This window comes from Marivirga salinae (assembly GCF_030503855.1).
GTDB lineage: Bacteria > Bacteroidota > Bacteroidia > Cytophagales > Cyclobacteriaceae > Marivirga > Marivirga salinarum.
In genome coordinates, this window is sequence record NZ_CP129971.1 from 3,669,460 (window position 1) to 3,727,130 (window position 57,671).

Below are 57,671 nucleotides of genomic sequence, written 5' to 3' on the forward strand. Positions count from 1 at the left end.
AAAGAAGGTGTTTTCTTAGCATTTCAATATCCAATTGAAATCCCAGGTGTTACAACAACCAACTTTATGAAAACGGCTTTGAACAAAATTCGTGAGCATAAAGGATTGGAGCCATTAGACGCTGTTTCTTTCTTGAAAATGATGAAAGAGAAAATGAAATTGGTAGAAATTGACCAAGCTTTATTGAGCCGTTCTTTAAATGAAGGTTTCTCTGGTGGTGAAAAGAAAAGAAATGAAATCTTCCAAATGGCCATGTTAGAGCCTACCCTTTCTATCCTCGATGAAACTGATTCAGGATTGGATATTGATGCTTTGCGCATAGTTGCAAATGGAGTTAATAAATTAAAGAATGAGGATAATGCAACAGTCGTAGTAACACATTATCAGAGGTTATTGGATTATATCGTTCCTGATTTCGTTCATGTTTTATTTGACGGTAAAATCGTTAAAACTGGCGGAAAAGAACTAGCGCATAAGCTGGAAGAAAAAGGTTACGATTGGATTAAGGAAGAAGCAGGCGTTGCATAATTTTAATCAGCAATACATATGAGTAAATTGATTAAAGAAGATATAGATAAATTTTTCATCGGGCAATTTGATGCTTTTGAAAACTCTTTGAACGGAGAAAGTAAAAAGCCATTGCATGCCAAAAGGAAACAAGCCATTGATAATTTCAAAGCACTTGGTTTTCCTCACGCAAAGCATGAAGAATATAAATACAGTAATATAGCTAAGATTTTTGGAAAGCTTTTCAATGTTGAAAATCTGTCTGATGATAGTTTTTCACTAAGCTTAGATGAAGCTTCCAGATATTTTATTCCTGAGTTGGATGCCATTCGTTTGGTGTTCGTAAATGGAGTATTGGATAATAAATTATCAGATATGGAGACACTCCCAAAAGGAGTGTATATCCAAGCGATCAAAACTGCAGCAGATGATTATGCTGAAGATTTTGAGAAGCATTTCAACACACATGAAATCGAAGGCGCTGATAATTTTTCTGAATTGAATACGGCTTTCACCAATGGTGGGGTTTTCGTTAAGATAGAAGCCAATGCTGTGGTTGAAACACCAATAGCTTGCTACTATTTTAATGATGCGAAAAATGCAGATGTTATCAGTCAGCCGAGAAATTTGGTAATTGCTGAGAAGAACAGCCAAGCTTCATTGATTGAGTCTTATGTTACTTTAGGTGAAAATACAAGTTTTACCAATGCTGTAACTGAGATTGTGGTGGAAGACGATTGTGTTTTCAATTACTATAAATACCAAAATGAATCTGATCAGGCTATTCAAGTGGGTGCCACTATGGTGCATCAACTAGGAAAGTCTGTTTTTAATGGCGTTACTTTAAGTTTAAATGGAGCCATGCTTCGAAACAACTTAAACATTGCCATACATAAGGAGCATTCAGAAACCAATATGTACGGATTGTATCTATTGGACGGAAAAACTCATGTTGACAATCATACGGTAGTGGATCATAAAGTACCGAATTGCGAAAGTAATGAGATGTACAAGGGTATTTTGGATGGTCAATCAAGAGGTGTTTTCAATGGTAAAATATTTGTAAGGCAAGACGCTCAGAAAACAAACGCATTTCAATCAAATAGAAATGTTGTGCTTTCTGATGATGCTGAAGTGGATACTAAACCACAATTAGAGATTTGGGCAGATGATGTTCAATGTTCTCATGGTGCCACAGTAGGGCAATTGGATTTAGACCAATTATTTTACTTAAGAGCCAGAGGAATTGACAAGCAAACAGCAAAATCAATGTTATTGAATGCTTTTGCTTCAGATGTTTTAAGCAACATTAAAATAGAAGCTTTCAGAACTTTAATTGAAGGCAAGATTAACGAGAGATTATAAACATTCTATAAACGGAACACACCTACCATATCCCCTTGAGGGGATTATAGGGGTGTTTTAATAGAGTGGATTACAATACTATTTAGTTAAGAGAATTCCTTTAACAAATTTTTCGCTATAGCGAAAAACCCTTTGTTTTCTTTTGTCTCTTTTGTGGTTAAAAAGCAAAGTTTGTAAGTAAATACTATCGAAAGCATATTCCAACCACAACTTGTCCCGTATTTATCGGGAAAAGAAACAAGAGAACACAATAGAAAATAACCTTGGTTATTTTTGTATTTTATTAAAAGATGAGGTTTCAAAGCTAGAGGTTAAAATATATAGATCATAGAATTAAATTCAGCTTAATATGAGCACAGCAGTAGCACCAAAATTAGATATTCAAAAAACCAGAAAAGACTTTCCCATCCTTGAGCAAAAGGTGAATGGTAAGCCTTTGATCTATTTTGACAATGCTGCTACTACTCAAAAGCCAAAGCAGGTTATTGAGGCTATCTCTGAATATTATGAAGGTTACAATGCCAATATTCACAGAGGCTTACATTCATTAGCCGAAAAAGCAACTACAGCCTTTGAAGAAAGTAGAACGGTTTTTCAAAAGTTCATCAATGCTGCAGAAGTAGAAGAAGTTATTTTCACCAAAGGTACTACGGATGGAATCAATCTGATCGCCAATGCTTACGGAAGAAAATTCCTTCAAAAAGGTGATGAAATTTTAATCACAGCCATGGAGCATCATTCTAATATAGTGCCTTGGCAAATGATAGCCGAAGAAAAAGGTGCTATTTTGAAAGTTGTTCCTGTGAATGCCAAAGGTGAAATTTCACTTGAGGATGTGGATCAACTGATAACTGATAAAACTAAGATTGTATCGGTAGTGTATGCTTCTAATTCATTAGGGACTGTTAATCCTGTTAAAGAAATTGCAAAACTGGCGCATTCTAAAAATGCTGTAATGGTAGTCGATGGAGCGCAAGCTTCCTCTCATTGCAAAGTGGATGTACAAGATTTGGATTGTGATTTTTATGCAACCTCTGGTCATAAAATGTACGGCCCCACAGGTTGTGGAATTCTTTACGGTAAAAGAGCCATTTTAGAAGAAATGACGCCCTATCAAGGCGGTGGGGAAATGATTCAAAATGTGAGTTTCGAGAAAACCACTTACAATGACATTCCTTACAAATTTGAAGCTGGCACACCTAACATAGCTGATGTAGTAGCATTGAAACATGCTGCTGAATACATTGATGCTCTTGGAAAAGATAATATTATGGCTCATGAACAAGCCTTGACCCAACATGCTCATGATAGATTATCAGAAGTTCCAGGTATTAATTTTTATGGTACCGCAGCAGATAAGGTAAGTGTAGTTTCTTTCACAATCAATAACGTGCATCCATATGATGCTGGAATGATGCTGGATGCAAAAGGAATTGCAGTGAGAACTGGACATCATTGTACACAACCTTTAATGGATCATTTCGGAATTGAAGGAACGATTAGGGCTTCCTTCTCTGTTTACAATACAATAGAAGAAATTGATTTTTTTGCAGATTCATTAAAAGATATAGTAGCAAAATTTAGCTAAAAATTAGTCAATGGCTGATAATACAATCAACACAAAACAAGACGAAATAATTGAACAGTTTTCCATGTTGGATGGTGACATGGAAATGATGATAGGTTATTTGATGGAACTTGGTGAAAAGCTTCCTGAAATGCCCGAATCATTAAAAACTGAAGATAATATAGTAAAAGGTTGCCAATCGAAGGTATGGTTAACTGCAGAAGAAAATGAGGGGAAACTTCATTTTCAAGCAGATAGCAATACCGCCATTACAAAAGGATTGGTAAGCTTATTAGTTTCTATTTTGAACAATGGAAAAATAGATGATGTCTTAAATGCAGATTTATATTTTGTCCATAAAATAGGGATGAATCGTTTTATCGGGACGCAAAGATCAAATGGATTTTTATCCATGATTAAACAAATCAAAATGTATGCGTTAGCGTATAAAACAAAATTAGAAAACGAAGCTTAAATTGATGCATTATGTCAGAAGAAACAAAATTTGAAAAGAAAACAGAAGTACCCAATTTAAGAGATAAAGTGCTGGAAGCCATCAAGTCAGTTTATGACCCGGAAATTCCAGTTGATATTTACGAATTGGGCTTGATATATGAAGTAAATGTATACCCAGTGAATAATGTATATATCCTGATGACTTTAACTTCTCCCTCCTGCCCTGCTGCGGAAGAAATTCCAAGTGAGGTAGAAATGAAAGTGAAATCTATTGAAGGAGTAAGCGATGTAAAGGTTGAATTGACATTTGATCCACCTTACTCTCAGGAAATGATGAGCGAGGCAGCGAAGCTGGAATTGGGCTTTATGTAGTAGAAAGTTAAAAGTTTGGAGTTGGAAGTAGGAAGTTGGGTGTAGGATGAGGGATGTTGGATCATTAGGTCGGTACCGAAGGTCAGACCAGAAGTAGCTTTAAATTGAAATAAATAGCGAAAAGAAGTTGGAAGCGTGAAGTTGGAAGTTAGAAGAAAATAATTGTACAAATAATAAATAGAAATGGTGAAAAATAGATATTTAGTCTAAAGTCTCATCATCTAAAATCTTAAATTGATAAAATATGTATCCTGAAGAATTAGTGGCACCAATGCGTGCAGATTTAACAGAAGTTGGTTTTGAAGAATTCAAAACAGCTGATCAGGTGGCTGAGCACCTAAAAGACCATAAAGGGACTTCTTTAATGGTTATCAATTCAGTATGTGGTTGTGCTGCAGGTGCAGCTAGACCAGGCGTTAAATGGGCAGTACAACAAAGCCCGAAGAAGCCTGATAATTTGACTACTGTTTTTGCTGGGGTTGACCAAGAAGCAGTTGCAAAAGCAAGAGAGTTAACAGCTCCTTATCCGCCATCGTCACCTTCTATCGCTTTATTTAAAGACGGTGAATTGGTTCACTTTGTAGAAAGACACCACATAGAAGGAAGAACTGCTGAGATGATTGGAAATCATTTGGTGCAGGTTTTTGAAGAGTATTGTTAAGAATAATTCTAGAACCTAGGTTCTAGAATAAAGAATTGAAATTTAAAAAAAGGTTGTTGGATTATTCCAGCAACCTTTTTTTTGTCTGGATAAGTGGTATAATGAAAATACAATATCAATTTAACTTCAATCCAAGCTCCTACCGTCATTCCTGCCTTCGCAGGAATGACGATCTTATCTAACATTACCTATAATCAGCAGGAATCTTTCTAGCCTTAGTCGCTTTTTCAAAAGCATAAGCAATTTTCAATAACTTCTCCTCTGAAAAAGGCTCCGCAATAAAGGTTATGCCTTTTGGCTGACCATTTTTCTCATAACCCATAGGAACCGTTAAAGCCGGATGATGAGCTACAGCTGCATATCCAGCGCTCCAGTTATTAATGGATAATACAGCATCCAAATTATTTTCATTCATCATGATTTCAAAATACCTTCTTCCTTCACTCATTAAGCGAGATTTCAAGCTGTCAAAAGCCTCCGCTGAAGTACTATCATTTACGATCCCTAGGAATCTGGCGTGGCCATAAGGGATTCGCGTAGCTGAATCTGCCAAATTAAAATCAATAATATCCTGAATGGATTCAAATTCCACACTTGGACCAGCGTAGTTTTCAAAATAATGAGGCAGATCAGCTTTCATATCTAAATTTAGCAAAGTAAGGAAACCAGATAAATCCACTTCTGGAGCTTCAACCTCAACTAACTCTGCACCTAGCTTTTCAAGTTGTATAATATTGGCTTTGTATAAAGAATCTTCCATAAAACCTTTCATCACGCCCAATCGCATACCTTCCAAATTGCTTTCTGTTAATGACTTCCAGTATTCTATATCAGGAGATTTCCCCATAGTTACCTTATCTTTAGCATCCTCACCAGTTAAAGCTGATAGCATGATGGCATTATCCATTACATTTCTGGTCATAGGGCCAGGTGTGTCTAAAGTGCTTGAAATCGGTACTATCCCTCCCCTGCTTAATAAACCAACTGTTGGTTTTAATCCTACAATTGAATTAGAACTCGATGGCGATAAAATAGAGCCTGAAGTTTCTGTTCCAATTGCTCCAGCTGAAAAATTTGCAGCAACTGCCGAACCACTTCCTGAACTAGAACCACCAGTATCGAACTCTCCTCTTCCATATGGATTTAAAGTTTGTCCACCGATAGCATTATATCCATTCGGACAACCATCACAAAGGAAATTAGCCCATTCACTTAAGCTGGATTTCCCTAAAATAATAGCGCCACTGTTTTCCAATCGCTTTACGATATGTGCATCATCCGTCATATTATATTGAAGTGCCACTGCTCCAGCTGTGGTAGGAATCCCTTCGAAATTGATATTGTCTTTTAATAAAATCGGCATTCCATAAATCGGATGAATATCTTCGGATATCTGCTCGTCTCTAGCAATTGCTTCTTGAACAGCATCCGGATTAATCGATATTATATTATTTAAAGTACTTAAACTATCATTTTCAAAAAGAACAATTCTATACAAATACCATTGGGTTAATTCTTTATAGCTTAGTTTTCCTTCAGATATAGCGTTTTGCATGCTCATCATATCTTGCTCAAGTACTAATGGCTTCAAACGCTCATAATCTTCGGCTGTAAAATCACTGATCTGAGGCTCAATTTGCTTCCATAAATCGTTTCTATCACTCACTTTTGACTGAATCAATTTATAGCGCATGTATTCTGATTCGTGCTCAGCATTTTTTGATATTATAGCAGTTTCATCATATGGGATCCATGTATCAATCTTTGTATCCGGCTTATTTTCACATGCCCAAAGCCCCAATATCAATAAGTAGTATAATTTTTTCATTATTATAATATTTCGGTGTTTAATAAAATCAGCTTTCAATATAGCTAATTTATAGACCTTTCTATTAGGACTATTTCAATTTTACAGGATTGGTAAATTCGCATGTTAATTAATAAAAATTAGGACTATTTAGAAAAATACCCCAATAAAACTGCCCTTCTCTTAGCTCTTGATTCTCTTTATAAAGAAATGAATTTCCATCCTGATCTACCATAGGAACATGACGGCTTTTTGCTGTATTCCATTTTCTGGGCCAAATGGGTAAGTCATGCATAAATTTATTTTGTATTGAATTCCTGATTTTTTCATGATCATATCCAACTGAAAATCTTATCTGATTTGCAAAAGGTAATTGTCTGGAGAAATCAATATCGAGAATTCCATGAGAGTATTTCCCGAAAGGCGTATCGCTTAAATCGAAATAGCCGTATCGTGAAAATTTAGATGAATTAATTCTTTTGGTATTTGGATGATCCTTATTGCCTGTCCAGAAAATGAATGAAGTAGCAATACTATGAATTGAGTCTTGATATCCAATTCGCATAGCAGCTGTTCTAAATTTATCGACTGATTTCGCTGCCAATAGATCATTCTCGTGATGCAGAAAAAAATGGCCAAAATTTAATCCTATTTCACCTGTGGGTTGGTTAGTATTCCACTTATTAAAATAGTATCGGTACTGATAATGGAATTCATAGAAAGCTTGACTGCTGAATGGAGAATTTATAATAGGTCGAAAATTAATAAGCTTTTCTTCAAATGCTGTGGCAAATTTTAATCCTACTATATGCTGAAATGACTTCTCATAATATCCCAAATCTTTAAAAGTATAAAGCAAATCATATCGAAAACTTATATTAGCATAGGATTGTCCTAAAGAAGTACTAAGATTTATACCTACTCTATTTTGATGAGAGCCAAATTGCAAACTTAACCCACCACGGAGGTAGTATTGTAAACTTTTACCCTCACTGTAGTGCTCTTGAGCAATTGCTGTATTAAGATAAACACTTAAAAATAAGAGTACGAAATAAAAGATGATTGTAGGCCCTGACCCTCCTTTTTTGGAAAAGGAATTTGATTTATTGAATATCATCTTCTTTAATGGATTGAGTAGATCGGCTATTTTCTCTTGCTAACTAAAAAAATAACCTTACACTAAAACTTATAATTAATCCCAGCGGTAAAGTTATAAATTGTTTGCGTTATGGGTACTATAGGCTCATCTTCATAAGACAAGGTAAAACTATTGTTGATTCCTAATCGCTCTGTAATTTTTGAATTGATATTGAGCTCAATGCTATAACGATTTCTCCAGAGCTCAGCATCACTGTCATAAGTAGTTTGATAGTAATTAATGGTATTTATATCCAGAAATTCATTTACGTCCCATCGGAAACCAATGTAATTAGTGGATTTCAAAAAGCTAACTTTCACCTCGTCCTCAGTATTTGGGATCATCCATGCTTCATATTCCCACATAATTCCCGGGCTAAAAAAGAAACTAAAATCCTCAGTTTTCACTAAATCATGTCTTAGGCCTACACCTGCAATCCAACGTGGAAATAAGCCTCTAAAATTGTCATATTGAAATTGAACAAAAGCTTCTGGGTGTACTCTCTTATCTTCAAACATACTATATCGTAAATGCTGAAAGCCAGTATTTAAAAATGGATCTTCATTAATCTTTAAGTAAGAAAAATCATTTATAAAAGCGAGTCGTGAATTTTTAAGGAATAAAGCAATGCTTGATTTTAAATTATATCCAAAAAATTCTACAGGTTCATTTGCAGCTGCACTTCTATTGTACATTGATAAACTAGCCGTCACATTCCCTTTGATCAAACTACTATCCTTTTCGATTTTAGAATTTTGGAGATTTAGAATTTGTGAAAAACCAAAATGTGAAAAACATATAAAAATGGCTAATATGAAATACTTCATTGAACGTTTTAATCTGATTACAAAGGACAAAGATTAGTATAAAATAAGCAGCTACAAAGCTTTCAAGTAACAGATGTGATATAAAATATTTATCTTTTTAAGTTAAAGAATTTTAAAATTCACAAAATATTATTTGGTTATTTTTAATAGTATAGTGATTTATCAAAAAAGTATTTATACCTTTGTGCAACAATTACAATCCTAGGCTGCTCGAAAGGTTCGAAAATGGCTTGGGTTAAGCCAGGGAATAATTGAGAGTCGCTTAATGCAATAGGCTGCTTAGCAGTCATGTCACAACATATCCCTGATATTGTATTAAATTTTAAAACAACACATGTTAACATTTGAAGAATTAGGCCTTAAGCCTGACATCCTAAAAGCAATTTTAGAAATTGGATTTTTAGAGCCTACTCCTATTCAGGAAAAAACTATTCCACATCTATTGAACACAAAGCAAGATTTAATTGCTTTAGCTCAAACAGGTTCTGGTAAAACTGCCGCATTTGGATTGCCAGTTTTGAATCAAATTGATGGAGATTCTAAAAAGACACAATCATTAGTATTATGTCCTACTAGAGAATTAGCAATTCAAATTGCCAATGACTTTAACTCGTACACTAAATATTCTAAGAAATTAGATGTAGTGCCTGTTTATGGTGGTGCAAGTATAGAAACGCAAATCAAAGCCTTGAACAAAGGAGCTCAGATTGTGGTAGGTACACCCGGTCGTGTAGTGGATTTGATTAAAAGAAAGAAATTAAAATTAGAAGACATTGAATGGGTGGTTTTAGATGAAGCCGATGAAATGTTGAATATGGGCTTTAAAGACGATTTAGATTTTATCTTATCGCATACGCCTGACCAAAGACAAACTTTATTATTCTCTGCGACTATGTCAAAAGAGGTATTAAGGATTTCTAATAACTACATGGACAATCCTGAAGAAATATCTTCTGGGAAAAGAAATCAAGGTGCTGACAAGGTAGAACATTTCTATTTCGTGGTTAATGGAAGAGATAAATACTTAGCTTTAAAGAGAATTGCTGATATCAATCCTGATATTTATGCAATCATTTTCTGTAGAACTAAGAGAGAAACACAAGAAATTTCTGATCAATTAGTATCAGACGGCTATAATGCTGATTGTTTGCACGGTGATTTGTCACAAGCGCAAAGAGATGCAGTTATGGGCCGTTACAGAAAAAAGCATTTGCAAATGTTAGTGGCTACTGATGTGGCAGCTAGAGGTTTGGATGTGAATGAAATCACGCACGTAATCAATTACAACATTCCAGATGATTTGGAAACTTATACGCACCGTAGTGGTCGTACAGGTCGTGCTGGAAAAGCAGGTATTTCAATGGCGATTATCGGCCCAAGAGACATCAATAAAATCAAGCAATTAGAGCGTATTTTAGGTAAAACTTTCACTAAAGCTGAAGTTCCTGCCGGAGATGCTGTAATTGAAAAGCAATTGATGGCTTTTATTGAAAAAGTAAAAGCATCAGAGGTTGATGAAAAACAGATCGAGCCATTTGTAAATAATATTGCTGTCGAATTTGAAGATTTAAGCCGTGAAGACTTAATCAAGAAATTCGTTTCATTGGAATTCAACAAGTTTTTAGATTACTATAAGAACTCTGCTGACTTAAACCAAAATGCTAAGGCAGGAAGAGATAGAGATTCAAACAGAGGCGAAAGAAGTGATAGAGGAAGAAAAGGTGGTGATTTCACTAAATTATTTTTGAACATAGGCGAAAAGGATAATTTAAATGCTGGAACTCTACTAGGTTGGATCAACGGTTTACAAAGCGTTCCTAATGGAATTGAATTCGGTAAAATTGATGTTCAAAGAAGCTTTACTTTCATGGAAGTAGAAAGCCAGCATGAGCAAACAATATTAGGCGCATTAAACGTTAGCGAATTTGACGGACGTAAAGTGGTTGCCGAACCAAAAATGGGCGGTGGACCAAGATCGTCTGACAGATCAAGCCGATCTGACAGATCTGACAGACCGGATAGAAAAAGAGGAAGCGGATTTAAGAAGCGTCCAAGTGCTGGTGGTGGTGACAGGAAATCTGGTGGAAGAGCGAGAGTGAAAGCTGGTTCTGGCGGAAGAAGAAAATAATCGGGAGTTTTAGAAGTCTGAAGTTGGAAGTCTGACTCAAAGATTTAATCCTAACAAATATTAGAAAAGCCTTTTTGCAGTGATGCAGAAAGGCTTTTTTGTTATATTTCTATTAAGCTGTGCTGTCGCTTGCCTCCCGCAAGTGATTTTCACTTGTTCCTCTGGAACATTTCTATGGTAAAATCACGAAGTTTTAAAAAAAGCTGTTTCAAAGTAAACATCTCCCTACCTAAGTGTAAAATTTACACTATCTTTTTTATCAAATTAAACCCTGTATTTCAGATAGTTAGCAGTATTCTGAATTTAAACATTTAACCTTTCACCAAATATTTTTATGTTTTATTCAATAGATTTCCTAATTTCATTCTACTTAAAACATCACAAAACTTTCTATTATGGACGACTCAAATAAAGAAAATCATTTAAACAGGCGTAAATTTTTACGCAATATGGGGCTGGCAGCTGCCGGAATCACCATTGTGCCAAGCAATGTTATTGCTGGCTTAGGACATACTGCACCTAGTGACAAACTCAATATCGCGGGCATTGGTGTTGGTGGAATGGGCCGTACTAACCTGCGCAATATGAAATCGCAAAACATTGTAGCCCTAGCTGATGTAGATTGGAAGTATGCAAACCGAACTTTCAATGATTATCCTAATGCTAAAAAATACAAGGATTACCGCAAGATGCTGGAGGAAATGGACAAAGACATTGATGCAGTAATGATCAGTACTCCTGACCATACTCATTATGTTTCTGCAAAAGATTCTATGACTGCAGGTAAGCATATCTATTTACAAAAACCTTTGACTCATTCCGTTTATGAATCAAGGAAACTGAGAGAATTAGCTGATAAAACTGGAGTAGCCACTCAAATGGGTAATCAAGGAAACTCTTCAGATGATATGCGTAAAGTTTGTGAGTGGATTTGGAATGGAGAAATTGGTGAAGTAACCAAGGTAGATGCTTGGACGGACAGACCAATCTGGCCTCAAGGATTGGAAAGGCCAAAAGAGAAAATGGAAGTGCCAAGCACTTTGGATTGGGATTTATTCTTAGGCCCAGCAGCTGAAAGGCCATATCATGAAGCTTATACTCCTTGGAACTGGAGAGCATGGTGGGATTTTGGTACTGGTGCTTTAGGTGATATGGCATGTCATATCATGGATCCAGTATATAAAGCATTGGAACTAGGTTATCCATATGCATTTGAAGCAAGTTCTTCTCAGGTAAACACTGAAAGTGCTCCAATGGCTGAAAAAGTAACTTATTACTTTGGTGAGCGACCTAAAAAAGGTAAGATCAATATGCCAGCTGTAGAATTCACTTGGTATGATGGCGGATTAAAGCCTGACAGACCAGAAGGACTAAAAGAAGGTTTGTATCCTGGAGATCAAATGGGCTGGGGTGGTGCCATTTTCTATGGAACTAAAGGAACTCTAATTTGTGGTACTTACGCTATGGAACCTTTCATTATTGGTAGAGAGGATAATCCACCTCCTGTAACTAATGAATTGAGAAGAATTCCTAATGCTATGGAAGGTGGTCATGAAATGGACTTTGTAAGAGCTGCAAAAGAAAATAAAAAATCAAGAGTGGAATGTAGCTCTAATTTTGCTTATGCAGGCCCATTAAACGAAGTTGTAGTTGCAGGGAATTTAGCTGTAAGATTACAAGACTTAAGAAGAAAATTGGATTGGGATGCTGAGAATATGGAAATAACCAATATCGGTGCTGATGAAGAAATCCGAGTTGTATCTTCTGATGAATTCACTGTAGTTGACGGAGATCCTAAATTTAATACTCAATATAAAACCATTAATGCGAAAAAAGCCTCTGAAGAATATATCAAGAGGACTTACCGTGAAGGATGGGAGTATTAATTAAGAATTATTTAATTAAGAATTGAAACCTGTTGGATTTTGTTAATTCAAAATTCAGCAGGTTTTGGTTTTAACATAATCAAGAATATTTTTTTTAAAATTTTAAATAAAGAGAACAATGAAAAAATCATTATTTATCGGTTTTATCGCTTTAACGGCAATTTATGCCTGCAATAGCGAAAAAAAAGGGAACTCTGAGGAGAGTGCAGATTCAACATCCACTGAAGAAGTAGTAGAAGAAGTTGCTGTAGAAGAAAAAGCAGGACCTAACACTTTAACTGCAAAAGAAAAAGAAGACGGCTGGAAGCTTTTATTCGATGGTAAAACTACTGAAGGATGGCGCGGATATCAAAAAGAAAGTTTTCCAGCAGCCTGGAATATAGACAAAAACGCGATCCATATTCAGGGTTCAGGTAGAGGAGAAGCTGGCGCTCAAGATGGAGGAGACATAGTTTATGAGAAAGAATTTGCAGACTTCCATCTTAAATTAGAATGGATGGTAGATAGTGCAGCAAATTCAGGTATTCTATATCGTGGTAAAGAAAAGTTCGATTATATCTGGAAGACTGCTCCTGAAATGCAGGTATTAGATAATAAGCACCATCCTGATGCTAAATTAGGAAAGAATGGAAATAGAAAAGCAGGATCATTATATGACCTAATTGCAGCAGATCCTCAAAATTTCAAAGGACATGGAACTTGGAATCAAGCTGAGGTTATTGCAAAAGGAAATGATATTGTTCACATACAAAATGGAGACACTGTAGTTCAATATACTATTGGTTCAGATCAAATGGCAAATCTAATTGCTAACAGTAAATGGGCTGATATTGGTAATGATGATTGGGGTAATATTGCGTCAAAAGGCTTTATTGCCCTTCAGGATCATGGTGATGACGTATGGTTCAGAAATATTAAGATTAAGGAAATGAAGTAGGTTAGAAGTCAGAAGTTGGAAGCTCGAAGTAACTTCCAACTTCTGACTTCCCACTTCTAACTCCTCTTAATTCCCTTCAAATACTTATAACTCTTTGTTATTTCTTCAAAAGGTTTTCCACTTTTAGTATCATCTTGTTCTACAAAGAATTGCTTTAAACCTGCGGTGGATGCGTGATTAAAGATTTTTTGCCAGTCGATTACGCCTTCTCCAACTGCTGAGAAAAACTGCTCCTCTCCTGCTCCCATATCTTTCACATGCCATAAAGGAAATCTTCCTTCATTATTTTTGAAATATTCCACAGGGTCTACCCCAGCTCTAGCTGTCCAATATAAATCCAATTCAAATTTCACTAGATTTACATTGCATTGTGAAAGCAATAAATCATAAGGAATTTTACCGTCCAACCTCTGGAATTCAAAATCATGGTTATGATAAGCCATTTGTACTCCATATTCTTTGGCCGTTTCTCCACATGAATTTAATAAATCCGACAACTTCTTATAATCATCGATGCTTTCACGCTCAGAGTCAAAGAGATAAGCACAAGCTATATGTGTTTGTCCTAACTCGGCAGCATCAGCTACTGTTCTTTCCCAATCGTTGGTCATGGTCCCTACATTATCAGGCATTGCCCAACCAGTTAAAACATGACTACTTTTAGCTTTTAAGCCAAATTCATCCAAAATGGATTTCACATCTTTAATGCTATTTCCAAAATACTTCCCATCAGAATAATTAAAGAATTCCAGATTTTTATAACCAATATTCGCTGCTTTTTCAATAGTGCCTTTGAAATCTTTTTCTAATGCTTCTCTTAATGTATATAATTGCAAACCTGCTTCTTTTGCAACACCTTGATTTTGAGGTGAGCAAGCCGAAAGAATAGATGTTGGAATAAATGCCAGTGAAGACAGCATTCCAGCCTGTTGTATAAATTTCCGTCTCTTCATAGTGTTATAGTTTTGATATTGGAATTTAGCAATTATTGTACATACATGGAAGTAAGTCAAGAAAAACTAGCGTTGATTTTTTTCTTTTAGCAAATCTCTAATCTCAGATAGTAACTCAATATTTTTAGGCGTTACTACTGAACTATCTTGCTCATTTTCAGATTTCTTTCTCAACTTATTAAACATCCTCACCACTATATAAATACAAAAAGCAATGATCAGAAAATCAACAGTGGTTTGAATCAGATTGCCATAATTAATAGTTATAGCAGCTTTGACTACATTACCTTTTTCATCTAAGACAGCTTCTTGGAATACATAAGCTAAATCTTTAAAATTAATTTGACCAATGAAAATGCTTAAAACAGGCATAATAAAATCAGCCACTATAGAATTCACAACTTTAGTGAAAGCTGATCCGATAATAATACCTACGGCCATGTCAAACACATTTCCTTTTATGGCAAATTCCTTAAATTCTTTGAAGAAAGTCATAATGAATAAATATTGAGTGAGGTTATATTTAACTCAAATTAGTATAAAACAGAAAAAGCTACAAGGAATTTAGTCCTTATAGCTTTTCAATTAATTAAATTAATATGCTCTCTAAAATTCAATCGGAATACTCACCATTGTATTAGCCCAAATCATTTGAAGACTTACTTCCCCATTTGCTTGATCAAAACGAATAGTGAAAGGTTCAAACATATCTTCTGACTTATTTACAGGAACTTCAAATCTTATCAAATCATTTTCTTCATCATATTTATAAGCTCCCCATTGTCCAACATCTTTGTTAAGAATAATAGTCCAACTTTTAGCACCTGGAATTGTGAAAAGAGAATAAGTACCAGCAGGAACCGTCTCTCCAGCCATTTTTATTTCTTCAGTAATTGTAATTTCAGTCGCCTCATTTGCTCCTGTTCTCCAAATTTTACCTAAAGGAGCTAGTTCAGCTGTTTCAGTAAATGCCTCTCTACCTCTTAAATGAGGTCTTCCGTAGGTTACTTTCACATAAGTATCTTCAAAAGTGTAAGTCACCATCCCTAATGGACTAGGTTTCTGTTTCAAAGCTTCTTGAGCCTCAGCATCAAAACTTATTAAAGCTATCAATGCAAAGCAAGCAAAAATAGATGTGATTAATTTTTTCATAATTTCATGTATTTATAGTTGTTTTAAAATGCCATCCCGATAAATCGGGACAGGCTAAGGAATAGTCTAAGTTCAAAAGCCTAGGTAACCAACCTTCAATGTCCTGTTATTTTCATTTCGGTTGTTATGCTGGGTTTATAACTATTTCCCGTTATTATTTTAAAAGCAATTTACAATTTTATTACGCATGACACCATAATCCATTATATTTGTTTTATGGAAAAACCACAATTTGATGATATTTTCATGGAACTGGCTGTTAACCTTGCCAAACGCTCTCATTGCATCAAAAGGCATGTTGGCGCAGTACTTACAAAAGAGACTAGGATTATCTCTATTGGTTATAATGGCCCCCCTGCAGGAACACACAACTGTGATGAAGAATTTCCAGGAAAAGGCTGTGGTTTAGATTCCAAAGGTAGTTGTATGTTGGCTATTCATGCCGAGCAAAACGCCATTATGTATGCCGTGAAAAACAATGCTTCCGTTGAAAATTCCACGCTTTATGTCACCCTGTCCCCTTGCCTATCTTGTGCCCGTATAATTTTCAGCATGGGGATTAAGAAAGTAATCTATCTCAATTCTTATGCTCATTACAAAGGCTTGGAGAGAGATGAAGGATTAGACTTTTTGGAGAAATTTGGTGTGGAAGTCGAGAAATATCACGGGAATTTGGAGAATGTAACACATATGATTTAATAGCTATGAAACAGTTATTTTTAATTATCATACTATTCTTCGTGGCTTTAACAGCTTGCGTTGATGAAAATGATTTAAAGAAAAACCAAAGCCCCATTGTTGGTAAGTGGACCTATGACACTATAGAATATGATATCAAAATAAATAACCAAAACATTTATTCCTATTTTGATAGCTTAGGATTACCCGCTGAAAACATAGCCTTAATTAATTTATTGATAGAATCTGAAATTAAATCTGAATTGGAAGGACTTTCTATAGATTTCAATGCTGACAATTCTTATGAAATGATTAATGAGGATGATGAAATCGAAAGTTCAGGAACTTACAAGTTAAATTCCAATCAAAATGAAATCTCATTGACAGATGAAAATAATGAGAACTTTGTACTTGAAATATTAACGCTGAATGAAAATACACTAACACTATCGCTAAGTGAAAAAATCGAAAGTCCAGACGAAATTAGCATCCTAAATGGTGATTTGGAGGCTGATATAATAATTTATCTATTCAAATAGACCATTATTATAAATTAAGAGGCATCAACTAAAGCCTGATATCTATATTTTAAATACATTAAAAAACAAAAACCGTAATGAATAATATAATTTTTTAAATTATTTTTATAATATACTTTAGTTTATATATAAATGTATTAGTTTTGCCTTAATTAATAAACCCTATAAAAATAAAACATGAAAAATTTAAGATTTTTATTAATTCTAGCGATTGGTGCATTTATGTTCCAATCATGTAACGATGATGAAACAGCAAAAGAAGGCGATGTTGAAGGAAAATGGGATGTAACAGGCTTGGCCTTTGACATTACAATTAATGGTGAAAGCTTAAGTAGCTTTTATTCAGATGCAGATCAAGCAGATTCATTTGAAAGTTCAATTGAAGCTTTATATGGAGCAAGTTTCGAAGGCGCTTCCATTGAATTCAAATCAGATGGTAGTTATTCATCAACGGACACTGACGGTTCCAATGATACAGGAACTTGGTCGCTAAATTCTGATGGTACATTACTTACAATGGACGGTGGTACACCAAATGAATTTAGTTTTGATATAATAACTTCAACGAAGAATAGTCTTGTTATAGGATATTCTGAATCTAACAGTACTCAAGATCTTAATCAAGATGGATCTAATGATGAGTTGAAAATCTCATTCGATATAACTATGTCGAAATAAAATTCACTTCAGGACTTAATTCAACACCAAATCTGGAATGAATTGAGTCCTGAATTTTTTTTGCCAAATTCAAAATGTCTTTCCCGCTTCCTTCACCGTGATTTACTAAAACCAGAGCTTGTCTTTGGTGAACTCCTACTCCATTTTCTTGATGGCCTTTCCAGCCTGCTTTTTCAATTAACCAACCTGCAGCTAGTTTAATTTTACCCTCCTCCAATTCATAAAATGGCATTTCCGGAAACTCACTTTTCAACTTTTCAAATTCTGAAGACTCAATAATGGGATTTTTGAAGAAACTACCGGAATTCCCAATCTCAACAGGATCAGGAAGTTTCGATTGTCTTATTTCTATTACAGCATTACTCACATCTTGTATAGTAGGATTTTCAATTTTTTTATCTTTCAATACATTTTTAATAATGCCATAATCAAGATTCAAGTGATGAAAACCAGGTTTATCTAATCTAAAACTAACTGAAGCAATTAAATATTCTCCTTTGAATTTGTGTTTAAAAATACTTTCCCTATAACCAAATTCGCATTCGTCTGGGAAAAACACCACTAGCTTTGCAGTTTTTAAATTAATAGCCTCAAGCGAATGAAATGTATCTTTTATTTCTACTCCATAAGCACCAATATTCTGCATGGGTGCAGCGCCTACCGTCCCGGGTATTAGTGATAAATTTTCCAGTCCACCCAAATTTTGTTGTAAGGTATAAAGAACAAATTGATGCCAATTTTCACCTCCACCGCATTTTACAACCACCGATTTGTCATCCTCTTCTAAAATATTGGTTCCTGAAATTCTATTGATAATTACTAAACCATGATAATCATCAGTCAGCAATATATTGCTACCTCCACCTAGAATTAAGTGTTGGTTTTCATTCCATTCAGGCGTGTGCAATAACTCTTGAAATTCCTCAACACTGTTGATCTCAACAAATAATTCAGCTTTAACATCAAAACCAAAGGTATTGTAATCAGCTAAAGATTGAGATTGTAAGAATTTCAGCATTAGAAATTAGATATGAAATTTTATTAATTTATTAAAAATGAGAACCGAACTTTATTCTTCCATTTCATTAAAGGCATCCTCTACTCTTTTCTCTGTCCCTTTCAGCATGGCCTTACAATTTTTCAGAAGCTCCATGGATTCGTTCACCAATTCAGTAAGCTGATCGATAGGAATTTCCTCATTTTCTACTCTATTCAAAATCTCTTCTAGTTTGTGAAGAGACTCTTCATAGCCTAATTGTTTCTTTTTCGCCATAATTAATTAATCAATTTTAATGTTCCATTCGTCATTCAGCATGCTGATGGTATGATGTGCCGTCATATCAAACTGGCAAGGAACAACTGAAACATAATTATTAGCAATTGCCCATTCGTCATTATCCTCACCTTTGTCAAAATTCACGAAGTTTCCAGCCATCCAGAAATATCTTCTACCATTTGGATCGAATCTTTGATCAAATTCTTCCTCCCATTTGGCTCTTGCTTGTCTGCAGATTTTAACTCCTTTTATTTTTTCATTTCTCTTTGGTGGGAAATTAACATTCAAGGTAGTGTATTTAGGCAATCCACTATCGAGCACTTGCTTTGCAATAGCTTTTACATAAGGCAATGTATGTTCAAATTCAGCGTCTTGCGCATAATCACATAATGAAAAACCTATGGAAGGACAGCCTTCTATTGCACCTTCAATAGCCGCAGACATGGTCCCCGAATAAAGAACACTTATGGATGTATTACTTCCATGATTAATGCCACTAACAATTAAATCGGGAGTTCTATCTTTTAAGACATGATGCTTTGCTAGTTTCACGCAATCTGCAGGCGTTCCTGAACTTTCATAAGCCACTACATCCTCTCCGAAAATATCAGTTCTGTCTAATCTAAGCGTATTACCAATGGTGATAGCATGCCCCATACCTGATTGAGGACTATTAGGCGCAACCACAATTACTTCACCTAAATCTTTCATTGTTTCTATCAAATTGCGGATTCCTTTGCTGGTCACCCCATCGTCATTACTCACTAAAATTAGAGGTCTAGTCATAATAATTTCTTCTGATGATAAATTTTAATTATTTATTTGATTATAATAGTTTATGATCTTAATTAAATCAGCTTGTCTATCAACTTTCAGTCTGTTTTCCTTAATATAATCTTTCAAAAGGTCTTCATGTCTTCCAAAATATGGATATAAATCCTTTCTTTTTTCCGAAAACTTAGTGATATCACCGTTTTCTGTCAATAAAAAATAATTATAAGTTAAAATTTCACGACCGGAAAAGTTTCTACCAGTATTATACAATGGATTTCCAAACCTATTATTACTTTCTGTTATGACATATTCCCTAGCCATAAGTGTGATTTTTCCTTCTGAAAGAATTTCAAAAAAGATAGGGACATTCATTCTTCCTTTCAATTGATAAGGTAGTGAATATACATATCTATATCTTTTGAAAAACTGGCAATGAAAACTAAAATAAAGGACATTTTGAGAGCTAAATGTTTTTATTCTTTCATCAACAGAATATTGCAAGAGATTAGCTTCAAAATCGTATTGAATTTGGCCTTTTAGTGTGTCTTCTGAGTCTAAAACTATCATTCCTGGATGCCACATTTCATGAGGCAAATCCTGCGAAAGTAACGGAGGATTAATTAAGATGAATAATAGTGTTAGAAGAGAAAAAACCTTCACATTAGCTGTTTTTAAGAATACTGTGCCCCATTTTATCTCTTTTAGTTCGCAAATAGTTTTCATTGTGCTTATTTGGTGGAATTTCTAATGCAACATTTTCTACAATTTCCAAGCCATAACCTAATAAACCTGCTCTTTTTGTTGGGTTATTTGAAACTAATCTAATTTTTCTAACGCCTAATTTCCTTAAAATTTGAGCTCCAACACCATAATCACGTTGATCCATTTTAAAACCTAAAGCCACATTTGCTTCTACGGTATCCATTCCTTGCTCTTGCAATTTATAAGCTTTCAGCTTATTCATCAAGCCGATTCCTCTACCTTCTTGGTTCATGTAAACAATCACGCCTTTCCCTTCTTTTTCAATCATTTCCATAGCTTGATGAAGTTGAGGACCACAATCGCATCGGCAGGAACCGAAGATATCTCCAGTTAAACAAGAAGAATGCACTCGAACCAAAACAGGCTCATCTTCTTTCCATTCACCTTTAACTAAAGCCAAGTGGTTATCTTTTGTAGTAGTTTGCTCGAAAGCTACCAATTTAAAATCACCATAATCTGTAGGCATTTCAACGTCCACCTTTTCTTCCACTAATGACTCATTATTTAATCTGTATTCGATTAAATCTTTTATCGCCACTAATTTTAAATTGAATTTGTCCGCTACTATTCTCAAATCCGGTAGACGAGCCATAGTACCATCTTCATTCATGATTTCAACTAAAACCCCACCAGGAGTTAAGCCTGCTAATTTTGAAAAATCAACTGCAGCTTCTGTATGTCCTGTTCTTCGCAAAACTCCACCTTGCCTGGCTTTTAATGGAAAAATATGACCAGGCTTACCTAATACCTCAGGTTTGGTATTTGGATTTACTAAAGCTTGAATGGTTTTCGATCTATCACTAGCGGAAATCCCTGTAGTGGTTCCCTCTCCTATTAAATCAACCGAAACGGTAAATGGTGTTTCAAACTGAGCGGTATTTTTACCTACCATCAATTCTAAACCTAATTCATTACATCTATCTTCAGGAAGAGAGGCACAAATTAATCCTCTTCCGTGCTTGGACATAAAGTTTATAATTTCGGGAGTTACTTTTTCGGCAGCACAAATGAAGTCACCTTCATTCTCTCTATCTTCATCATCTACAACAATGATGATTTCTCCTTTTTTAATCGCTTCAATAGCTGACTCTATAGTATCTAATTGAATTCTTTCTGACGACATAAATCTTTGAAAAATAATAAATCACAAAGGTAGCCAATATTTCATGATTACCCGACAAAAATTAAAACGAATACATGCTTTAAGTGTTTGAATATTATTTCACTACCACCATTCCTAATAAATTGCCAATTTCTAGTTTAGCCTGATTGAGCTGCATTAAATACTGTAATATCGTTTCTTCATCTTCTTGGGAGTCAGTATCCTTCAGTTTTTCTGTGTTTTTCTCCATCAGATGAAGAATAGAGCGATGCTTTAATCTCAATACATGAATATAAATGGAATCGTTTAAAATATGGCGTTCGTGGGGAGTGTAAATTTCAAATTTCTTCTCCCAATTTTCACTCAATTCATATCGATCGGTATATAATGAAAATATTACTTTTCTAACTTCTTCTGAGCCATTCTTAATAAAATAAGCTTCATTTAAAATTTCCCCATCCTTCAAGTGAGAAACAAAATCTTTGAGTATTTCAGCATAAACAGGATGAATAAATTCCGTATCGGCTAGTTCTTGTAATAAATAATCTATTACCAATTTATCATCCGCCAGCGGTAATTCAGCATAAGTAAGCAATAATCGTATGCTTTCTCTCTCTTGCAAAGCTGCTACATCAAACGGACTATATTGCTTTTGAATTTGCTCAGGCGCTTGGTTATAATTTTCGCTTAAATAATTAGCTTGACGCTTAGTTATATCTCCTTTGCTCTGCTTGTCTCGAAGAACAACTTTATTCTGTTCAGCAATTAATAGCGCTTCATCTATTTCCAGAATATCACTGCATTCCTTAATGTAAATTGCTCTTTTTACAGGGTCAGGAATTTTTGAAATGGAGCGCACAATATCCTGAATGGTTTCCGCTTTCTTGATTGGATCCTGTTTGGTCTCTTCCAATAAAAGATCAGATTTAAAGCGAATGAAATCCTTAGCATTGTCTTCTAAAAAGCTTTTGAAAGCTTCATCTCCCATTTTTCGAGAATAACTATCAGGATCTTCCCCATCAGGAAAAATAACAACCTTTACATTTAAGCCTCCTTCTAAAATCAAGTCGATTCCTCGCATTGCAGCTTTTAAACCTGCGGCATCACCATCGAATAAAACAGTGACATTCTGAGCATATCTCCCAATCAGTTTAATTTGTTGCGTGGTCAGAGATGTTCCTGAAGAAGCTACCACATTTTCCACTCCTGATTGATGCAGTGAAATAACATCCGTATAACCTTCTACCAAAAAACAATTTTCTTCATCCCTGATGCTTTTTTTCGCTTGAGCTATTCCATAAAGAACTTCACTTTTATGGTAAACATCCGTTTCAGGTGAGTTTATATATTTCGGCTGCTTTTTATCATTTATTAATATTCTGGCACCAAAGGCAATCGGCTTTCCGGAAATGGAATGAATAGGAAAAATGACTCTGTTTCTGAATCTATCGTAGGTTTTATCTTCCTTTTTGATGATTAAACCTGCTTTTTCAAGTAATTCTTCAGAATGACCAGCTGTTTTAGCTGCTTTTATTAAGCCATCCCATTGATCTAAAGTATATCCTAGATCAAACTTATCAATAGTAGCATTTGAAAAACCTCTTTCTTTGAAATAGCTTAGACCAATAGATTTTCCTTGCGGGTGATTATGTAATAAATCTTTAAAATAATCGGAAGCGAAATTTAAAACGATATAAAGGCTTTCTCTTTCATTATAAGCCTCTTGCTGTTCAGGAGAAGATTCGGTTTCTTCAATTTCAATCTGGTACTTATCGGCTAGCTGACGAATAGCCTCAGGGAAATTAAGCCCTTCCAAATCCATAATAAATTGGATGGAATCACCGGCCTTTCCACACCCAAAGCATTTGTAAATCCCTTTGTTTGGCGCAACCGAAAAAGAAGGTGTTTTCTCCTCATGAAAAGGGCAACATGCCCACATATTCTGACCTTTCTTTTTAAGTGGCACATAGTCTCCTACCACCTCTTCTATATCGGCTCTATCTTGAACTTCTTGTATGGTTTTTGGACTTAACCCCACTATTTTCTAAGGATTTTTAATATTTATTTAAACTAATTCCAACTAAATTACCGTATGAATTGTTAGCTAAATTGATAAAGTTTAACTTGCAACAATTTCAATGCAAAACTACGATTTTTAAATCATAAAATTTATATATGGCTGTTACTAAAGATAGCATAATTAAAGCATTAAGCACAGTAGATGATCCGGATTTCAAAAAAGATCTGGTAACGCTGAATATGATACAAGATGTGAGCATTGATGGAAATGCCGTTTATTTCACTGTTGTATTAACCACTCCAGCTTGTCCGCTTAAAGAAATCATCAAAAATGACTGTATTAATGCCATTCATCAGCAAGTAGACAAAGATTTGCAGGTATTTCCAAATATGACTTCTAATGTTACCTCAACCAGAAGTACCGCGCCTTTATTGCCCAATGTAAGAAACATCATTGCCATTGGATCTGGTAAAGGAGGAGTAGGAAAATCTACTGTCACGGCTAATCTTGCAGTATCTTTAGCACAACAAGGTGCAAAAGTGGGATTAATTGATGCAGATATTTTTGGTCCTTCAATTCCTACCATGTTCAATTGTGAAGCAGAGCAACCAGAAGTAAAGCAAGTTAATGGTAAAAATATTATCGTACCTATTGAGCAATATGGTATAAAGCTTATTTCCATTGGGTTTTTAACTCCACCGGATAATGCGGTGGTTTGGAGAGGACCAATGGCAAGTTCTGCTTTAAAACAATTCATAGGAGATACGGATTGGGGAGAATTAGATTATTTATTAATTGATTTGCCTCCAGGAACTAGTGATATTCATTTAACCTTGGTACAGACCATTCCTGTTACAGGTGCTGTGGTAGTGACAACACCACAAAAAGTTGCTTTGGCGGATGCTAAAAAGGCTATTGGAATGTTCAAGCAACCACAAATTAATGTCCCTATTCTGGGATTGGTTGAAAATATGGCTTACTTTACACCAGCAGAATTACCAGATAATAAGTACTTTATATTTGGAGAAGGCGGTGGTTATAAAATGAGTGAGGAATATGATATTCCATTTCTTGGCCAAATGCCTTTAGTGCAATCTATTCGTGAAAGCGGAGATTCTGGTTATCCTACCGCAATGAAAGAAGGTCCATCAGCAGATGCTTTTAAGGATTTAGCACAAAAATTAGCCCGTCAGGTTGCTATAAGAAATGCAAGCATAGCGGGTACCAAAACAGTTGAAATGACGAGTTGAAATTAATAAAATATGGATATTTTAAATAGAGTTGAAAAAGCATTAGATTCCATAAGACCTTATTTAGAGGCAGATGGTGGTAATGTACGCGTATTGGATTTTAATGAGGGATTATTACGTTTAGAGTTATTAGGCGCTTGTGGCAATTGCCCCATGTCCACCATGACTTTAAAAGCTGGCGTTGAAGAAGCTGTTAAAAAATCTGTTCCAGAAGTAACTGCAGTGGAAGCAATAAATATAACCTCGGCTGATGACCCTAATGCTGAATTACCGCAAACAATGCGCTAATTATAATATTTTGAATTTATATTATTTTCGAAAGAAAATTTTAAACTCAATTCTGTTGCAACTTAATGCTTGGTTTTAATTTTAGGTATATTTAAATTTAGACAAAAGTATTTAGACCCAATGAAAAAACGATACCACTCTTATTTGAAATTCCTCATCAGGAGTGGTATTTTTATTTCCCTATTATTTAATATTCTTAATCTTTCAGCGCAAGAAAAATGCGCAGTACCAAAAATATTAGAAGAGAGAGAAAAGAAATATCCTGAACTAAGCACACAAAAGTTCGAAAACTGGATAGCTGAAAAACAGAAATTAAAAAATACCACTTCCCAAAGAAATCAGAAAGTACTGGTACAAATCCCCGTAGTTTTTCATATCATTCATAATGGTGAACCAGTTGGAATTGGAGGAAATCTACTTAAAAGTAGAATTGATCGCCAATTAGAAGTATTAAATGAGGATTTCAATAGGCTTAATGAAGACGCATCTGAAACCTTAGAAGAATTTCAGGATTTGGCTGCCTCGCTTGAAATTGAGTTTATTTATGCCAAACAAAGTCCAGATGGAACAGAAACAGATGGAATAGTCAGAATACCTGGAAGCCAATCAAGCTACAGCTATCAAGATCGAGGAATTTTAAGTGCAGAAAGTTACTGGCCTGCAGAAGAATATTTAAATATTTGGGTTACTGATTTAGCAGGCGGAAGTTTAGGATGGGCTGAATTTCCTGTCTCAAATTTAGCAGGATTAGATGCTGCTAGTAATAATAGATTAATTGATGGAGTATCTTTAGACTACGTATATTTTGGAGATAATCCAGAAAGTCCTTCTTTCGAAAGTAAGGGAAGAACAGCTACTCATGAAATGGGGCATTTTTTAGGCCTAAGGCATATTTGGGGTGATGGTGGATGCACTGTGGATGATTTTTGTGCAGACACACCCAGTGCAAGCGGTTCAAGTACAGGATGTAATATCACTAAGACCAGTTGCGAAAGTTTAGACATGGTCCAAAACTTCATGGATTATACCAATGACGCATGTATGAACCTCTTTACCCAAGACCAAAAATCCAGAGTAAGGACGGTAATTGAAAACAGCCCAAGAAGAAAAAGCCTGACCGAATCAAAAGGACTAGAAGAACCGCCTGTTTTCAATCGTGATTTAGGACTGACTGAAATAAACTCACAATTCACCGGTAGTTGTAGTGGGAATTTTAGTCCACAAATTACCATCAAAAATCAAGGCCTGTTCATGATTAAAGAATATAGTATTGATTTATATGTGAATGAGCTTTTAACAGAAACCTTGGAATTTACCGATACCTTGGAGAGTGGAGATGAAAAAGTAGTTTATTTTCCACTTTTAAATTTTATAGAAACAGCTGAGTATTCTATTTCCTACAGCCTCAACCTAGAAGGAGCTTTTGAGGATGATCGCTTAGAAAACAATCTAAAAACGGAATATTATCAAAAACTTCAAGAGGGAAATCTACCATATAAAAAGAAGTTTCAAAATAATTTCGATTCTTGGTTTATCAGAAATGCCGATCAAGAAGAAACATGGCAACAATTTAATGATGCAATAGGAGTTCCTTTTTATGAAAACCGTCAGAATTTTGGGCAAAAAGAAGAAATCATTTCACCAATATTTGATTTCACGACTATAGATGTTCCCGAATTAAGTTTTGTATTTGCACAAGTGGCAGATTCTATCCCAAACAGGGTAAGTATTTATGCTTCTTATGATTGCGGAAGAACTTTCAATGATTTGATTTTTTCTAATAATATAACTGATTTATCTACAGCCTACCAAGTTGATTCCATCTTTACCCCTCAATTTCGCTTGGATTGGGATACCGTTAAAATAGACCTAAATCGATTAAGAGATCAAGAATCTGTTTGTTTTAACATAGTGGCTGAAAATAGACTCGGCAATAATTTCTATATAAGTGAATTTAATGTAGAAGAATCAACGAAAAAAAATAAAGAAATTGACGTTTTAAACTGGAAAAACATTAACCCTCTATTTTGTGATGAAGAATTAGAGGGAATACTTACCGTTAAAAATATAGGTAGAGAAAATATTAGCAACTACAAACTAGAGATATTAGACAATGGTAAACTTATAAAAGAATATATTATAAATGATGAAGTAATAGTTTCGGGACAAAATTCAGAGGTAGATATTATAATTCCTCAACCACAACGGGAGAATGGAGAATTTGAGATAAGAGCTATAATCAACAATGAGGAAGAAGAAATTATCAACAATATTTATGTGCCATTTCAGATTAATTGCCTTGAGGAACTTCCACCATTAAGATTAATTCTAAAAAATGGTAATAGTGATAATTGGTTTGAATTCAACCCTGATAAAGATGCAGGCTGGACTTATAGTTCGAATAATTTTGCTGTCAACAGCAACTCTTCTTATATCACTAAAGAATCCTCCGAAGATTGGCTCCTAAGCCCTTTGATGGATGTTAGTAATACTAATTACCTAGGATTAATTTTTGATCTTTCTTACAGAAAAGCATTAAGACAATCCGAGAAGTTTGAAGTTTATATATCCAATGATAATGGTAAAAATTTCAACACTTTAATTTACTCTAAATCAGGAGACTCTTTAGCTACCTCATATGGAAATGATATAACAGATCACTTGACATGGAGAAATGAATTCATAGATCTTTCGCCTTATGTTAACAGAGATAAAATAAGACTAGCTTTTAAGGTCACACATGATAATGGTCAAAACATCTATTTAAAAAACATTTCATTTTTTGTTGGGCAGTCTCCACCTCCGCCCTTTCCAAATGTTAGGAAATCAATTGTCATCTATCCAAACCCGGCTAAAAATGACGTGAATTTACATCTAAATTTGGATGTTGCAGAAGAAGGGTTTTTCCAAATTTTAGATATGAAAGGAAATGTAATATTAGAATTTAAAGAACCTAAAATCCTTAATCAATTCATTAGTTTTGATGTTTCTCAATTAGCAGAAGGAATGTATATATTGAGGCTTAGAACGAATAGATTTTCTGCTACTGAAAGATTCATGATTCAGAAATAGCTTTCTTCAAAAATATTCCACTTTTTAAATTCACAAATTACAAATCATGGGTAGAATTCTTAATTGATATGTTATTTTTACATTTCGTTTAATAATACTTTGCTAATTAATGTATAAGAACAAACTTATCAGATTTTGAGATTAAAAAGTTTGTCTTCATACAGTTCAATAAAATCCATATAAAATAAATATGAGAATCGGAATATTTTTTGGAGGGCAGTCAAGAGAAAGAGAAATATCATTTGCAGGCGGAAGAACGGTTTATGACAACCTTAATAAATCCATATTTGAAGCTGTTCCTATTTTTATAGATAGCAAAGGACATTTCATATTGTTAGATTGGCAATATATTTACAAAGGGACTATCCGCGATTTTTATCCACCGGTTGATTTCTTGCCAAAATCAAATCTGCCTGTTCAGATTTATGCAGAATCTTTGAAAAATTTATCAGACAAAGAGTGGGATCAATTAATTGCTGAGGTTGGACAAAAACTCAATCCTGCTGACTTCAAAAAATATATAGATTTTGCTTTCTTATCACTCCACGGGCCTTATGGGGAAGATGGTAATATTCAAGGGATTTTAGAATGGTATGGAATCCCTTTTAGCGGGGCTGGCATCCTACCTTCTTCTATAGGAATCAGTAAAATTGCGCAAAGACAATTCTTAAAACAAGCTGGATTTGAAGGGCCAAAAAGCCATATTCTCAATAAATACGATTGGAATAAGCAACCTCATGAAAATGTTTATAACAGCTTAAAAAAGGAATTAGGATTGCCTTTGGTTATAAAAGCTCCTCATCAGGGATCCTCCATTGGGGTTAGCATTTTAAGCGATGATAATTTAGAAGAATTTGAAAAACTGGTTCAAAAAAGTTTCTTTGAATTAGAAATTCAGAAAAGCGATTGGAAAAACTACAGTCAAGAAGACAAAATTAGTTTTATTGCCAGATTAGTAGATATAAGAGAAGGCATTGGCTTGCCTGTAATTATTGAGGATGACATTCTTTACACCCCTGATGAATTATTGGACTTCCTTAATGATTCTTTTGCAGAGCAGAAAGAAAGCATAAAATTAAAAGCCATCGACTCAGAGAATTCTCTTTTGATTGAGTCATTTATTGAAGGAAAAGAATTTTCATGTATTGTCATTCAAGATGAGATTGAAAGACCGATTGCATTGCCTCCTACCGAAATCAGAAAAGGTAAAGATGTATTTGACTATCGTTCGAAATACTTACCCGGTATAAGCAGAAAAATCACACCAATTGATGCACCACAAGACATCATTGAAAAAATCAGAACTCAATGTGCTGCTTTATTTAAAGCGTTGCAAATTGATGTTTATGCAAGAATAGATGGTTTCATCACCAAAGAAGGGAAAGTATTCCTGAATGATCCGAATACAACATCAGGCATGTTACCTTCTTCATTTTTCTTTCATCAAGCAGCTGAAATTGGCTTGAATCCTTCGCAATTCTTGAGCTATATTATTAGAACTTCCTTAAAGGCAAGGTTAACTACAGGAAAGCATCATTTTGAATTGCAAAAAATGATAAAACAGCTGGATAATGCTTTGGAGGGATTAAAAAAGGAAGCAAAAAAGAAAATAAATGTTGGCGTAATTATGGGCGGATTTTCTACCGAAAGGCATATCTCAGTAGAGAGCGGTAGAAATATTTATGAAAAGTTATCTTCCTCAGAAAAATATTTACCTATTCCGATTTTTTTAAGTGGAAATGAAGATCAGCATGAGCTATATGTATTGCCAATCAACATTATGTTAAAAGATAATGCAGACGATATTAAAGAGAAAGTTCAGAATTACCAGATCCATCCAATTATTTCTCAAATCAAATTTGAAAGTAATGAGATTACAGAAAAATATTCAGGCATAGGAAACACTCAGTTACAGAAAATATCTTATTCCGATTTACCAGAATTAATTGATGTGACCTTTATTGCACTTCACGGAAGGCCAGGAGAAGACGGGGCGGTTCAAACTGAACTGGAGAAATTGAATATCCCTTATAATGGTTCAGATGTAGAAAGTTCAAAAATCACCATCAATAAGTACGATACGAATGAAATACTGAAAAATGCTGGCATATCAGTAGCCGATCATCGATTGGTTTATGAAGACAAATGGCAAAGCAATAAGGATGCGGAAATTAAGGCTATTGAAAAGCAATTAAGCTATCCATTGATTGCCAAACCTGCTGATGATGGTTGCAGTTCGGCAGTAAAGAAAATAAAAACCAGAGCTGAACTCGAAGCTTTTGCAGGTATGATGTTCCGACCGCAAGCTGAGTTTATAGAGGATTTAGCCAATATTTTGAAACTCAAGAAAAATGAGGAGTTTCCTCAGAAGAATTTCTTTTTATTGGAAGAATTGATTGAAAAGAAAGATGCAAAACACTTTTTAGAAATAACTGGCGGACTTTTAACACATTTCAAAGAAGATGGAAGCATCGAATATGAAATATTTGAGCCCTCAGAAGCGTTAGCAGGAGGTGAAGTTTTAAGTCTGGAGGAAAAATTCTTGGCAGGGGAAGGTCAAAATATAACACCTGCAAGATATACACCTGATGCCGGCAATTACAGTAAAGTAGCGGAGCAAGTGAAAGCCACATTGAAAAAAACAGCTGAAGTACTCGATATCACAGGTTATGCAAGAATTGATGCTTTTGTAAGGGTTTATGAGGATTTGAGCGTTGAAACCATTATTATTGAAGTAAACTCATTGCCAGGCATGACACCGGCAACTTGTATTTTTCATCAAACAGCAATCAATGGCTACAAGCCCTATGATTTTATTGATAAAATACTTTCTTTCGGAACTGAAAAAATGAAAAAACAAACCATTGCAAAATGAAGCTAACAGCTAATTCTTTAAAAGATGTATTCATTCACTTAGGTATTATTATTGGGCTAGGTGTCATAATCGTATTAACTTTTTTCTATATCTATTTACCAGTAACTACCCATCATGGCGAAAGCATCACAGTTCCACAGTTGGAAGGTGTTCATTTGGATGAATTAGATGAATTTTTATTGGAAAGGGATTTGAGATTTGAAGTAACTGCGGACTCAGGCTACTCTGCTGAATATCCAGCTTTAACAGTATTAAGCCAAAACCCTAAAGAAGGTAAAAAAGTAAAAGAAAATAGAAAGATTTACGTCTCGCTGAATGCGACAAGCCCACCAGATGTAAAAATGCCAAAATTAGTAGATGGCTCATTAAAAAATGCGCAGATGGTTTTAGAAAGCTATGGACTTTTATTAGGTGAGATCACTTATGAACCTCATGAATTTCAAAATGCCGTTTTAAAGCAAAAATTAGATGGGAAAGAAATTGAACCAGGGGAAGATATAGCCAAAGGTTCTACCATTGATTTAGTAATTGGAAACGGATTAGGAAGACCATTTCCTACACCCGATTTAGTGGGGAACAATCAAGAAGAAGCAGAATTTATTATTATTGGCAGCGGTTTACAGATTGGTAAAGTGAGAACGCGCGAAGATGATGAAAAGGCAGCTGGCATTGTTTTACAGCAATATCCTGAAGCTGGAACTTCAGTTAGAACTGGTAATCATGTAGATATCTGGGTTGTGGCACCAAAAAATCAAGATGAATTATTGACACCAGAAGAGATATGAGGTCAAGCTGGCTGAAAATATTTTTTATTATTGGATTCTTTTTTCAATCAATGCTTTTTTATGGGCAAATAACTGAAAGCCCTATTGGTCATCTTTATAAAAAGAATTCTAACATACAAATGAGGCTGTCTGTAAGTCAAGACACCATCAGTATGCCAATTTGGGATGACTTTACATATAATAGTCAAGAACCCGATTCAAACATTTGGCTTCATGGGGAACATGTGTTTGTCAATAATGGATTTGCCTACCTCCCTCCTTCCTTTAATGTGGCTACCTTAGATGGTTTTGATGGCAATGGTATAGCCTATAACACAGAAGAAAATGCAAATGGGATTGGAGATAGTTTGGTATCCAAACCAATAGATTTATCTGCCTATGATGAAAATTCCAATATTAATCTTAGTTTTTTTTGGCAAGAAGGATTTGGAGGAAATGCTCCTGATGCTCAGGATTCACTAAAATTAAGCTTCAGGAATGCGGAAGGAGAATGGATACTGGTTCATGGTTTTGGCGGTAGCGGAAACATAGAAAGAACTTTATTTTCCCAGCACTTTGAAAGAGTAAATGATAGTAGCTTCTTGCATGCAGGTTTTCAATTTAAATTTGAATCAGCAGGTAGTTTAGCTGGCGATTTTGATACTTGGAATTTGGATTACATTTATCTGAATGCTGGAAATACGCCAGTTAATACGCAAGGTAATGCCTATGATTCCTATGAGGATCGAACTTTTTCTGAAAAGCCTAAAAGCCCTTTTGCTGATTATTATGCTCTACCCTTAAAGCATTTGAATGAAAGTTGGTTAGAAGAAAATATCGATACCGCAACATTCATTTACAATAATCTATGGGCTGGCAATGCCAATAATTTCTCCTTTGGTACTGAATTTTTCAGCACAGTATATGATACTCTAAAACCCAACCAAATCATTGATTCATTAGAAGTAGATGGAGTGTTCTTAACTGATTTACAGGATACTGCTCAATTTATCTATCACCCAGAAAACAAAAGTCAATTTATAAACCACTTATTATCGGAAAAAGAAAATGAAGATTCCGTTTATCTGAATTTTCAATTCAATTTAGGTACTAATGATAGTTTATTCTTTGAAACCATTGATGGTGTTGCGGTCTATTATCCTGAACTGAGCTTTCGTCAAAATGACACGGTATCGACCATCATTCCATTACATGATTATTATGCATTTGATGACGGTTCTGCAGAATCCAGAGTGCAGTTAAATTCAAGAAACTATCAATTAGCCCAATCATTTGATGTAATTGGCGAACAATTTTTAACTGGTATTGAAATTTACGCTCCTAATATTGGCCAAAACGCCTCAACTCAAAACATAACACTATTAGTTTGGAATAATTTAACTTCTAATACAGATGATATATTAAGAGCACAAAATGTGCTGATAAATCAAAGTGTGTCATTAAACCAATTTCAACGATTTACTTTTGATAGACCAATATTGCTAAGTGGTGAATTTTTTATAGGCTACAGAGAAGAAAATGATGCCCCACTTTCAATAGGTTTTGATAAAAACACCAATAGCGCAACAAGATTATTTTACAATCAAGGTGGTGATTGGGAACCTAATATTACGCTTGAAGGGAGTGTGATGATACGACCAGTATTTGATACAAAAGAAATACAGGTTTCCAATGACAAAAGGATCAACCCAAAACTTGATATTAAAGCCTATCCTAATCCAAGCAGAGGAGTTTTAAAATTCACAAAGCAAGTAGATCAAATTGAAATATATGATCTACAAGGCAGCTTAAAAGTAAGTGAAACAAATATTGAAAGCAGTCAATCGATTGACATTTCCCATCTACCAAATAATTTGTATCTGATTAAATTAAGAAAGGGGAATCAATATTCCACTTTGAAGGTAATGTTGAGGAAATAATTTCTCAGATTAATCCTTAAAAGCAATCTCCCATAATTTTAAAAAGTTAAATTATTACTGCTCAAAAGTATCTCAATACCAAATGGTAACATTCTGTCAATAGATCATTGAAATACAGTAATAATTACTTCTCACTAAATTCAGGGCGTCATTCCTTAATTAAACCATTATAGTCCTAGATTACATCAGATGAAATTAATAAATCTGAAATATATTTTCCGTGCGTCATTCCTTTGAAGAAAGGAATCTAATGATTTTAACCTATGGTTAAAATATCCAGAAAGCTAGAGACAAATCTAATTACCAATCAATTCCTCTATGCCAGTTTTAAGTTAAGAGTATTGAAATTTCGTTTCAATAGGACTAGATCCCTTTCTTCAAAGGGATAGCCTGTCCCGCACTATAAGTCGAGAACGTTCTAATCTTGTTTTTTAGTTTAATGGAAACATTCCTATTCTAGATTAAAATAAACGAAGTTAATAAATTTGAAATCGTGTTTTCTGTGCGTCATCCCTGCGAAGGCAGGGATCTGTTGATTTTAACCTATGGTTAAAATACTATGAAAACAGGCTATCGAACTATCTAGTTGAGTAATCTACCATACACTTGGGTTAAGAGAATTGAAACTTTGTTTCAATAGGACTAGATCTCTGCTTCTCGACTAAAGAACCGGACAGGTTGCGTAGAGATGATGGTTCTAGCCAAGATTGAAGTTAAATTATTAAATGATTCTCCAGTAAAATTCATTTCTAAAATATTTTGCTTTGAATTAAACTTCACATACTTTAGTTAATATTTCACCAAAAAAACTAACCCAAATGACTGCAAAAGGAGGATATGTATATATCCAAAGTAATTTCTCTCGGTCCGTTTTATATGTAGGCTCTACTTCCAATTTATGTAATAGATCTTTCCAACATAAAAATGGAGAAGGTTCCGAATTCACTACTACTTATAAATGCACTGATCTAATTTATTATGAATTTCACAAAACTATTGATAAAGCCATATTAAGAGAAAGAAGAATTAAAAAATGGAAACGAGAATGGAAAATTAACCTAATTAAAGAAATGAATCCTACTTTTAGGGATTTATATGATGAGGTTGCTGATATGAAATAATGATTAATATTATTGAACCTTCGTTTCAATAGGACAAGATCCCTGCCTCCGCAGGGATGACGTTCTAATCTAGTTTAATGCTTTAATTAAAATATTACTGTTCTAAATTAAAACAGATGAAGTAAATAAACTTGAAAAAGTGTTTTCCGGGCGTCATCCCTGCGAAGGCAGGGATCTAATGATTTTAACCTATGGTTAAAATATCAAGAAAGCTAGAAAATAATCTAATCAACTATTAATCCATCTATGCCTTTGCTAGGATAAGAGTATTGAAACTTCGTTTCAATAAGACAAGATTCCTGCCTTCGCAGGAATGACGATCTATTCTAGCTAAGTATTTAATTGAAATATTATCAATCCACAGTTTCATCACTGCCCATTAAATAAGCTTTGATGTAATCATTCAAATCACCATCCAATACGTTTTGAACATCTGTTCTCTCTACACCCGTTCTGGCATCTTTAATTAATTTGTATGGATGCAATACATAATTTCTGATCTGAGATCCAAAGTCAATTTTCTTTTTACCTGCTTCTACTACATTTCTTTCAGCGCTTCTCTTTTCTACTTCAATTTGATATAGCTGGGATTTCAACATTTTCATGGCCTCTTCCCTATTCGCTAATTGCGTTCTGTTGGCTTGACAAATCACCACTATTCCAGTTGGCTTGTGCGTTAACTGCACCTTAGTCTCCACTTTGTTTACGTTCTGACCACCTGCACCACCAGAACGAGATGTATGCAATTCTACATCATTAGGGTGGATATCAATTTCTATGGTATCATCCACAACCGGATAAACATATACAGAAGCAAAAGAAGTATGTCTCCTTCCACCACTATCAAAAGGTGAAATGCGGACTAAGCGATGTACGCCATTTTCAGATTTCAGGAATCCATAAGCTTGGGCACCATCAAATTCCAAAGTAACAGACTTAACACCCGCAACATCGCCTTCTTGAAAATCTACTTCTCTTACTTTATAACCATTGGCTTCTCCCCACATGATGTACATTCTCATCAAGATTCCGGCCCAATCATTACTTTCAGTGCCGCCAGCTCCAGGAGTGATCTGTAACATAGCTGAAAGTTGGTCTTCTTCAGAAGAAAGCATCTTTTTCAACTCCAATTCTTCTGTTTTGGTAAGCGCTTTCTTATAGGCTTTATCTACTTCTTCTTCAGTAGATTCTCCCATTTCTAGAAATTCATAATAGGTCTCTACCTCACCATATAATTCACTCAGCTCTTCGAAATGTCTAGTCCAATCCTTCAAACCTTGAATGACTTTCATGGTTTTTTCAGCCTCATCCGAATCATTCCAGAAATCAGGTTGAGAAGATACTAATTCCAGTTCTTTTATTTCTTCAACTTTCTTGTCGTAGTCAAAGATACCCCCGAAGTGCTTCCACTCGGGCCTTTAAGTCTTTTAAATCGTCACTAGTCATTAGGACTTTGTTTTATGTTGTTTTAAAATTTTAAAATTAAGAAGCTTTATTAGTTTAAAATCTCTTAAATTCAAAGTTATGTTTTTTATAGCTCAATTGCTTTCCTTTTTTCTACTATATAAAAGAACGTACGCTAGGCGTCTTTTACGCTAAAAAATTCTCGCAAAGCCGCAATGGCGCAAAGTTTTCGCAATGAGAATATTTTGTCATCTCTTTTGAAGCCTCATTGTTAACTACAACCTAAAAAAATAACCCTGGTTATTTTCTTATGTGTTCTTTTGTCTCTTTTGTGGTGGGGATATTACCGATTGTACATATTAAAAACAGTATTTTTAACCACAAAAGAACACAAAAGGGTTTTCGCTAAAGCGAAAAACTAGTTAAGAGAATTTAACTTAACTTAATTGCATTGACACCCTTTTGGAAAATAAAGGGGGCAAAAAAAAGCCGCACAATCATTCATCGTACGGCAAAGTCAATATTTTTGATATAAGTTAAAGCTTAAAAATCCAATCAAATTTATCTTCTGCTTCGCCTAATTTAATAGCGTCCATTGCTTTTAGTACTTTGTTTGAAAATGCTCTCTCTGCAATCGGAGGTAATTTATAATCCACTCCATCATGACCGATTAATTCGATATGCGCAATAGTAGCCGCTGTTCCAGCTCCAAAAGCATCTTGCAATGTGCCGTTTTTGGCTGCTTCAATTACTTCTTTAATGCTGATTCTTCTTTCCTCCACTTTCATTCCCCAGTCTCTGGCTAATGTCAATACAGAATCGCGAGTAATCCCTCTTAAAATAGTAGAGCTTGCTTCAGGTGTGATAAGAGTGTCATTAATCACGAACATAATGTTCATGGTACCTGATTCTTCAATGTATTTATGCTCTGTAGCATCTGTCCAAACTAATTGGTGATAGCCTTGCTTCTGAGCTAATTTTGCTGGATATAATGAAGCAGCATAATTACCAGCTGCTTTTGCATAGCCTGTACCGCCTTTGGCTGCTCGGGTAAATTCTGTTTCGATTTTCACTTTCACTGGCTCGCTATAGTAAGCGCCAACAGGACAAGTGATAATCATAAATCTGTATTTTTCAGATGGCTTAATGCCGATATAATCATCCATTGCAAAAACAAAAGGACGGATATATAGTGCAGTATTTTCCTTGTTCGGAATCCATGCATTATCCAAATTCAATAATTCGGTCATAGCCTGAATGAATAGCTCTTCCGGAACTTCTGGAATGCACATTCTCTCGGCTGATTTGTTCAATCTTTTGGCATTCGCCTCCGGACGGAAAACTACTGCCTCGCCATTCTTATTTTTATAAGCTTTTAAGCCTTCAAAAACAGACTGACCATAATGAATAACACTTGAAGCCGGAGCCATAGAAAGCTTTTCGTAAGGCACGATTCTTAAATCGCTCCACTGACCATCTTCATAGTCCGCAATAAACATATGGTCAGAATATACTCTCCCGAAAGGGATGTTGTTAAAATCCACCTCATTTATTCGGGAATTTTGAACTTTCTGTATAGAAATATCTAAAGTATCTAACATGATGGTCGGTTTAGTTTAAAATTGCACGAAAGTACAAAAAAAAGGGGGTATTTCCAATTACTTTTTTGGTACCCAAGGCACTTCGCTTGCATTCAATTCCTGCGTTAACTTACGGCTCAACATGAATAAATAGTCGGATAAGCGATTTAAATAAGTGATTATCAAATCATTGACATCCTCATGTTCTTTCAAGGCTACCACTCCCCTTTCGGCTCTTCTACAAACAGTACGCGCCACATGAGTGAAAGAAACCAGCTGATGACCGCCCGGTAAAATGAAATTTTTCATAGGCGGTAAGCTTTCGTTCATTTCATCTATCGTCTTTTCCAAGCGCTCTACATCCGATTCTGAGATATCTGGAATAGGAAATTTGCTTTCCCCCGGCTCTTTAGCAAGCTGTGAACCAATGGTAAATAATCGATCTTGTATTTCAATAAAAAGCAGGTTACGAGAAGTGTTTTCCTTATGGTCACGCAATACGCCCATCCAAGAATTCAGCTCGTCCACATTGCCGTAAGCATCTATGCGCAAATGCGCTTTAGATACCCGTGAACCACCCAATAAAGAGGTTTTTCCTTTATCTCCGCCTTTGGTATATATTTTCATTTCTTATAGTCTTTTGTAGTGCTGCAAATATAGGGGAAATGGATGGAAGAAATTAGGGGTTTGGGGGTAGAAGTTGGTGGAAAGGATGATAATATAGGAAAATATTATTTTGAAGGTTAACGGTAAATTGTATGAGTAGTGGCAGGTTTTGATTGTATGTATGAACTGCTAATAAGGGTGAAAAATCAGGGTTTTGGCATGGAAATTTCACTATTCATCGAAAAGTTTGATTAAATCTCATTGATTTGGTACCAAAAGCCCAAGCGGAGGCTTGAACTATTCGGAAGCTTTCTTTATGCAGTTTATTGTTTTGTCATGCGATAGGTGTCATAAGTCTCCTCGCCATAACTTCTTTGAATGATTATTTCTTCTCCTTCTTTATATATATCAAACTCTCCAGTTAAGATATAAGTCCAATCAAACTCTGCAGTCCATGGGCATTCGTTGGTAAATTCAATTTTATTACCCTTCATTGTAAAAGTTCCTCTGCAAATTGCTGGATATTTCTGAATACTACTTTGACCTTGATAAGTATTTCCTTTGAAAATTAAGGTCACATCGGATGCTTGATATTTGGCATTTGGGCTAGATCTGCCGAAAAATCCAGTATAGGTTCCATCTGTTATTATAACTGGCTCAAGATCATTTAATTGGCAAGAAGCTGAAATTATTAAAATTATAACAAATAAAAATTTAGCTTTCATATTTATTAGAGGATTCATGCTACATAGACACTCATTTGCTTTAAAAGGTTGGTCATTTATCTTTAATTGATTTTTAAAAAAAGAAGTGAAAATGAGGTGGATTGATAAATCAAAAGTCCAAGCGGACATTTGAACTATTGGCATGTACTAAAGGATAGAAATGTCTAACATAAGCATAGTTGATTCTTTGAAGTATAAACTCAATAAATGCTATAAGAATTAAAAACTAGAAAGCCCGTATAGCTCTCACATTTCGAGGTACGTTCTTATTAAAACCTAATTGCACACCTGCATTGAACTGTTGAGCTGAAGCGGCATTATTTTTTATTTCGGTGGAACTCCAATAAAAATCGGAAGCAAAAGCATCCCCTCCATTACTTGTAGCTGTCGCATCAATTATAGTTTTATTCAAAAACATTAAATTTAATTCACTTTTAGAAGGTAAATACCAATCACCATAGGTTTTTTCATCTTCTGTAATTTGCAATTCATTGCAAATTCTTGCAGCATAGGTATCTCCATCATCTCCAATTGCAACTTGAGCAGCAATTATTATTGTGGTGTTTGATTTACCAGCAAATGGACCATCTCCTTTTGCTTGAGTACTACCAAATGTACCAGCATACCATCTGGTACCAGAACTTTGGTCTTTTTTGGCACATACAAGACCATGCTGCCCCGTTTCATCCAACCAAAAAACAATACCACCATGTACAAAATCGCCTATGCTGTATTCAATATCGTTAGATATAAATCCCATATTCGCTATAGCTGTGGAATCAACATGCTCACCCGTTACATAACCAAAATTTGCTATATCTGTAGAATCAAGGTGGGCTCCTGCTACATATCCAAAATCAGCTATATTTGTAGAATCTGTATGCGGTCCTTCAACAAAACCAAAGTCAGCGATTTCAGAAGCATTAAGCTTTGTATCGATTGTATGATTATTCCAATTTATAGTATCTGATTCAGTTATACCACTAGCTAAGGAAGCATTAAATATGGGATCAGTTTCTTTACTACTTATTCCTCCAACAATACTATCTGTAGTAGTTGCTCTTAAAGCAAAAGGTACACTCAATAATTCACTAATTCCTTCGATAGTGTAATTTTCACCACCTTCAGGATCTGTTTCCGTTTTAATAAAAAATGGACCAGCACCCCAATCTATATTAGAAAAAGTACCAGAAATAATATTTCCTTCTCCAATCTTAACACTCACTAAACCATTTCCATTTGTAGAAAGCTGATGTGATTCAACATAAACAGCAGGACCCGACACCGAAGCCCGAATAATGCTTATTTGAATACCTACAGATTGATCCTTTACTATTTCATTTTCCGCATTTCTGATCACTGCCTGAAAGCTAAATTTTTCAGGAGCTTGGCCCATTGCCATTTCAGTAATCAATAAGACAACTACTAATACCAAAATATTTTTCATAATCACATTTCATTTAATTTCAATTTGGATATCACTAATCTTTTATGATTTTGAATTTTTTTACTAGACTACCTGAACTTATCACATTCAAAATATAGATTGCTTGAGGAAAGTCTTTCATATCTATTATTACACTTTTCCCTCTCACATGCTGAGTATGTATTATGTTCCCCTTTATATCAAAAAGTTGGTATAAAAAACCATTCAAATTATCAACTTCTAACTTCAAATCTGTAGAAGTAGGGTTTGGGTAAGCAGTTGATTTAATTTGAATACCAGAATTTTCTATTCCTGAAACTACAGAGCTTATTATATTCAGTTGTTGGATTCCTTGTTCTACTGTTCCATTTGTCCCAGAAGCAGTAGAATACATCAGCTGTCCTACTGAAAAACTGACTGTACCTCCGGTACCATTGGCGTCACCCCCAGAAGTATTCATGCTTTCTTGAGCCTTAAGTTCTTCTAAAGCAAAAAATACAAGTGCTATATATAATATTATTCTTTGCATCTTTAAAAGCTTAATTGATTAAAATGAATTGCTCTGTTTAGTTGTTCAGCATCAAGTTTTAAATCAATATTCATTATTATTAATCACTGCAAAATCAAAACGAGAATACAGTGCGAATTGCAGGTTTTGATGTCATTTATAAAGTTAAATTAAATAATATGAATTTGGACATCAAAATCTAGCTGTTCATCGAAAATATGGCCTGTAAAATATACAATTAATGGGTTTATTTAAGGCAATGGTTAAACTATGTGCTTTATATAATTATATTAAGAGGATTTTAAACACACTACTCAAATTATCTTTTGAATGCTCGGACTAGTAACAAATACTTAGTTCAAAACCTAAATATTAATTCTGCTCTGACTTAGGTTACTACCAAAATTTAGATTTTGTAATATAGGTCTTCACATTCCCTTACTTCGCTTTTTTAACTGCTAAAAGCGGAAAAAAGAAAAAGACCCCTATCATGGAGAATATAAGACCTCCAATTGTACCAACCGCTAAGGAAAACCAGAAAACTTCATTTTGGCCACTCATCACGAATGGAATTAAACCAAAGCAAGTAGAAAAAATGGTTAGTAAAATTGGGGCCGCTTTAGTACTGACTGATTTCAGGAAACCTCTGCTGTCCTGAATTTTTCTATTTTTAAAATCATACAATATATAAATCCCTGCATTGACGGTTAACCCGCCCAACATCACAAAAGCAGCATAACCACCTTGGTCAAAATAAAATTCGAACCAACCGAAGGTAAGGAACAAGCCGATAAAAGAGAGTGGAATCAATAGTAAAATGTAGAATGGAAGCTTAAAGCTTTCAAACAAAATACTGCAAATAAAGAATATTGCTACTATCAATAATAACAATAAGGAATATTGCTTTTTGGCAGCATCTGAACCCCAGCTAAAACTTTGCTTTTCAGCGCTATAGCCCAATGGTTTAACTTGGTCATAAGTACCCAAAACTTCATCCAAATATTTACTCCCAAAGCGGGAAGAACCATAATATTCGAAGCTTAAAACCCTTATATAGCTTCTGTTTTCCTTATAAATCGCATTGACGGTGTTTTCCAATTGGAGTTTACTCAAATTACCGGTTGGAATTCTTTTGCCATCATAATCCAAGCTGTATTGCTCTAAAGCAAATTTATTGAAATTATCTGCTTGGGCTGAGGCTAAAACTACTGGGAATTGCTCTCCACCGATGGGTAAATAGGCAGTGGCTCCATTTGCAGGAGCGTGCATTCGAATAGCATTGGTGAAATCCGATAGACTGATATTATTAAAAGCCAACTCTTTCAAATCCGGTCGAATGATATACTCTTTACTTTTTTGATCGCGCCAGCTCATCCTTTCATTGGTATTCACTTCTTGAATTCGAGGATGCTCCAACAACATCTCAGCAAATTTATCCGCTTGATTTTCCAATTCGAAATAATTATAGCCTTTCAAAGCAACTCTAAAAGATGGGATTCGGTCTCCCGATCCAGTTGAGAAACCCTGTCCTACTCCATAAACAGTCCAATTTACGCCACTCCAGTTTGTGCTTCTAGAAGATAATCTAGCTTTCAGCTGATAAGGAAATGCTGATTTCTCATATTCTTCCTTAAAGATGATTTCAATGCTCCCATATTGACCAGAATAAATTTGGGTAGTAAAAATATCGATTCCTTCTTGCTGGAGCAGAAAATCCTCGAAATCCTGCATAATGGTATTCATTTGATCCAGCGTATTGCCATAAGGTAATTTACCATTGATATAAAGCCTTGTTTTTTCATTTTGTCTGTAGCTAGAGCGCTCATAAACATTGCGCACAAAAAGCCTTAAGCTGCCGCCCAACCATTTATCAGATATTGGTCGAATATCATCTTGGTAAATATCAGAACCTATGACTTTATTGTACCATTCGTGATCTTCCCATTTAGCGGGAAGCATAAATATTGGTAACCCAAAAGCAAATAAAAGTAATACAAAAAAGGATTTTCGATACTTTGCTGACCAATGAATGGCATTGGAATAACGGTTAAACCAGCGCACCTTTCTGCGCAACTGCTTCATGGAATTGCCTTTTCGCGTCTGGTTTTGAGCGTTAAAAAGCAATGCGTAAAGTGATGGTGTAAAAAACAAAGCCACCAATAAAGAAACACCCAACAGCAAAGCTACTACTTTGGAGAAATCCACCAGATTCATTTTCTGTTCTTCCGGCAAAAGGAAAACCAATAATAAAGCAGCAATAGTCGTTAAAGAAGCCGCTAAAAGTGCCAAAAACAGATGTCTGTTTTTATATTTATGAATATGGTCGATCATGACAATGGCATTATCCACAATCAATCCAAAGGAAATGGTCAAGCCAGCCAATGAATACAGATGGATTTCTATATCCAAAGCCCAAACACCAATGATGGCCAGCGAAACATTCACTAAAATACCAGCAAAAAGCACCAGTAAATAGCGCCAATTACGGTTAATCAGAAATATAAAAAGTATGAGAATGCTGATGGAAAGAATGGAGCGTTCGTAAAGTTTATCCAGCTCTTTTTCCAGGTATTCGGTATCATCATACACCAAACGGAGTGCTACACCTTCAGCCAAATTATCATCGATCTGATTTAATCGAGACTTTACTTCTCTGGCCAAGTTGATTCGATTTACGCCCTTTCTAGCCTCCACTACCAGCGTGACAAAGTTTTCACCATTGATTCTGTAGTGACTAGTAGCTTCCTGTTCTTCTAAATTGATTTCCGCTAAATCTTTTAATCGATAGCTTTTTCCTGATTCAGGTTGCGTAATTTTTAATTCCCCAATTTGCTGAATGTCAGAGAACCTCTGATCGAGCACTAAAACATATTTTTCATTGCCCGCACTCTGTGCCAAGCCCGGATAGCGCAACTGCCCACTTTGCTGTAAAGTCGTTCTTAAATCTGCAGGACTCAAACCATAGGCTTCCAATTTTTTAGGATGAAAATTGATGCTGATTTGCAAATTATTAGCTCCATAAACCGGTAAAGATTCAATTCCAGCAATATTCTGCAAGGGTTTTACAATGGATTCCTGCGCAATTTCTTTAATTCTATAGGATGCGAAAGGCCCTCGTACCGTATATCTTAGAATGGTTTTGTTTTCCTCCTCTTCATCATCTCCCCCACTGCTTTGCAAAATGGGGTAGCTCACTTTTTCATCCAATTGAGGATAGACCTGCCGAATTAAAGTGGCTACTTCAAAGCGTTTATAGGCTAAATCTGCATTTTTGGAAAAGCGAAGGGTAATATTTCCGCTTCCATAACGCGATTGGGAATTCAGTTCATCCAAATCTCTGAGCTGAGATAAAATGTTTTCCAATGGTGCTGTAGCCAGTTTCTCCACTTGTGTTGGATCCGCATTGCGCACACTAAATTGCAAACTGATCTCAGGTGTCTGATAAGTAGGATTCAGGTTGACTGACAGTTTGGGAATAAGCGCCAATCCCATTAAACTGACGACTAAAAATGTGATAATAATTCGAAATGGGGTCATGCGGTAAAGATAGGAATTATTGGGGGATGGGAAAGAAGGGAACTAGGGTTTTAGGTTATTGATGAGGTTCCTATAACTCTATTTTATATAAACATATTAGATTCATTCCTTTACAGCTTCTGCCTTTTCCTTTTCCATATGGCAGGACTCTAAAGTATTATTTTTTTCAGGATATAATTTTGATAGAAACTTAGCCAATTATGTTTTTCGCTAATCGAAATTAACGTGAAATAAAAAATAAGACTAAACAGATATTAAATATTGTTTAGTCTTAAATAACATATAAATTAATTTTAAGAATACTTTAGTTTAATACAATAAATCTATTCAATTAAATGGTCTTTTAGATTTTTAAGTTCACTATTCAAATTGTCTGGTGAAAGGGTGATTTGATTATTTATATAACCAGATTCCACCTCAAATAAAACAGGATAACTATCTATTTCACTGTTTAAAACATTTAATGAATCGATGATAAAATTTTCTAAAAATTTTTCATCATAATCTCTCTCTATTTGCCGTTTATTTTTCAATTGAGTCCAAACAACATAAAAATCATTTTTATTTTTAATACTAGCATGATTGCTTTCTACAAATTCATAAGTTTTTTTAACACAACCATCACAACCATAAAGTAATGGGATTATCAAATATTTACCATCATTTTCAAAAATCGGTGAATCCAAAAGCAGTTTATTGGATTCACTATTTTTTGAATTACAAGAAGATAAAATCATCAAACTTAGAAGATAAAACACAAATTTATTCATAATGCATTAAATTAAAAAAACCTTGTGATGAGGCCACACTCTGTGTATTAATCACAACCGTACTCAAACCCCATGTCATCCCAATTGCACCCAATTTGAAAACATAATAACAACGTTCTGGTTCTTTCAAAACTTCTTATCTCGTAATTGCTTCAGTTGAATAAGATTCTAAAAACAGAAAAGCTGTAACAATATATACTAAAAATCTCAATTACATTTTTGCTTTCATTTCTATCAATTTTAAATATTTACTCTAATGATTTATTTCATAAACATGAACAATAAATTTATCCTCTACAGTGTCATCATTAGATTTATTATGAAACGGCATATACAATAATCCATCGTGGTAGAATAGGCTTTCTGAACTAAATTGTTTCGCATCAAACCTTTCATAGCCAACGTAATTGTAATCTGAATCAAATACTTGAATATATAAATCTTTCTCCCACCAATTTCGATCAACTTCAAGTTTTTCATTTGTCATACCATCATGAACCACCCTTATTGTATTCCCAGATTTTTCATCAGTATATAATTCAAGAAATTGTGATCTTTTCATAAAATATTCTAGTTGCTCATTAAATGTGGCTTCTTCCGATATTGGAGACTTATCACCCTCTCTTAAATCCGGTATCTTAGTAGATACTACATTAATCATTTTGGACTGATCAAACACATATAAATTTGGGTCATAATTGAAACTGTATAAAAAATGACCCTTTTTGTTAATAGTCCTGCTAAAGTTCCAACTACTAACACCAAAACTATCGCCTTGTCGCATAAAATCCGGGTAATGGCTAGGTATAGTTTGAAATTTATTCTTATCAAAATCGTATTTAATCGTCAAGTTTCTTTCATAGTACCCATCCCAATTAATAGGTATAGTTTCCATTATGAAATATTCTCCAAATCTCTGAAGTTTTGCGAATTCTTTTACCTCAGGCCTTTTAATGCTATCAGGCATCATAATTTTACTTTTTTTAATAATTTCACCTTTGCCGTTGAATTGGATAAATTCTGAATTTGTATTTAGCGCAAAAAAGGCATCCGGTGACTCAGGAAGTATGGGTAAATTTAATTTACCCACTCCATCAGGACCTTCTTTGAACAGCTTTAAAGTAAAGTCTTTGGTGGAATCATTTAAACTGTAGAAAAAGCATTCGTAAAAATTATCAAAATCTTCAACCGAATAAATATAAATACCATTATCGTGAATAAAAAAATCTACATTCTTAGTGTTGATCACCGAATCATCGATAGAAATTTTTTTTATTTCCTTTAAAGAAAAATTTAATTTACTATGTTTTTTTTCAACATCTTTATTTCCGGTTGTACAAGAATATAAAGTAAAAATAATTGCCAGGTATAGTACAGACTTATTCATAAATTTTAATCCATTAAAAAAGAAACATGAAAACAGGGGAATTTATCCCCTGTTATTATTTATTCGCAAGAACAATTTAATTTTGCCTTAGGCATGGAACAGCCTTCTTGTAAGTCCCAAGCACATAAATCACCTACAGGCGCAATCAATCTTTGCTGAGTAGTAAATGCATCAAATGAATACATCCCCAATGCAAATACTCCCATTATAGCTGGTATTAATACTTTCTTTTTAAAAATTTTCTTTCTCATAACTAAATAAAGTAAAAGGTTAAAAATAAATTAAACATCAACCCTAAAAACTAAATCATGAAAAAAACCTTCATTGAACTACCAAAGGCCTAATAAGGTGGGACAAGTCAAATTTCTTCACTCTGCAGGTTTTGCTCAAAACAGCTGTAGCTAGCGGGTGCTGTTCTGAATCAGTTACTACATTTAATAGTATTACTGAGTTGATGGTACAAGTGTAGTCAGAAAAATAAAAAAAACCAAACTTATTACATTAGTTTTTAACCGTAACTAAAACTTATGTAAATAATTATATAATTCTAAAAATATCAAAACCCTATTTTGAAGGGTTACAGGATGACTAATGGAGACACACATGCATTCTTTGGCTGTTAAAACAATATTAAAGGTAGCCAGAGTTGTTAAATAGTCCTCAATCCATTACATCAATTTTTTCATCAAACCCATAATACTCACTAACCATAAATAGAATAGTGAATTCCCTAAACCTATAACAAAATTTTCATTAGTTTTAATCCTATTTCTTTTGATATTAAACTACCAAAGTAGTAGTTTTAATTTTGAACCAAAATCGATATGTCAAAAAAATTATTTTTACTGCTTATTCCTATCCTTTCCTGGGCTTGTGGTAGCGAAGAAAAAATAGATGAAGAAACGGCTACTGAAAACGTTAAAAATACAGCTCCCAATACAATGGTGAAGGTGGATACAGTGGTTTCAGCACCTTTCTATTTATTGATTGAAAGCGCTGGAAAGGTTAAAGCCCACAAAGACGTGAAAGTCTTAGCCGAAACTACTGGCACTATCCAGCAAGCCAATATCAAATCAGGACAGAAAGTTTCGGCAGGAGAAGTTTTAATTCGCTTAAATCCTGAAGAAGCACAATTGAAATTGCAATCGGCAGAAATCAATTATGAAAAAGCTAAACTGGAATTTGAAAACAGCCTCATTGGTTTCCCGAAACTATTAGCTCAGGAAAATCCAGAACAAGACAGTCTTTATCAAAAACTGAAAATAGGTAGTGGAATGCAAGAAAGCAGTATTCAGTTACAAGAAGCCAAAATAGCACTGCAAAAAACCGTGATTCGGGTACCTTTTTCGGGTACACTATATGATGTAAAAGCTTTTAAGGGAAAACACATTACTTCTGGGGATGAATTATTTTCTGAATTTAACCACCGCCTTTTGGTAGAAGTGAATTTATTGGAATCCGAAGCCTTAAACCTAAAAGAAGACATGCCTGCCGAGATTCGTAACCCTGCTAAGGACACTAGTTTTCAAGGAGAAGTTTTCAGCATTAATCCTAAAGTGGATGAAAATGGATTAGTGCAAACTCATATTTTAATAAAAGGAGAACATGCACTTTGGCCTGGCATGAATGTGTATGTAGAAATCAAAATTCCAAAAGGCGAAAGATTGCAAGTACCTAAAAGCAGTTTGGTATTGCGCTCTGGCAAACCAGTAGTTTTTTCCATCGAAAAAGATCTGGCAAAATGGAATTATGTGGAATTCGGATATGATAATGGCAAAATGGTGGAAATCACGGATGGCTTGAAAGCTGGAATGTTGGTGATTACCAATAACAATTTGCAATTGGCACATGATGCCCCTATCAGCATCCAAAATTCTGACAACTAATGACCCGCTATTTCATCCAAAGGCCCATAGCTGTTATTATGACTTTTGTTGCGCTCATTGGACTGAGCGTATTAGCTTGGCTGAACCGACCTGTTTCCCTCCTACCCGATATTGATGTGCCCGAAATGGCCATTCGAGTTGATTATGCTAATGCCTCTCCTGAAGCCATTGAAAACAACATCCTTAAACCCATGCGGGAATCTTTGGCTACCATGCAGGGATTGTCCGATTTACAGTCCACCGCTTCCAATGAGAATGGTTTGTTGCGCTTACGGTTTGTCTATGGACAAAGAATGGATTTGGCTTTTGTGGAAGTCAATGAGAAAATTGATCGGCTGACGGATCAATTTCCGGCTGATATGTCTCGACCTAGGGTGATTAGGGTCAATTATACGGATATTCCCATTGCAAAAATTCAGTTGATTCCAAAGGACGCTTCCAATATGGTGGAAAGCTCTAGGCTGGCAGAAAATGTGATTAAAAAGCGAATCGAGCAAATAGAAGGTATTTCATTAGTCGATTTGAACGGAACGGTAGATGAACAAATCAAAATCATTCCTGACTTAAAGGCCCTAGAAAGAGCAGGGCTAGAAATAGAAGCCATTTCTCAGGCTATTCAATCTGCCAATCAGGAATTGGGCGGTGTGGAAGTAAAAGATGGGCAATACCAATATTATATGCGCATGGCAGGAAGATTGAATAATGCGGAAGACATTGCGCAAATTCCAGTCAAAATTAATGAAGAAAAATACATTCCGATACATCAGTTAGCAGAAGTAATAACCGGAGAAGAGAAAGTCAGTGGTTTCCACTTTTTCAATCAGAACAGAGGCATAGTGATGAATATTCACAAGCAACCACAAGCGGTAATGACGGAATTAATGCCTAAAATTGAAGAATCCATTGATCTGTTTAAAAAGGATTACCCGACTTTGGATATTGCCATCACTCAAGACCAATCTGTTTTTTTGAAAGCAGGCATTAATAATCTACAAGGAAGTTTGCTCTTTGGTGGATTGTTTGCTTTTGGAGTTCTCTTCCTATTCATGGGTTCTTTTCGCTTGCCCGTTATCATGGGAATTAGCTTGCCATTATCACTGATTTTATCCTTTCTGTTTTTTGAAATATTTGGTTTAAGCATCAATATCATTTCGTTAAGCGGCTTAGCTTTAGGTTTGGGAATGCTGATTGATAATGCTATTATCGTATTAGAAAACATCAGCCGAAAACGCATGGAAGGTCTAAACTTATTGGATGCTTGCGTGGCTGGAGTGGCAGAAGTGCAGGGAGCTTTAATCAGTTCGGTTTTGACTACCTTGGCAGTATTTGTCCCTTTGATTTTCTTAAGCGGTGTAAGTGGAGTGCTATTTTTCGACCAGGCCGTTTCTGTGGGTATTATCTTGACAGTTTCTTTGGGTGTTTCTTTTGTATTGCTTCCACTGCTCTATCGTCTGTTCTTTGAAAATAAAAAAGATTTCAAGAAAGAGGACAGCCGCTTTTTTAAAAGCATTGTCAGCGGATTTGAAAAATCACATCATTGGTCATTCCGAAATAAAGGCTTGAGCTTATTCCTAATCATTTTAATTATTCCTTTTGGGATTTTGGCTTTCTGGAATATGGAGCAAAAGGGCTTACCTGAAATCACCAGAAATGATGCGGTAGTTAAAATCAATTGGAATGAACCGATTGATGTCATTGAAAATGCAAACCGCAGTCAGGAATTATTAGATAATTTAAATAAACAACTTCAGTTTAGCGAAACAGATGCCGGCATCCCTCAATATCTGCTAAGTTTGGAAAATGCTGAATTGCAAGAAAGCTTGATTTACCTTCAATTTGAAAGTGAGGAAGTTAAAAATGAGCAATTGAATTTTCTGGAAAATCAAGTAATACAATCTTATCCCAAAGCTTCATTTGAAAAAGAAAATGCTAAGAATGCTTTTGATATGCTGTTTGCCAGTGAAGAACCCTATTTCAGGGTGCAATGGCAAGACCCAAGCTTAAAAAATGCCAATCCAGAAAGCGTGAAACCTGTTCTGGAAAACTTCCCTACTGATAATTTTCAAGCGGGACCTTCTTTGGAAGAAGAAAGTAGCATGATTATGACCATAAAGCAGAAGGAATTGTTGAGATACAGCATTGCTCCAGAGCAAATCATTAGTCAACTACAAAGAGTATTAGGCAATTATAAGATTTCAGAATTAAAGCAGTTCGCCATCATCACCCCAGTGGTTTTAGAGACTGATGAAAAAGCTTTTGCTGATTTATTGAAAATTGCCAAAGTAAAAAATAGCGAAGGCAAAAGCTATGCCTTGCAAAATTTTGTGGATTATGAATGGGGCACAAGATTAAAGAAAATTACTGCTGATGTTTCAGGGACTTATTTTTCGATAAACTTAAGTCAAGATGCAGTTTTAGAAAAGAACCCTGAAAAACTGACTACGAAAATCAATCAATGGGCTAATGACAACAGCTTGATCCAAAAGATATCAGGAAGGTATTTTACCGATCAGGAAAATTTAAAGGAGTTAGCTTTTATATTGTTGATTTCTGTAGTGCTTTTGTATTTCATTTTATCGGCTCAGTTTGAAAGTTTTTGGCAGCCTTTAATCGTAATTTTTACATTGCCTTTCGGGATTTTGGGTGCTATGATAATGCTTTGGATTGGCGGAAGCAGTATCAATATTATGTCGGCTATTGGGATGGTCGTAATGCTGGGAATTATGGTAAATGATGCCATTTTGAAAGTAGATACCATGAACCGCAATTTAAAAGCCTTAGAAAAGAAAGATAAAGAAAGCGTTTATGAAGCCATCTTTTCAGCTGGAAAAATCAGATTGAAACCTATTCTGATGACTTCCATCACAACGCTCTTGGCCCTAAGTCCGGTATTGCTTTCAGGTGGATTGGGAGCTGAATTGCAAAAACCATTAGTATTAGCCGTTATGGGCGGTTTGACAATAGGGACTTTTACGGCATTGTATTTTGTGCCTTTGGTTTATTATCAGGTGCGGAAGTTTTGAGGTTTTTAAGTGTTGAGGTTTTCAGGTTCATAAGGCTAGAGTTGGAAGTAGAAAGTGAGGTCGATTTTTTCTAGATACTAGATACTTGCTACTTTAGTCTAATTAGGTCAAGTAACGCAGATTGGACCGGTAGTTATTTGGAACTACCATTTCTTAATGATTCCTCAATGCGTCAATCAATTCTGCTTTATTCATTTTAGAACGTCCTTCAATACCTACTTTTTGAGCTTGTTCCTGTAGTTCGTCTACTGTCCACTCTTCGTAAGGTGGTGCTTGTCCCCCTTTTTTACCTGAATCTGGTGTATTGGCAATACGAGCAGCTTTTTCCTTGCTCATGCCTTTGTCCCTTAAAGCTTCGTATTGCTCTTCATTTTTTACGGTTGGTATGTCATTCTTTTTAGCCATTTCTTTGTCGATTTTACTTAATATAACCGCTATAAAATGGAAATGTTACTAATTCAGTTTGTTGAATCTGCTTCTAAATATTCTTCCCCAGTCATAGTAGGTTCTAATTTTTCCATTTCCTCCATGGTGAAAATTCTGGATCGAATGATGAAACGAACTCCCATCGGGATTTCCAATGAAAAGCTTGAGCCTCGGCCTTCTGTAACATCTAGAGTGAGATGGGTGTGTTTCCAATATTCAAATTGATCTTTGCTCATGAAGAAATCACAACCGTAAACCTGTCCTAGCCATACATCTCCTCCACCGACTTTGAAATCTCCTTTTTCAAAGCACATAGGCGAAGAACCATCGCAACAGCCTCCACTTTGATGAAACATCAGTTCACCAAATCTGTCCCTAAGTTCATCTATTACTTCAATTGCACGATCGCTTATTGTTACTCGTTCCATTTTTTACAGTTTTAAGTTTAAGGTTCTAAGTCATAAATAAAAAAAGTTATAGGTTGTAAATGAGTTTCCTTACTTACAACCTATAACTTACTACTTAAAACTATCTACTAAAAGAAACCTAATTTATTCTTATCGTAAGAAATCAACATATTTTTAGTTTGTCTGTAGTGATCCAACATCATTTTGTGGTTTTCTCTACCGAAACCTGATTTCTTGTAGCCTCCGAAAGGTGCATGTGCAGGATAAGCATGGTAGTTATTCACCCAAACACGACCTGCTTTCACAGCTCTTGGCACTTGATACAATTCATGTGCATCTCTACTCCACAATCCAGCACCTAATCCGTACATGGTATCATTGGCGATTTCTATAGCTTCTTCTGTGGTTTTAAATGTACAAACCGAGGTAACAGGACCAAAAATCTCTTCCTGGAACACCCTCATTTTATTATGGCCTTTGAAAATTGTAGGCTCTATATAGTATCCATTTTCTAAACCAGAATTTAGATCCGCTTTTACACCACCGCAAAGCACCTCTGCTCCTTCTTGCTTACCTATTTCCAGATAAGAAAGAATTTTCTCAAATTGATCATTTGATGCCTGAGCTCCCATCATGGTATCTTCCGCTAATGGATGTCCCATTTTAATGGCTTTGGTTCGTTCTACTACTCTTTTCATAAATTCATCAGCGATGTCTTCATGTACCAAAATTCTAGAAGGACATGTACAAACCTCCCCTTGATTTAAGGCAAACATCACAGCTCCTTCAATACATTTATCTAGGAATTCATCATCTTTATCCATCACAGATTTCATAAAGATATTTGGAGATTTACCACCTAATTCCATTGTAACCGGAATAAGGTTTTCGGAAGCATATTGCATGATAAGGCGCCCTGTAGTAGTTTCACCAGTGAAAGCCACTTTTGAAATTCTATCAGATTGTGCCAATGGCTTACCTGCTTCCGGACCGAAGCCTGTTACTACATTCAATACGCCAGCAGGTAATACATCTTGAATCAATTCCATCAAAATCATCAATGAAGTTGGGGTTTGCTCAGCTGGCTTAACTACCGTGCAGCACCCAGCTGCCAAAGCAGGAGCAATTTTCCAAGTCGCCATCAATAATGGGAAGTTCCATGGAATAATTTGTCCTACAACTCCTAAAGGTTCTTGCAAGTTAATGCTAACAGTATGCTCATCATGCTCTGAAATACTACTTTCATCTGCCCTGATGGCTCCCGCAAAATAACGGAAGTGATCCACGCAAAGTGGCAAATCTGCAGCTCTACATTCTCTTAAAGCCTTACCATTATCAATAGTTTCAACCCTAGCCAGCATTTCAAGATTTTCTTCAATAATATCAGCAATCTTCAAGAGCACATTAGCACGCGCTGCTGCCGAAGTTTTCGACCAGGTTTCAAACGCCTTATGTGCAGCATCAATTGCCCTATCTACATCTTCTTTGGTTCCTCTGGCTGCTTTGGTAAAGGCTTTTCCATCAACTGGACTGATATTATCAAAATATTCTCCTTTGGCAGGCTTTACCCATTCACCACCAATAAAGTGGTCATATTGTGCCTTGAAAGTAGGCCTTTCTACTGTTTTGTGAGTTTTTTCTAAAGTTTCCATAGTAATTTTTTAATTTTTAATATCCTCTAATTTCCTTCTTATAATTCTTAATTATTTTGTTAAGCGTATGAATCATTTTGCTTTCCATCTAATTTTTAGAATATCATAAATTTTACTAAATTGTAAGACCGCTTTCTCCGCATTATGTCAGGAGTTCTGTCAGGATTTAGAAACCTAACATATAGGTAATAGAAAGTAGGAAAATATTTAGCTATGAACAATGCAATCCGACCATACCAAGTACCTGTAGGAAATGAGAATTCGCTTTTCACTTTAGTGGAAAATCGGACTGCTTATACTTATGACAGTTGCGAACTAAATGTTTTCGAAACCCATCAGCAGGCAAAGGATGTGAAATTGGTTTTCAATGATTTTGTATTCACTTCAATGCTAAGAGGCAAAAAGATCATGCATTTGGAAAACAAAGAATCATTTGACTATCTACCAGGAGAATCCGTAATAGTAGGCCCAAATGAAGTGATGGAAATTGATTTCCCAGAAGCGAAAATAGGTCGACCGACCCAATGCATTGCATTAGCTATTTCGCAGCAATTAATAGATTTCACATTGGAGATGCTAAATGAAAAGCATCCGAAAGTAATGGAACAAGAGCAATGGCAAATTGATCCTAGTATTCATCATATTATTAATAATCAGGAGTTGATTAATACGGTAGATCGGATCATCAAAATTTCAAGAACCGAAGACAGCACTACCAAAGATTTATATGTGGATTTGGCCATGAAGGAGATGATTATCCGATTAATGCAGACACAAGCCAGACATGTTTTCACCTCCTCACCTAAAGCTTTGGCTACACATCACCCACTAGCTTATGCCATTCATATTATTCAAAATAAAATAAACGAGAAAATTGATTTTGATAGATTAGCAAATGCCGCATGTATGAGCAGGGCTACCTTCTTCAAGAAATTCAAAGAAGCTTTTGGCTACACACCTGGGCAATATGTACTGTCGGAAAGAATTAAGCTAGCTAAAAAGTGGTTAAAAAAACCAAACTGCAGTATTTCTGAAGCTTGTTTCAATTCAGGATTTGAAAATCTCTCGCATTTTACTAGTGCCTTTAAAAAAGAAGCAGGCATTTCCCCCTCGGTTTTTAAAAAGAATAACCAAGGGAGTGGTTCATTTTTAAATTAAAATCATATCTCTTTAGAATGTCAATGCATATTAATAATAAGATAATGCAATGCATAACTCACTAATTTTTTCGTCAGTAGCCGTACAATAGCTTTACAAGTAAAAATTTAATATTCGTATCTCATTTTCATTCCTGCCGTAATAGAGAAGAAACAAAAATTATAATTTGGAAGACTATAACAGAATACTCGATGATATTTTACATACGGTAAATTCCGTAGACACTCCAGGGAAGGTAGCTACCTACATTCCTGAATTAGCTAAAATTGATCCATTTAAGTTTGGTGTTTCCCTTCAATTTGCAAACGGTGAAACATACAATGCAGGGGATTATGATGAGCGTTTTTCCATTCAGAGTATTTCCAAAGTCTTTACCTTAAGCATGGCTATTCAATGCATAGGCGATAAAGTTTGGGATCGAGTAGACGTAGAGCCTTCAGGCGATCCTTTCAATTCATTAGTGCAATTAGAGCATGAAGCTGGTATTCCCAGAAATCCATTTATCAACTCAGGAGCGATCGTAATTTGCGATATTTTACTTTCAGAATTAGACAATCCTAAGGATGATTACTTGCAGTTTATGCATGATTTACAAGGGACAGATAAGATTCAGTACAATGAAGAAGTTTTTAAATCGGAGAAAAGCATGGGCTATAGAAATGTAGCCATGGCTAATTTCATCAAGAGCTTTAAAAATATCCACAACAATCCAGAAGACGTATTGGATTTCTATTTTTATACTTGCTCAATAGATATGAGTTGCGTGGAATTGGCTTGGTCTTTCCAGTTATTTGCTCAGCATGGAAAATGCGCTCCAGATGGTACTTTATTCTTAGAACCCAATCAAATCAAAAGAATTAATTCCCTGATGTTGACTTGCGGATTCTATGATGAGTCAGGTGAGTTTGCTTTTCGCGTGGGATTACCTGGAAAAAGTGGTGTTGGCGGAGGAATTGCAGCCGTCTTGCCTGGCGAATTCAGCATAGCGGTTTGGAGTCCGAAACTGAATGAAAAAGGCAACTCAGCTAAAGGCATGCACGCCCTGGAATTATTTACCACGCATACAGAAATGTCTATTTTTTGAACCAGAAAGATTCACTAAGGTTTCTCAAAGAGCACAAAAGATTAGAGATACTAAAATAAAGGAAGAATGATCGGTGTGCCACACGACCATGGGAAATTCCACGCTTAAATGCCGTAGGCATGACCTTATGGTAACTAAAAAAATAAAATGCAACCTAAGCTCCGTAAGAGTCACCTTTCTCAACAAGATTTTAATATCCTCAAACGGTCTTCAACCTAAAACTTAAAACAATTGCCAAAACCAACAAACTCATAAAAAATATGATTTGGGCTGGTAAGCCAAAAAGTTGAGCTACAACTCCAAAACCAGCTGCAATTATGGTAAATAAACCTATAAAAGTATTGGCAACGGAAACATAAGTGGCTCTATTATCTTCAGGCGCGTAATCAACCAAATAAGTTTTTCGGCTTAATCTTGCACCGCTATAGGCAATCCCATTGATAAAAAAGACAGGTAAAAAGGCAAAGAATCCTAAATTCCAATCAGAAGCATAATAAAACAATAGAGCAAACACTCCACCGCCAATTGCAATAAACGAAGAGATTCGCATCAAACGAGTAGCCGATTGGTCTGCTATTTTACCCCAGAAAGGACTGCTTATTACATTAGCCAATCCATTCACTATAATTAAATAACCCAATAAACTCCATTCAGGATTCCCAATATCTTTGGCAACTAAAACATAAAAGGGTTGTAATAGCGGAACTGCCATTAATAGAGCCCTTGTAAACAGAAAATTTCTAAAATTTGTCTCGTCTTTTATAAGCCCAATTCCTGCTTTAATTTCTTGTAATGGATTTCTTCCTCCGTCTGTGGCCCCTCTTTCTTCTTTTATCATAAAGAATAGAATAGAAGCTATAAACCATAGGAAAGCAGCAAATAAAAACATAAATCCGTATATGGATTTATCAGCTTCTTCCTGTATGAAAAAGACTAAAACTACCCCAGCAATCAAACTCAATATACCGCCAAAAGTAGAACGATAGCTCAACATTTGGCCTCTGGTATTTTTAGGAATGGTTTTTCCTATCACATCTTTGTAGGCAACAGACGCAACTCCACTAGCAAAACTGAAAACAGCTAACAAAATGAGTAATACGATCGGAATAGAATCTTCATCACCAAAAAATATATGACCTGCAGCGGCCAGCCAGGCAAAAGCTTGAACCAAAGCGCTGACTGCCCAAAAGTACTTTC

At 35.2% G+C, this 57,671-nt stretch carries 49 protein-coding genes (2 of these 49 only partly in view); 23 read left to right on the forward strand and 26 right to left on the reverse strand.

The annotated features are described in order from the left end of the window. The 6 genes from sufC to QYS49_RS15350 form a co-directional block, all read left to right on the forward strand. Positions 1-528, forward strand: partial view of a Fe-S cluster assembly ATPase SufC gene (gene sufC, locus QYS49_RS15325; RefSeq protein WP_308348528.1) — the 3' portion only. 228 nt of this gene lie to the left of the window's left edge; 528 of the gene's 756 nt are visible here — the last part of the coding sequence; the start codon falls outside the window, past its left edge; its stop codon occupies positions 526-528. A gap of 18 nt (positions 529-546) precedes the next feature. After that, entirely contained in the window at positions 547-1,872 is a 1,326-nt protein-coding gene (gene sufD / locus QYS49_RS15330; RefSeq protein WP_308348530.1) for a Fe-S cluster assembly protein SufD, read from the forward strand. A gap of 349 nt (positions 1,873-2,221) precedes the next feature. Beyond that, positions 2,222-3,460: an aminotransferase class V-fold PLP-dependent enzyme gene (locus QYS49_RS15335; protein WP_308348532.1), complete on the forward strand. Its 1,239-nt coding sequence runs from the start codon at positions 2,222-2,224 to the stop codon at positions 3,458-3,460. A gap of 10 nt (positions 3,461-3,470) precedes the next feature. Then, on the forward strand, positions 3,471-3,914 hold the full coding sequence (locus QYS49_RS15340) for a SufE family protein (protein ID WP_308348533.1): 444 nt from the start codon (positions 3,471-3,473) through the stop codon (positions 3,912-3,914). 11 nt (positions 3,915-3,925) lie between these two features. Further along, positions 3,926-4,267 (forward strand): SUF system Fe-S cluster assembly protein, encoded by a 342-nt coding sequence (locus QYS49_RS15345; protein WP_308348534.1) that lies wholly within the window; start codon positions 3,926-3,928, stop codon positions 4,265-4,267. A gap of 244 nt (positions 4,268-4,511) precedes the next feature. Continuing rightward, positions 4,512-4,928, forward strand: coding sequence for a BrxA/BrxB family bacilliredoxin (locus QYS49_RS15350; protein ID WP_013453066.1), 417 nt, complete (start codon positions 4,512-4,514; stop codon positions 4,926-4,928). 184 nt (positions 4,929-5,112) lie between these two features. Here QYS49_RS15350 and QYS49_RS15355 read toward each other — a convergent pair whose 3' ends face one another. From QYS49_RS15355 to QYS49_RS15365, 3 genes are all read right to left on the reverse strand, one after another. Further along, positions 5,113-6,756, reverse strand: a complete 1,644-nt coding sequence (locus QYS49_RS15355) for an amidase family protein (RefSeq protein ID WP_308348536.1) — start codon at positions 6,754-6,756, stop codon at positions 5,113-5,115. 109 nt (positions 6,757-6,865) lie between these two features. Next, positions 6,866-7,852 carry a polymorphic toxin type 23 domain-containing protein gene (locus QYS49_RS15360; protein ID WP_308348537.1) on the reverse strand — a complete coding sequence of 329 codons (987 nt, stop codon included), beginning with the start codon at positions 7,850-7,852 and terminating at the stop codon, positions 6,866-6,868. Positions 7,853-7,914: 62 nt separating this feature from the next. Further along, positions 7,915-8,700, reverse strand: a complete 786-nt coding sequence (locus tag QYS49_RS15365; protein ID WP_308348538.1) for a DUF481 domain-containing protein — start codon at positions 8,698-8,700, stop codon at positions 7,915-7,917. A gap of 334 nt (positions 8,701-9,034) precedes the next feature. On the opposite strand from QYS49_RS15365, the gene QYS49_RS15370 reads away from it, so the two are divergent. From QYS49_RS15370 to QYS49_RS15380, 3 genes are all read left to right on the forward strand, one after another. Next, positions 9,035-10,828: a DEAD/DEAH box helicase gene (locus QYS49_RS15370; protein WP_308348540.1), complete on the forward strand. Its 1,794-nt coding sequence runs from the start codon at positions 9,035-9,037 to the stop codon at positions 10,826-10,828. 395 nt (positions 10,829-11,223) lie between these two features. Beyond that, positions 11,224-12,714 (forward strand): glycoside 3-dehydrogenase, encoded by a 1,491-nt coding sequence (locus tag QYS49_RS15375; RefSeq protein WP_308348541.1) that lies wholly within the window; start codon positions 11,224-11,226, stop codon positions 12,712-12,714. A 118-nt stretch (positions 12,715-12,832) separates the two neighbouring features. Then, positions 12,833-13,651 carry a 3-keto-disaccharide hydrolase gene (locus QYS49_RS15380; RefSeq protein ID WP_308348543.1) on the forward strand — a complete coding sequence of 273 codons (819 nt, stop codon included), beginning with the start codon at positions 12,833-12,835 and terminating at the stop codon, positions 13,649-13,651. A 56-nt stretch (positions 13,652-13,707) separates the two neighbouring features. Here the strand turns inward: QYS49_RS15380 and QYS49_RS15385 are convergent, their stop codons facing one another. The 3 genes from QYS49_RS15385 to QYS49_RS15395 form a co-directional block, all read right to left on the reverse strand. Next, positions 13,708-14,604 (reverse strand): sugar phosphate isomerase/epimerase family protein, encoded by an 897-nt coding sequence (locus QYS49_RS15385; protein WP_308348545.1) that lies wholly within the window; start codon positions 14,602-14,604, stop codon positions 13,708-13,710. 66 nt (positions 14,605-14,670) lie between these two features. After that, positions 14,671-15,099, reverse strand: coding sequence for a large-conductance mechanosensitive channel protein MscL (mscL, locus tag QYS49_RS15390; protein WP_308348547.1), 429 nt, complete (start codon positions 15,097-15,099; stop codon positions 14,671-14,673). Positions 15,100-15,210: 111 nt separating this feature from the next. Next, complete coding sequence (locus QYS49_RS15395) at positions 15,211-15,756, reverse strand: DUF2911 domain-containing protein (RefSeq protein ID WP_308348548.1); 546 nt, start codon at positions 15,754-15,756, stop codon at positions 15,211-15,213. Between the two features lie 216 nt (positions 15,757-15,972). Here QYS49_RS15395 and QYS49_RS15400 point away from each other — a divergent pair, with 216 nt between their 5' ends. The 3 genes from QYS49_RS15400 (at position 15,973) to QYS49_RS15410 (ending at position 17,651) form a co-directional block, all read left to right on the forward strand. Next, positions 15,973-16,455, forward strand: coding sequence for a deoxycytidylate deaminase (locus QYS49_RS15400; RefSeq protein ID WP_308348550.1), 483 nt, complete (start codon positions 15,973-15,975; stop codon positions 16,453-16,455). 5 nt (positions 16,456-16,460) lie between these two features. Beyond that, the gene (locus QYS49_RS15405; RefSeq protein WP_308348553.1) at positions 16,461-16,973 is read left to right on the forward strand and encodes a hypothetical protein; all 513 of its coding nucleotides are present in this window, start codon (positions 16,461-16,463) and stop codon (positions 16,971-16,973) included. A gap of 177 nt (positions 16,974-17,150) precedes the next feature. Next, on the forward strand, positions 17,151-17,651 hold the full coding sequence (locus tag QYS49_RS15410) for a lipocalin family protein (protein ID WP_308348554.1): 501 nt from the start codon (positions 17,151-17,153) through the stop codon (positions 17,649-17,651). On the opposite strand, the gene murB is transcribed toward QYS49_RS15410, so the two are convergent. The 6 genes from murB to dnaG form a co-directional block, all read right to left on the reverse strand. Continuing rightward, positions 17,638-18,669 carry a UDP-N-acetylmuramate dehydrogenase gene (gene murB, locus QYS49_RS15415; RefSeq protein ID WP_308348556.1) on the reverse strand — a complete coding sequence of 344 codons (1,032 nt, stop codon included), beginning with the start codon at positions 18,667-18,669 and terminating at the stop codon, positions 17,638-17,640. The genes QYS49_RS15410 and murB overlap by 14 nt on opposite strands. Positions 18,670-18,720: 51 nt before the next feature. Beyond that, positions 18,721-18,924 carry an exodeoxyribonuclease VII small subunit gene (gene xseB / locus QYS49_RS15420; RefSeq protein ID WP_308348558.1) on the reverse strand — a complete coding sequence of 68 codons (204 nt, stop codon included), beginning with the start codon at positions 18,922-18,924 and terminating at the stop codon, positions 18,721-18,723. 6 nt (positions 18,925-18,930) lie between these two features. Further along, a complete protein-coding gene (gene surE / locus QYS49_RS15425) occupies positions 18,931-19,713 on the reverse strand; it encodes a 5'/3'-nucleotidase SurE (RefSeq protein WP_308348559.1) in 783 nt (260 codons plus the stop codon). A gap of 24 nt (positions 19,714-19,737) precedes the next feature. Further along, positions 19,738-20,424 (reverse strand): hypothetical protein, encoded by a 687-nt coding sequence (locus tag QYS49_RS15430; protein WP_308351597.1) that lies wholly within the window; start codon positions 20,422-20,424, stop codon positions 19,738-19,740. Then, complete coding sequence (locus QYS49_RS15435; protein ID WP_308348561.1) at positions 20,363-21,586, reverse strand: bifunctional 3,4-dihydroxy-2-butanone-4-phosphate synthase/GTP cyclohydrolase II; 1,224 nt, start codon at positions 21,584-21,586, stop codon at positions 20,363-20,365. Before QYS49_RS15435 ends, QYS49_RS15430 begins: the two co-directional genes overlap by 62 nt. Positions 21,587-21,680: 94 nt before the next feature. Beyond that, the gene (gene dnaG / locus QYS49_RS15440) at positions 21,681-23,603 is read right to left on the reverse strand and encodes a DNA primase (protein ID WP_308348563.1); all 1,923 of its coding nucleotides are present in this window, start codon (positions 23,601-23,603) and stop codon (positions 21,681-21,683) included. Positions 23,604-23,740: 137 nt separating this feature from the next. Here dnaG and QYS49_RS15445 point away from each other — a divergent pair, with 137 nt between their 5' ends. The 7 genes from QYS49_RS15445 to QYS49_RS15475 all read left to right on the forward strand — a co-directional run bounded on the left by QYS49_RS15445 (position 23,741) and on the right by QYS49_RS15475 (position 34,895). After that, positions 23,741-24,835: an Mrp/NBP35 family ATP-binding protein gene (locus QYS49_RS15445; protein WP_308348564.1), complete on the forward strand. Its 1,095-nt coding sequence runs from the start codon at positions 23,741-23,743 to the stop codon at positions 24,833-24,835. 12 nt (positions 24,836-24,847) lie between these two features. Beyond that, positions 24,848-25,123, forward strand: coding sequence for a NifU family protein (locus QYS49_RS15450; RefSeq protein WP_308348565.1), 276 nt, complete (start codon positions 24,848-24,850; stop codon positions 25,121-25,123). 120 nt (positions 25,124-25,243) lie between these two features. Beyond that, complete coding sequence (locus tag QYS49_RS15455) at positions 25,244-28,195, forward strand: M43 family zinc metalloprotease (RefSeq protein ID WP_308348566.1); 2,952 nt, start codon at positions 25,244-25,246, stop codon at positions 28,193-28,195. Positions 28,196-28,385: 190 nt separating this feature from the next. Further along, positions 28,386-31,070, forward strand: a complete 2,685-nt coding sequence (locus QYS49_RS15460) for a D-alanine--D-alanine ligase family protein (protein ID WP_308348568.1) — start codon at positions 28,386-28,388, stop codon at positions 31,068-31,070. Then, positions 31,067-31,855: a PASTA domain-containing protein gene (locus QYS49_RS15465; protein WP_308348569.1), complete on the forward strand. Its 789-nt coding sequence runs from the start codon at positions 31,067-31,069 to the stop codon at positions 31,853-31,855. The genes QYS49_RS15460 and QYS49_RS15465 overlap by 4 nt, the downstream gene beginning before the upstream one ends. A gap of 50 nt (positions 31,856-31,905) precedes the next feature. After that, the gene (locus QYS49_RS15470) at positions 31,906-33,774 is read left to right on the forward strand and encodes a T9SS type A sorting domain-containing protein (RefSeq protein WP_308348571.1); all 1,869 of its coding nucleotides are present in this window, start codon (positions 31,906-31,908) and stop codon (positions 33,772-33,774) included. An 818-nt stretch (positions 33,775-34,592) separates the two neighbouring features. Further along, positions 34,593-34,895, forward strand: a complete 303-nt coding sequence (locus QYS49_RS15475; protein ID WP_308348573.1) for a GIY-YIG nuclease family protein — start codon at positions 34,593-34,595, stop codon at positions 34,893-34,895. A 353-nt stretch (positions 34,896-35,248) separates the two neighbouring features. Here the strand turns inward: QYS49_RS15475 and prfB are convergent. The 10 genes from prfB to QYS49_RS15525 all read right to left on the reverse strand — a co-directional run bounded on the left by prfB (position 35,249) and on the right by QYS49_RS15525 (position 47,089). Beyond that, positions 35,249-36,341, reverse strand: a protein-coding gene (gene prfB, locus QYS49_RS15480) for a peptide chain release factor 2 (protein ID WP_308348574.1) whose coding sequence is annotated in 2 segments (ribosomal slippage) — positions 35,249-36,280 and positions 36,282-36,341 — 1,092 coding nt in all. Because the reading frame shifts where the segments join, the coding sequence is not laid out codon by codon here. A gap of 494 nt (positions 36,342-36,835) precedes the next feature. Continuing rightward, positions 36,836-37,900 carry a branched-chain amino acid aminotransferase gene (locus QYS49_RS15485; protein ID WP_308348575.1) on the reverse strand — a complete coding sequence of 355 codons (1,065 nt, stop codon included), beginning with the start codon at positions 37,898-37,900 and terminating at the stop codon, positions 36,836-36,838. A 57-nt stretch (positions 37,901-37,957) separates the two neighbouring features. After that, positions 37,958-38,506, reverse strand: a complete 549-nt coding sequence (locus QYS49_RS15490; protein WP_308348576.1) for a cob(I)yrinic acid a,c-diamide adenosyltransferase — start codon at positions 38,504-38,506, stop codon at positions 37,958-37,960. Between the two features lie 302 nt (positions 38,507-38,808). Then, on the reverse strand, positions 38,809-39,210 hold the full coding sequence (locus QYS49_RS15495) for a hypothetical protein (protein ID WP_308348578.1): 402 nt from the start codon (positions 39,208-39,210) through the stop codon (positions 38,809-38,811). 226 nt (positions 39,211-39,436) lie between these two features. Next, the gene (locus QYS49_RS15500) at positions 39,437-40,657 is read right to left on the reverse strand and encodes a DUF8740 domain-containing protein (protein WP_308348580.1); all 1,221 of its coding nucleotides are present in this window, start codon (positions 40,655-40,657) and stop codon (positions 39,437-39,439) included. 34 nt (positions 40,658-40,691) lie between these two features. Then, on the reverse strand, positions 40,692-41,165 hold the full coding sequence (locus QYS49_RS15505; protein WP_308348582.1) for a T9SS type A sorting domain-containing protein: 474 nt from the start codon (positions 41,163-41,165) through the stop codon (positions 40,692-40,694). A 417-nt stretch (positions 41,166-41,582) separates the two neighbouring features. Next, positions 41,583-44,681, reverse strand: coding sequence for an efflux RND transporter permease subunit (locus QYS49_RS15510; protein WP_308348584.1), 3,099 nt, complete (start codon positions 44,679-44,681; stop codon positions 41,583-41,585). Positions 44,682-45,004: 323 nt separating this feature from the next. Further along, the gene (locus tag QYS49_RS15515; protein WP_308348586.1) at positions 45,005-45,451 is read right to left on the reverse strand and encodes a hypothetical protein; all 447 of its coding nucleotides are present in this window, start codon (positions 45,449-45,451) and stop codon (positions 45,005-45,007) included. A 253-nt stretch (positions 45,452-45,704) separates the two neighbouring features. Next, the gene (locus tag QYS49_RS15520; RefSeq protein ID WP_308348588.1) at positions 45,705-46,838 is read right to left on the reverse strand and encodes a DUF4221 family protein; all 1,134 of its coding nucleotides are present in this window, start codon (positions 46,836-46,838) and stop codon (positions 45,705-45,707) included. A 59-nt stretch (positions 46,839-46,897) separates the two neighbouring features. Then, entirely contained in the window at positions 46,898-47,089 is a 192-nt protein-coding gene (locus QYS49_RS15525) for a hypothetical protein (RefSeq protein WP_308348590.1), read from the reverse strand. Between the two features lie 573 nt (positions 47,090-47,662). Here QYS49_RS15525 and QYS49_RS15530 point away from each other — a divergent pair. Both QYS49_RS15530 and QYS49_RS15535 read left to right on the forward strand, forming a co-directional pair. After that, on the forward strand, positions 47,663-48,724 hold the full coding sequence (locus QYS49_RS15530; RefSeq protein WP_308348591.1) for an efflux RND transporter periplasmic adaptor subunit: 1,062 nt from the start codon (positions 47,663-47,665) through the stop codon (positions 48,722-48,724). Continuing rightward, the gene (locus QYS49_RS15535) at positions 48,724-51,747 is read left to right on the forward strand and encodes an efflux RND transporter permease subunit (protein WP_308348593.1); all 3,024 of its coding nucleotides are present in this window, start codon (positions 48,724-48,726) and stop codon (positions 51,745-51,747) included. Before QYS49_RS15530 ends, QYS49_RS15535 begins: the two co-directional genes overlap by 1 nt. A gap of 153 nt (positions 51,748-51,900) precedes the next feature. Here QYS49_RS15535 and QYS49_RS15540 read toward each other — a convergent pair whose 3' ends face one another. The 3 genes from QYS49_RS15540 to QYS49_RS15550 form a co-directional block, all read right to left on the reverse strand. Continuing rightward, positions 51,901-52,152 carry a Rho termination factor N-terminal domain-containing protein gene (locus tag QYS49_RS15540; protein WP_308348595.1) on the reverse strand — a complete coding sequence of 84 codons (252 nt, stop codon included), beginning with the start codon at positions 52,150-52,152 and terminating at the stop codon, positions 51,901-51,903. A 53-nt stretch (positions 52,153-52,205) separates the two neighbouring features. Then, positions 52,206-52,601, reverse strand: coding sequence for a DUF779 domain-containing protein (locus tag QYS49_RS15545; protein ID WP_308348597.1), 396 nt, complete (start codon positions 52,599-52,601; stop codon positions 52,206-52,208). Positions 52,602-52,708: 107 nt separating this feature from the next. Then, positions 52,709-54,232 (reverse strand): aldehyde dehydrogenase family protein, encoded by a 1,524-nt coding sequence (locus QYS49_RS15550; RefSeq protein ID WP_308348598.1) that lies wholly within the window; start codon positions 54,230-54,232, stop codon positions 52,709-52,711. Positions 54,233-54,445: 213 nt separating this feature from the next. Here QYS49_RS15550 and QYS49_RS15555 point away from each other — a divergent pair, with 213 nt between their 5' ends. Both QYS49_RS15555 and QYS49_RS15560 read left to right on the forward strand, forming a co-directional pair. Further along, complete coding sequence (locus tag QYS49_RS15555; RefSeq protein ID WP_308348599.1) at positions 54,446-55,390, forward strand: AraC family transcriptional regulator; 945 nt, start codon at positions 54,446-54,448, stop codon at positions 55,388-55,390. A 166-nt stretch (positions 55,391-55,556) separates the two neighbouring features. Further along, positions 55,557-56,474: a glutaminase gene (locus tag QYS49_RS15560; RefSeq protein WP_308348600.1), complete on the forward strand. Its 918-nt coding sequence runs from the start codon at positions 55,557-55,559 to the stop codon at positions 56,472-56,474. 199 nt (positions 56,475-56,673) lie between these two features. On the opposite strand, the gene QYS49_RS15565 is transcribed toward QYS49_RS15560, so the two are convergent. Continuing rightward, positions 56,674-57,671, reverse strand: partial view of an MFS transporter gene (locus QYS49_RS15565; RefSeq protein WP_308348601.1) — the 3' portion only. The gene runs 301 nt beyond the window's last position; the window shows 998 of its 1,299 coding nt (coding positions 302-1,299); the start codon falls outside the window, past its right edge; its stop codon occupies positions 56,674-56,676.

Excerpts from the sequence above, each read along its gene's own strand:
- QYS49_RS15460 (WP_308348568.1), top strand. The coding sequence starts at position 28,386 with ATGAGAATCGGAATATTTTTTGGAGGGCAGTCAAGAGAAAGAGAAATA.
- QYS49_RS15540 (WP_308348595.1), bottom strand. The coding sequence starts at position 52,152 with ATGGCTAAAAAGAATGACATACCAACCGTAAAAAATGAAGAGCAATAC.
- QYS49_RS15435 (WP_308348561.1), bottom strand. The coding sequence starts at position 21,586 with ATGTCGTCAGAAAGAATTCAATTAGATACTATAGAGTCAGCTATTGAA.
- QYS49_RS15430 (WP_308351597.1), bottom strand. The coding sequence starts at position 20,424 with ATGAAAACTATTTGCGAACTAAAAGAGATAAAATGGGGCACAGTATTC.
- QYS49_RS15555 (WP_308348599.1), top strand. The coding sequence starts at position 54,446 with ATGAACAATGCAATCCGACCATACCAAGTACCTGTAGGAAATGAGAAT.
- QYS49_RS15490 (WP_308348576.1), bottom strand. The coding sequence starts at position 38,506 with ATGAAAATATATACCAAAGGCGGAGATAAAGGAAAAACCTCTTTATTG.
- QYS49_RS15380 (WP_308348543.1), top strand. The coding sequence starts at position 12,833 with ATGAAAAAATCATTATTTATCGGTTTTATCGCTTTAACGGCAATTTAT.
- QYS49_RS15535 (WP_308348593.1), top strand. The coding sequence starts at position 48,724 with ATGACCCGCTATTTCATCCAAAGGCCCATAGCTGTTATTATGACTTTT.
- QYS49_RS15335 (WP_308348532.1), top strand. The coding sequence starts at position 2,222 with ATGAGCACAGCAGTAGCACCAAAATTAGATATTCAAAAAACCAGAAAA.
- QYS49_RS15495 (WP_308348578.1), bottom strand. The coding sequence starts at position 39,210 with ATGAAAGCTAAATTTTTATTTGTTATAATTTTAATAATTTCAGCTTCT.
- QYS49_RS15355 (WP_308348536.1), bottom strand. The coding sequence starts at position 6,756 with ATGAAAAAATTATACTACTTATTGATATTGGGGCTTTGGGCATGTGAA.
- QYS49_RS15405 (WP_308348553.1), top strand. The coding sequence starts at position 16,461 with ATGAAACAGTTATTTTTAATTATCATACTATTCTTCGTGGCTTTAACA.
- QYS49_RS15345 (WP_308348534.1), top strand. The coding sequence starts at position 3,926 with ATGTCAGAAGAAACAAAATTTGAAAAGAAAACAGAAGTACCCAATTTA.
- QYS49_RS15520 (WP_308348588.1), bottom strand. The coding sequence starts at position 46,838 with ATGAATAAGTCTGTACTATACCTGGCAATTATTTTTACTTTATATTCT.
- QYS49_RS15450 (WP_308348565.1), top strand. The coding sequence starts at position 24,848 with ATGGATATTTTAAATAGAGTTGAAAAAGCATTAGATTCCATAAGACCT.
- QYS49_RS15360 (WP_308348537.1), bottom strand. The coding sequence starts at position 7,852 with ATGATATTCAATAAATCAAATTCCTTTTCCAAAAAAGGAGGGTCAGGG.
- QYS49_RS15445 (WP_308348564.1), top strand. The coding sequence starts at position 23,741 with ATGGCTGTTACTAAAGATAGCATAATTAAAGCATTAAGCACAGTAGAT.
- QYS49_RS15455 (WP_308348566.1), top strand. The coding sequence starts at position 25,244 with ATGAAAAAACGATACCACTCTTATTTGAAATTCCTCATCAGGAGTGGT.
- QYS49_RS15530 (WP_308348591.1), top strand. The coding sequence starts at position 47,663 with ATGTCAAAAAAATTATTTTTACTGCTTATTCCTATCCTTTCCTGGGCT.
- QYS49_RS15395 (WP_308348548.1), bottom strand. The coding sequence starts at position 15,756 with ATGAAAAAATTAATCACATCTATTTTTGCTTGCTTTGCATTGATAGCT.
- QYS49_RS15365 (WP_308348538.1), bottom strand. The coding sequence starts at position 8,700 with ATGAAGTATTTCATATTAGCCATTTTTATATGTTTTTCACATTTTGGT.
- xseB (WP_308348558.1), bottom strand. The coding sequence starts at position 18,924 with ATGGCGAAAAAGAAACAATTAGGCTATGAAGAGTCTCTTCACAAACTA.
- QYS49_RS15505 (WP_308348582.1), bottom strand. The coding sequence starts at position 41,165 with ATGCAAAGAATAATATTATATATAGCACTTGTATTTTTTGCTTTAGAA.
- QYS49_RS15470 (WP_308348571.1), top strand. The coding sequence starts at position 31,906 with ATGCTTTTTTATGGGCAAATAACTGAAAGCCCTATTGGTCATCTTTAT.
- QYS49_RS15340 (WP_308348533.1), top strand. The coding sequence starts at position 3,471 with ATGGCTGATAATACAATCAACACAAAACAAGACGAAATAATTGAACAG.
- QYS49_RS15410 (WP_308348554.1), top strand. The coding sequence starts at position 17,151 with ATGAAAAATTTAAGATTTTTATTAATTCTAGCGATTGGTGCATTTATG.
- QYS49_RS15525 (WP_308348590.1), bottom strand. The coding sequence starts at position 47,089 with ATGAGAAAGAAAATTTTTAAAAAGAAAGTATTAATACCAGCTATAATG.
- QYS49_RS15550 (WP_308348598.1), bottom strand. The coding sequence starts at position 54,232 with ATGGAAACTTTAGAAAAAACTCACAAAACAGTAGAAAGGCCTACTTTC.
- QYS49_RS15465 (WP_308348569.1), top strand. The coding sequence starts at position 31,067 with ATGAAGCTAACAGCTAATTCTTTAAAAGATGTATTCATTCACTTAGGT.
- murB (WP_308348556.1), bottom strand. The coding sequence starts at position 18,669 with ATGCTGAAATTCTTACAATCTCAATCTTTAGCTGATTACAATACCTTT.
- QYS49_RS15400 (WP_308348550.1), top strand. The coding sequence starts at position 15,973 with ATGGAAAAACCACAATTTGATGATATTTTCATGGAACTGGCTGTTAAC.
- QYS49_RS15370 (WP_308348540.1), top strand. The coding sequence starts at position 9,035 with ATGTTAACATTTGAAGAATTAGGCCTTAAGCCTGACATCCTAAAAGCA.
- QYS49_RS15375 (WP_308348541.1), top strand. The coding sequence starts at position 11,224 with ATGGACGACTCAAATAAAGAAAATCATTTAAACAGGCGTAAATTTTTA.
- QYS49_RS15475 (WP_308348573.1), top strand. The coding sequence starts at position 34,593 with ATGACTGCAAAAGGAGGATATGTATATATCCAAAGTAATTTCTCTCGG.
- QYS49_RS15385 (WP_308348545.1), bottom strand. The coding sequence starts at position 14,604 with ATGAAGAGACGGAAATTTATACAACAGGCTGGAATGCTGTCTTCACTG.
- sufD (WP_308348530.1), top strand. The coding sequence starts at position 547 with ATGAGTAAATTGATTAAAGAAGATATAGATAAATTTTTCATCGGGCAA.
- QYS49_RS15510 (WP_308348584.1), bottom strand. The coding sequence starts at position 44,681 with ATGACCCCATTTCGAATTATTATCACATTTTTAGTCGTCAGTTTAATG.
- QYS49_RS15515 (WP_308348586.1), bottom strand. The coding sequence starts at position 45,451 with ATGAATAAATTTGTGTTTTATCTTCTAAGTTTGATGATTTTATCTTCT.
- QYS49_RS15500 (WP_308348580.1), bottom strand. The coding sequence starts at position 40,657 with ATGAAAAATATTTTGGTATTAGTAGTTGTCTTATTGATTACTGAAATG.
- QYS49_RS15350 (WP_013453066.1), top strand. The coding sequence starts at position 4,512 with ATGTATCCTGAAGAATTAGTGGCACCAATGCGTGCAGATTTAACAGAA.
- QYS49_RS15545 (WP_308348597.1), bottom strand. The coding sequence starts at position 52,601 with ATGGAACGAGTAACAATAAGCGATCGTGCAATTGAAGTAATAGATGAA.
- mscL (WP_308348547.1), bottom strand. The coding sequence starts at position 15,099 with ATGACTTTCTTCAAAGAATTTAAGGAATTTGCCATAAAAGGAAATGTG.
- QYS49_RS15485 (WP_308348575.1), bottom strand. The coding sequence starts at position 37,900 with ATGTTAGATACTTTAGATATTTCTATACAGAAAGTTCAAAATTCCCGA.
- surE (WP_308348559.1), bottom strand. The coding sequence starts at position 19,713 with ATGACTAGACCTCTAATTTTAGTGAGTAATGACGATGGGGTGACCAGC.